General features: G+C 55.5%; 54 protein-coding genes and 1 pseudogene (2 of these 55 cut by a window edge). 34 read left to right on the top strand and 21 right to left on the bottom strand.

Annotation, left to right across the window (positions count from 1 at the left end; all coding sequences use genetic code 11):
- On the bottom strand, positions 1–868 hold the 5' portion of the coding sequence (locus ACA373_RS16505) for a quinone oxidoreductase (protein WP_369895063.1). It extends 113 nt beyond the left edge of the window; 868 of the gene's 981 nt are visible here — the first part of the coding sequence; its start codon is at positions 866–868; its stop codon lies off the left edge, out of view.
- A gap of 92 nt (positions 869–960) precedes the next feature.
- On the opposite strand from ACA373_RS16505, the gene dnaB reads away from it, so the two are divergent.
- The 6 genes from dnaB (at position 961) to ACA373_RS16475 (ending at position 6,091) form a co-directional block, all read left to right on the top strand.
- On the top strand, positions 961–2,376 hold the full coding sequence (gene dnaB / locus ACA373_RS16500; RefSeq protein WP_125290172.1) for a replicative DNA helicase: 1,416 nt from the start codon (positions 961–963) through the stop codon (positions 2,374–2,376).
- Between the two features lie 268 nt (positions 2,377–2,644).
- Positions 2,645–3,109: an Lrp/AsnC family transcriptional regulator gene (locus ACA373_RS16495; protein WP_370734826.1), complete on the top strand. Its 465-nt coding sequence runs from the start codon at positions 2,645–2,647 to the stop codon at positions 3,107–3,109.
- A 232-nt stretch (positions 3,110–3,341) separates the two neighbouring features.
- Entirely contained in the window at positions 3,342–3,956 is a 615-nt protein-coding gene (locus ACA373_RS16490) for a YitT family protein (protein WP_125290174.1), read from the top strand.
- A gap of 78 nt (positions 3,957–4,034) precedes the next feature.
- Positions 4,035–5,228: an amino acid aminotransferase gene (locus ACA373_RS16485; RefSeq protein WP_370734825.1), complete on the top strand. Its 1,194-nt coding sequence runs from the start codon at positions 4,035–4,037 to the stop codon at positions 5,226–5,228.
- A gap of 115 nt (positions 5,229–5,343) precedes the next feature.
- Complete coding sequence (locus ACA373_RS16480; RefSeq protein ID WP_301252096.1) at positions 5,344–5,760, top strand: secondary thiamine-phosphate synthase enzyme YjbQ; 417 nt, start codon at positions 5,344–5,346, stop codon at positions 5,758–5,760.
- Position 5,761: 1 nt separating this feature from the next.
- On the top strand, positions 5,762–6,091 hold the full coding sequence (locus tag ACA373_RS16475; protein WP_125290176.1) for an MmcQ/YjbR family DNA-binding protein: 330 nt from the start codon (positions 5,762–5,764) through the stop codon (positions 6,089–6,091).
- A gap of 62 nt (positions 6,092–6,153) precedes the next feature.
- Here ACA373_RS16475 and ACA373_RS16470 read toward each other — a convergent pair whose 3' ends face one another.
- Together ACA373_RS16470 and uvrA are read right to left on the bottom strand one after the other, a co-directional pair.
- Positions 6,154–7,206, bottom strand: a complete 1,053-nt coding sequence (locus ACA373_RS16470; RefSeq protein WP_125290177.1) for an NAD(P)-dependent alcohol dehydrogenase — start codon at positions 7,204–7,206, stop codon at positions 6,154–6,156.
- A 248-nt stretch (positions 7,207–7,454) separates the two neighbouring features.
- The gene (uvrA, locus tag ACA373_RS16465) at positions 7,455–10,286 is read right to left on the bottom strand and encodes an excinuclease ABC subunit UvrA (protein ID WP_253456179.1); all 2,832 of its coding nucleotides are present in this window, start codon (positions 10,284–10,286) and stop codon (positions 7,455–7,457) included.
- Positions 10,287–10,596: 310 nt separating this feature from the next.
- Between uvrA and ACA373_RS16460 the strand changes: the two genes are divergently transcribed.
- Positions 10,597–11,139, top strand: a complete 543-nt coding sequence (locus tag ACA373_RS16460; protein WP_253456176.1) for a single-stranded DNA-binding protein — start codon at positions 10,597–10,599, stop codon at positions 11,137–11,139.
- Between the two features lie 95 nt (positions 11,140–11,234).
- Here ACA373_RS16460 and ACA373_RS16455 read toward each other — a convergent pair whose 3' ends face one another.
- Positions 11,235–15,038 carry an NAD(P)-binding protein gene (locus tag ACA373_RS16455; protein WP_370734824.1) on the bottom strand — a complete coding sequence of 1,268 codons (3,804 nt, stop codon included), beginning with the start codon at positions 15,036–15,038 and terminating at the stop codon, positions 11,235–11,237.
- A 415-nt stretch (positions 15,039–15,453) separates the two neighbouring features.
- On the opposite strand from ACA373_RS16455, the gene ACA373_RS16450 reads away from it, so the two are divergent.
- Positions 15,454–16,383 carry an alpha/beta fold hydrolase gene (locus ACA373_RS16450; protein ID WP_253456170.1) on the top strand — a complete coding sequence of 310 codons (930 nt, stop codon included), beginning with the start codon at positions 15,454–15,456 and terminating at the stop codon, positions 16,381–16,383.
- A 185-nt stretch (positions 16,384–16,568) separates the two neighbouring features.
- Here ACA373_RS16450 and ACA373_RS16445 read toward each other — a convergent pair whose 3' ends face one another.
- Positions 16,569–17,327, bottom strand: coding sequence for an SDR family NAD(P)-dependent oxidoreductase (locus ACA373_RS16445; protein WP_370734823.1), 759 nt, complete (start codon positions 17,325–17,327; stop codon positions 16,569–16,571).
- Positions 17,328–17,709: 382 nt separating this feature from the next.
- Here ACA373_RS16445 and cspA point away from each other — a divergent pair, with 382 nt between their 5' ends.
- Positions 17,710–17,922, top strand: coding sequence for an RNA chaperone/antiterminator CspA (gene cspA / locus ACA373_RS16440; protein WP_125290184.1), 213 nt, complete (start codon positions 17,710–17,712; stop codon positions 17,920–17,922).
- A 120-nt stretch (positions 17,923–18,042) separates the two neighbouring features.
- Here the strand turns inward: cspA and ACA373_RS16435 are convergent, their stop codons facing one another.
- The 7 genes and pseudogenes from ACA373_RS16435 to gstA form a co-directional block, all read right to left on the bottom strand.
- Complete coding sequence (locus ACA373_RS16435; protein WP_370734822.1) at positions 18,043–18,432, bottom strand: hypothetical protein; 390 nt, start codon at positions 18,430–18,432, stop codon at positions 18,043–18,045.
- A 68-nt stretch (positions 18,433–18,500) separates the two neighbouring features.
- Positions 18,501–19,034 carry a hypothetical protein gene (locus tag ACA373_RS16430; protein ID WP_253456163.1) on the bottom strand — a complete coding sequence of 178 codons (534 nt, stop codon included), beginning with the start codon at positions 19,032–19,034 and terminating at the stop codon, positions 18,501–18,503.
- Between the two features lie 238 nt (positions 19,035–19,272).
- Positions 19,273–19,680 (bottom strand): annotated as a pseudogene (locus ACA373_RS16425) (class I SAM-dependent methyltransferase); the annotation flags it as partial.
- A 53-nt stretch (positions 19,681–19,733) separates the two neighbouring features.
- Positions 19,734–20,114: a DUF4440 domain-containing protein gene (locus ACA373_RS16420; protein ID WP_370734821.1), complete on the bottom strand. Its 381-nt coding sequence runs from the start codon at positions 20,112–20,114 to the stop codon at positions 19,734–19,736.
- 33 nt (positions 20,115–20,147) lie between these two features.
- Complete coding sequence (locus tag ACA373_RS16415; RefSeq protein ID WP_253456158.1) at positions 20,148–20,615, bottom strand: OsmC family protein; 468 nt, start codon at positions 20,613–20,615, stop codon at positions 20,148–20,150.
- A gap of 79 nt (positions 20,616–20,694) precedes the next feature.
- Entirely contained in the window at positions 20,695–21,612 is a 918-nt protein-coding gene (locus ACA373_RS16410) for a pyridoxal-phosphate dependent enzyme (protein ID WP_301730350.1), read from the bottom strand.
- A gap of 203 nt (positions 21,613–21,815) precedes the next feature.
- Positions 21,816–22,418 (bottom strand): glutathione transferase GstA, encoded by a 603-nt coding sequence (gene gstA, locus ACA373_RS16405; protein WP_370734820.1) that lies wholly within the window; start codon positions 22,416–22,418, stop codon positions 21,816–21,818.
- Between the two features lie 358 nt (positions 22,419–22,776).
- On the opposite strand from gstA, the gene ACA373_RS16400 reads away from it, so the two are divergent.
- The 5 genes from ACA373_RS16400 to ACA373_RS16380 are packed head-to-tail and all read left to right on the top strand — an operon-like array spanning position 22,777 to position 28,100.
- Positions 22,777–23,184, top strand: a complete 408-nt coding sequence (locus ACA373_RS16400) for an ExbD/TolR family protein (RefSeq protein ID WP_370734819.1) — start codon at positions 22,777–22,779, stop codon at positions 23,182–23,184.
- Position 23,185: 1 nt separating this feature from the next.
- Positions 23,186–23,923 (top strand): energy transducer TonB, encoded by a 738-nt coding sequence (locus tag ACA373_RS16395; RefSeq protein WP_370734818.1) that lies wholly within the window; start codon positions 23,186–23,188, stop codon positions 23,921–23,923.
- 28 nt (positions 23,924–23,951) lie between these two features.
- Positions 23,952–26,195 carry a TonB-dependent receptor family protein gene (locus ACA373_RS16390; RefSeq protein ID WP_369895072.1) on the top strand — a complete coding sequence of 748 codons (2,244 nt, stop codon included), beginning with the start codon at positions 23,952–23,954 and terminating at the stop codon, positions 26,193–26,195.
- A 17-nt stretch (positions 26,196–26,212) separates the two neighbouring features.
- Positions 26,213–26,845 (top strand): MotA/TolQ/ExbB proton channel family protein, encoded by a 633-nt coding sequence (locus ACA373_RS16385; RefSeq protein WP_253456141.1) that lies wholly within the window; start codon positions 26,213–26,215, stop codon positions 26,843–26,845.
- Positions 26,838–28,100: a phospholipase D-like domain-containing protein gene (locus ACA373_RS16380; protein WP_301730346.1), complete on the top strand. Its 1,263-nt coding sequence runs from the start codon at positions 26,838–26,840 to the stop codon at positions 28,098–28,100. The genes ACA373_RS16385 and ACA373_RS16380 overlap by 8 nt, the downstream gene beginning before the upstream one ends.
- Before the next feature lie 112 nt (positions 28,101–28,212).
- Here ACA373_RS16380 and ACA373_RS16375 read toward each other — a convergent pair whose 3' ends face one another.
- Positions 28,213–28,401: a hypothetical protein gene (locus ACA373_RS16375; protein ID WP_253456134.1), complete on the bottom strand. Its 189-nt coding sequence runs from the start codon at positions 28,399–28,401 to the stop codon at positions 28,213–28,215.
- Positions 28,402–28,772: 371 nt separating this feature from the next.
- Between ACA373_RS16375 and ACA373_RS16370 the strand changes: the two genes are divergently transcribed.
- The gene (locus ACA373_RS16370) at positions 28,773–29,204 is read left to right on the top strand and encodes a DUF3828 domain-containing protein (RefSeq protein WP_253456131.1); all 432 of its coding nucleotides are present in this window, start codon (positions 28,773–28,775) and stop codon (positions 29,202–29,204) included.
- 44 nt (positions 29,205–29,248) lie between these two features.
- Here ACA373_RS16370 and ACA373_RS16365 read toward each other — a convergent pair whose 3' ends face one another.
- The gene (locus tag ACA373_RS16365) at positions 29,249–30,184 is read right to left on the bottom strand and encodes a VirK/YbjX family protein (protein WP_253456127.1); all 936 of its coding nucleotides are present in this window, start codon (positions 30,182–30,184) and stop codon (positions 29,249–29,251) included.
- A 234-nt stretch (positions 30,185–30,418) separates the two neighbouring features.
- On the opposite strand from ACA373_RS16365, the gene ACA373_RS16360 reads away from it, so the two are divergent.
- Together ACA373_RS16360 and ACA373_RS16355 are read left to right on the top strand one after the other, a co-directional pair.
- Positions 30,419–31,243, top strand: a complete 825-nt coding sequence (locus ACA373_RS16360) for an AraC family ligand binding domain-containing protein (protein ID WP_370734817.1) — start codon at positions 30,419–30,421, stop codon at positions 31,241–31,243.
- 77 nt (positions 31,244–31,320) lie between these two features.
- Positions 31,321–32,280, top strand: a complete 960-nt coding sequence (locus ACA373_RS16355) for a DMT family transporter (RefSeq protein ID WP_301252114.1) — start codon at positions 31,321–31,323, stop codon at positions 32,278–32,280.
- Positions 32,281–33,160: 880 nt separating this feature from the next.
- On the opposite strand, the gene ACA373_RS16350 is transcribed toward ACA373_RS16355, so the two are convergent.
- Positions 33,161–33,556 (bottom strand): transposase, encoded by a 396-nt coding sequence (locus tag ACA373_RS16350; protein ID WP_125290204.1) that lies wholly within the window; start codon positions 33,554–33,556, stop codon positions 33,161–33,163.
- A gap of 540 nt (positions 33,557–34,096) precedes the next feature.
- Here ACA373_RS16350 and ACA373_RS16345 point away from each other — a divergent pair.
- The 3 genes from ACA373_RS16345 to ACA373_RS16335 all read left to right on the top strand — a co-directional run bounded on the left by ACA373_RS16345 (position 34,097) and on the right by ACA373_RS16335 (position 37,607).
- Positions 34,097–35,353 carry a polysaccharide biosynthesis C-terminal domain-containing protein gene (locus ACA373_RS16345; protein WP_301252115.1) on the top strand — a complete coding sequence of 419 codons (1,257 nt, stop codon included), beginning with the start codon at positions 34,097–34,099 and terminating at the stop codon, positions 35,351–35,353.
- A 113-nt stretch (positions 35,354–35,466) separates the two neighbouring features.
- On the top strand, positions 35,467–36,312 hold the full coding sequence (locus ACA373_RS16340) for an ATP-grasp fold amidoligase family protein (RefSeq protein ID WP_367317863.1): 846 nt from the start codon (positions 35,467–35,469) through the stop codon (positions 36,310–36,312).
- A 341-nt stretch (positions 36,313–36,653) separates the two neighbouring features.
- Entirely contained in the window at positions 36,654–37,607 is a 954-nt protein-coding gene (locus ACA373_RS16335) for an ATP-grasp fold amidoligase family protein (protein WP_253456112.1), read from the top strand.
- A 38-nt stretch (positions 37,608–37,645) separates the two neighbouring features.
- Here the strand turns inward: ACA373_RS16335 and ACA373_RS16330 are convergent, their stop codons facing one another.
- Positions 37,646–37,927: a YjcB family protein gene (locus ACA373_RS16330; protein WP_125290208.1), complete on the bottom strand. Its 282-nt coding sequence runs from the start codon at positions 37,925–37,927 to the stop codon at positions 37,646–37,648.
- An 806-nt stretch (positions 37,928–38,733) separates the two neighbouring features.
- On the opposite strand from ACA373_RS16330, the gene ACA373_RS16325 reads away from it, so the two are divergent.
- Positions 38,734–40,038 carry a diguanylate cyclase domain-containing protein gene (locus ACA373_RS16325; RefSeq protein WP_253456109.1) on the top strand — a complete coding sequence of 435 codons (1,305 nt, stop codon included), beginning with the start codon at positions 38,734–38,736 and terminating at the stop codon, positions 40,036–40,038.
- Here the strand turns inward: ACA373_RS16325 and soxS are convergent.
- On the bottom strand, positions 40,035–40,424 hold the full coding sequence (gene soxS / locus ACA373_RS16320; protein WP_125290210.1) for a superoxide response transcriptional regulator SoxS: 390 nt from the start codon (positions 40,422–40,424) through the stop codon (positions 40,035–40,037). The two genes, ACA373_RS16325 and soxS, sit on opposite strands and share 4 nt — an antisense overlap.
- Positions 40,425–40,535: 111 nt before the next feature.
- Here soxS and soxR point away from each other — a divergent pair, with 111 nt between their 5' ends.
- From soxR to ACA373_RS16300, 4 genes are all read left to right on the top strand, one after another.
- Complete coding sequence (gene soxR, locus ACA373_RS16315; protein ID WP_370734816.1) at positions 40,536–41,000, top strand: redox-sensitive transcriptional activator SoxR; 465 nt, start codon at positions 40,536–40,538, stop codon at positions 40,998–41,000.
- A 45-nt stretch (positions 41,001–41,045) separates the two neighbouring features.
- Positions 41,046–41,708 (top strand): glutathione S-transferase family protein, encoded by a 663-nt coding sequence (locus tag ACA373_RS16310; protein ID WP_301252118.1) that lies wholly within the window; start codon positions 41,046–41,048, stop codon positions 41,706–41,708.
- A 355-nt stretch (positions 41,709–42,063) separates the two neighbouring features.
- The gene (locus ACA373_RS16305) at positions 42,064–43,413 is read left to right on the top strand and encodes an NCS2 family permease (protein WP_253456102.1); all 1,350 of its coding nucleotides are present in this window, start codon (positions 42,064–42,066) and stop codon (positions 43,411–43,413) included.
- A 175-nt stretch (positions 43,414–43,588) separates the two neighbouring features.
- Positions 43,589–45,238 carry a Na+/H+ antiporter gene (locus ACA373_RS16300; protein WP_253456099.1) on the top strand — a complete coding sequence of 550 codons (1,650 nt, stop codon included), beginning with the start codon at positions 43,589–43,591 and terminating at the stop codon, positions 45,236–45,238.
- 60 nt (positions 45,239–45,298) lie between these two features.
- Here the strand turns inward: ACA373_RS16300 and ACA373_RS16295 are convergent, their stop codons facing one another.
- The 3 genes from ACA373_RS16295 to ACA373_RS16285 form a co-directional block, all read right to left on the bottom strand.
- Positions 45,299–45,784 carry a DUF943 family protein gene (locus ACA373_RS16295; RefSeq protein ID WP_370734815.1) on the bottom strand — a complete coding sequence of 162 codons (486 nt, stop codon included), beginning with the start codon at positions 45,782–45,784 and terminating at the stop codon, positions 45,299–45,301.
- Positions 45,781–46,611 (bottom strand): DUF3289 family protein, encoded by an 831-nt coding sequence (locus ACA373_RS16290; protein WP_370734814.1) that lies wholly within the window; start codon positions 46,609–46,611, stop codon positions 45,781–45,783. Before ACA373_RS16290 ends, ACA373_RS16295 begins: the two co-directional genes overlap by 4 nt.
- 184 nt (positions 46,612–46,795) lie before the next feature.
- Positions 46,796–47,698: a LysR family transcriptional regulator gene (locus tag ACA373_RS16285; RefSeq protein WP_253456093.1), complete on the bottom strand. Its 903-nt coding sequence runs from the start codon at positions 47,696–47,698 to the stop codon at positions 46,796–46,798.
- Positions 47,699–47,801: 103 nt separating this feature from the next.
- On the opposite strand from ACA373_RS16285, the gene ACA373_RS16280 reads away from it, so the two are divergent.
- The 9 genes from ACA373_RS16280 (at position 47,802) to ACA373_RS16240 (ending at position 56,284) form a co-directional block, all read left to right on the top strand.
- The gene (locus tag ACA373_RS16280; protein WP_253456091.1) at positions 47,802–48,227 is read left to right on the top strand and encodes a CidA/LrgA family protein; all 426 of its coding nucleotides are present in this window, start codon (positions 47,802–47,804) and stop codon (positions 48,225–48,227) included.
- Positions 48,220–48,918, top strand: a complete 699-nt coding sequence (locus ACA373_RS16275) for an LrgB family protein (RefSeq protein ID WP_253456088.1) — start codon at positions 48,220–48,222, stop codon at positions 48,916–48,918. Before ACA373_RS16280 ends, ACA373_RS16275 begins: the two co-directional genes overlap by 8 nt.
- A gap of 142 nt (positions 48,919–49,060) precedes the next feature.
- Positions 49,061–49,606: a YfaZ family outer membrane protein gene (locus tag ACA373_RS16270; protein WP_253456085.1), complete on the top strand. Its 546-nt coding sequence runs from the start codon at positions 49,061–49,063 to the stop codon at positions 49,604–49,606.
- A 678-nt stretch (positions 49,607–50,284) separates the two neighbouring features.
- The gene (locus tag ACA373_RS16265; protein ID WP_253456081.1) at positions 50,285–50,794 is read left to right on the top strand and encodes a fimbrial protein; all 510 of its coding nucleotides are present in this window, start codon (positions 50,285–50,287) and stop codon (positions 50,792–50,794) included.
- Positions 50,795–50,981: 187 nt separating this feature from the next.
- Positions 50,982–53,483: an outer membrane usher protein gene (locus ACA373_RS16260; protein ID WP_370734813.1), complete on the top strand. Its 2,502-nt coding sequence runs from the start codon at positions 50,982–50,984 to the stop codon at positions 53,481–53,483.
- A 47-nt stretch (positions 53,484–53,530) separates the two neighbouring features.
- Positions 53,531–54,280 carry a fimbria/pilus periplasmic chaperone gene (locus ACA373_RS16255; protein ID WP_253456075.1) on the top strand — a complete coding sequence of 250 codons (750 nt, stop codon included), beginning with the start codon at positions 53,531–53,533 and terminating at the stop codon, positions 54,278–54,280.
- 125 nt (positions 54,281–54,405) lie between these two features.
- Positions 54,406–54,909: a fimbrial protein gene (locus ACA373_RS16250; RefSeq protein WP_301252125.1), complete on the top strand. Its 504-nt coding sequence runs from the start codon at positions 54,406–54,408 to the stop codon at positions 54,907–54,909.
- The gene (locus ACA373_RS16245; protein WP_370734812.1) at positions 54,906–55,454 is read left to right on the top strand and encodes a fimbrial protein; all 549 of its coding nucleotides are present in this window, start codon (positions 54,906–54,908) and stop codon (positions 55,452–55,454) included. The genes ACA373_RS16250 and ACA373_RS16245 overlap by 4 nt, the downstream gene beginning before the upstream one ends.
- A gap of 59 nt (positions 55,455–55,513) precedes the next feature.
- Positions 55,514–56,284 (top strand): hypothetical protein, encoded by a 771-nt coding sequence (locus ACA373_RS16240; protein WP_253461311.1) that lies wholly within the window; start codon positions 55,514–55,516, stop codon positions 56,282–56,284.
- 57 nt (positions 56,285–56,341) lie between these two features.
- Here ACA373_RS16240 and actP read toward each other — a convergent pair whose 3' ends face one another.
- A protein-coding gene (actP, locus tag ACA373_RS16235; RefSeq protein WP_370734811.1) for a cation/acetate symporter ActP crosses the window boundary here: on the bottom strand, positions 56,342–56,783 show its 3' end. 1,208 nt of this gene lie beyond the right edge of the window; 442 of the gene's 1,650 nt are visible here — the last part of the coding sequence; the start codon falls outside the window, past its right edge; it ends in the stop codon at positions 56,342–56,344.

Genomic DNA, 56,783 nt, shown 5'->3' with positions numbered 1-56,783 from the left:
CACCGCTGGCTATCAGCGAAAACAGCTCGTTGCTGGCCTGCGTCAGCGCATCGGCGTTGGTGATATAGCCGTTAAGAGAAGGGCGGGTCACGTACAGCGATCCTTTCTGGGTGAGCGTTGATAAATTCACCCCGGTCACCGGCCCGGAGGCGTTGCCGAAGCTGACCATCAGGCCGCGCCGCTGCAGGCAGTCCAGCGAGGCTTCCCAGGTATCCTTGCCTACCGAGTCGTACACCACGCGCACTTTCTTGCCGTTGGTCAGTTCCAGCACGCGCTTTGCCACATCTTCTTCGCGATAGTTAATGGTTTCCCAGGCGCCGGCCTCTTTGGCTCTTGCCGCTTTTTCCGCCGAGCCGACGGTGCCGATCAGATGCGCGCCCAGCGCTTTCGCCCACTGGCAGGCAATCAGCCCTACGCCGCCCGCCGCCGCCTGAAACAGAAAGGTTTCGTCCGGCTGTACCACGTAGGTCTGCCGCAGCAGGTAATGCACGGTCAGCCCTTTCAGAAACGAGGCCGCCGCCTGCTCAAAAGAGATGGCGTCCGGCAGCAGCGCCAGCTTGTCAGCCGCAACGGCATGATATTCGCTGTAGGCGCCCAGCGCCGACTGCGCATAAACCACGCGATCGCCAACCTTAACCGTAGTCACGCCTTCGCCCACGCTCTTTACCACGCCAGCCGCTTCCGTTCCCAGGCCAGAAGGCAGCGAAGCCGGATAAAGCCCACTGCGCACGTAGGTATCAATGTAGTTAATGCCTATCGCTTTGTTCTCAACCACAACCTCGTCAGCGGCCGGTTCCGGGATGGCCGCATCGATAATCTGCATCACTTCCGGGCCGCCGTGCTGACTGATTTGTATGCGTTTTGGCATGGTCACTCCTGTTGATTGCGCGTGATTGATGGAGGACGAAAGGCCGTCAAACGGGTATACTGGCGCGTCCCCACACAAGGTATTACATCACTATGGCAGGAAATAAACCCACCAACAAATCCAATGAAAACCGTGAGCCGCGCGACCGGCAAATGGAAGGGCTGAAGCTGCCGCCCCATTCGCTGGAAGCGGAGCAGTCCGTGTTGGGCGGCCTGATGCTGGATAACGAGCGCTGGGATAACGTCTCTGAGCGCGTGGTGGCGCAGGACTTCTTTAGTCGTCCGCATCGCATGATCTTCAGCGAAATGCAGCGGCTGCTGGAAATGGGCAAGCCAATCGATCTGATCACGCTTTCCGAGTCGCTGGAAACCAAAGGTGAACTCAGCATGGTCGGCGGTTTCGCTTACCTGGCTGAATTATCGAAAAATACGCCAAGTGCGGCGAACATAGGCGCCTATGCCGACATCGTACGCGAACGAGCGGTGGTACGCGAAATGATCGCGGTGGCAAACGAGATCGCCGATGCCGGTTACGATCCGCAAGGCCGCACCAGCGAAGATCTGCTCGATCTGGCGGAATCCCGCGTTTTCCAGATCGCCGAAAATCGCGCCAACAAGGATGAAGGGCCGAAAAGCGTCGATCAGATCCTGGAAGCGACGATCTCCAGGATCGAATCGCTTTACCAAACGCCGCATGATGGCGTAACCGGCGTTGACACCGGCTATCAGGATCTTAATAAGAAGACCGCAGGTCTCCAGCGCTCGGATCTGATTATCGTGGCGGCGCGTCCGTCGATGGGTAAAACCACGTTTGCCATGAACCTCTGCGAAAACGCGGCGATGTTGCAGGATAAACCGGTATTGATCTTCAGCCTGGAAATGCCCGGCGAACAGTTGATGATGCGTATGCTGGCCTCGCTTTCCCGCGTTGACCAGACCCGTATTCGTACCGGCCAGTTGGATGACGAAGACTGGGCGCGTATTTCCAGCACGATGGGCATCCTGCTGGAGAAGAAGAACATGTTTATCGATGACTCTTCCGGCCTGACGCCAACGGAAGTGCGCTCGCGCGCGCGACGTATTTTCCGTGAGCACGGCGGGTTAAGCCTGATTATGATCGACTACCTGCAGCTGATGCGCGTCCCGGCGCTGTCCGATAACCGTACGCTGGAGATTGCCGAGATTTCCCGCTCGCTGAAGGCGCTGGCAAAAGAGCTGCAGGTGCCGGTCGTGGCGCTGTCGCAGCTTAACCGTTCTCTTGAACAGCGTGCCGATAAGCGTCCCGTTAACTCCGATCTGCGTGAGTCCGGCTCCATCGAGCAGGATGCCGACCTGATCATGTTTATCTATCGTGACGAGGTTTACCACGAAAACAGCGATCTGAAAGGCATTGCGGAAATCATTCTGGGCAAGCAGCGTAACGGCCCTATCGGCACGGTGCGCCTGACCTTTAACGGCCAGTGGTCGCGCTTTGATAACTACGCCGGCCCGCAGTACGACGACGAATAAGCTCTTCTTTCTTTGCCTCTTCCGGTAGCGGCCGTTATTGGAAGAGGGTTTTCATTGCCTTCAGGCATATCAATACGCTAACCCTTTATTCTCTCCTGCTGTTCTTCTCGTAATTTTTTTGAATATTAATCTCTGACAAGAAAGCCATTACCAATAAGCGTGCGTTTACCCGGCAGCGGTTTTTCCCTTAGGAAAATAGTATTGGACAACGAGGCGGGAACTGCGCTTACCTGTCCGGCAGGAAAAATAATTAGCCGCCGGATAAATGATGACCCAGATCGATGATTATGACTTCAAAATACTGACGCTGCTGGAAAGCAATGGCCGCCTGACTAACCAGGAGCTGAGCGATCTGGTCGGGCTTTCCGCTTCGCAGTGCTCACGCCGCCGCATCAACCTTGAGCAGGCGGGGCTGATCCTCGGCTATCACGCACGGCTTTCAGCTAATGCGGTAGGGCTGGGCCTGATCGGCCTGATTGAAGTCCGCCTGATTAACCACACCGCTGAATACGTGGACAGCTTTACCCGCATGGTGGCTGAAGAAACGGCTATCGTCGATGCCTGGAAAACCACCGGCGATGCCGACTACCTGCTGAAGGTCGCCGTCGCCGATTTGCCCGCGTTGAGCGCGCTGATTAGCCAGCTGGTGGCGGGACATCGAAGCGTGTCGCATGTTAAGACCTCTGTCGTGCTCACCCGCCTGAAAGAAAACGGCATGATGACGCTTGGCTGACCAATAGCCCTTTTTTGGTGCAGATGTGGATCAATTTAGTGCATGGTCAGGGTATGCCATGCGAGATATAAGCGTGTTTCCTCTTATTCATGCATATATTGATGCTTTTACCCCGTAAATGCGCACAAGGTTAATTCTTTCCAGTCAATCACTTGTCTCGCCATCACCCGAATGGCAAAAGAGTGGTGCGATTCTTGCTGAGTCAGCGTTTATTTCTCAGAGAATCAACCTTATGGATAACGTCGTTCAGCCTGTTAAAGTCCCCCATACCTTTATCGAAGATGCGCTGGCGCTGCTGTTTGGAACGCTGATGGTCTCGTTTGGCGTAATGCTGTTAAAAAGCGCGGGTGCCCTGACCGGCAGCACCGCAGGTATCGCTTTTCTGCTTAGCTATCTGACGCACGCTTCTTTCGGCCTCGCTTTTTTCCTGATCAACCTGCCTTTTTACTGGCTGGCGGTTAAGCGCATGGGCTGGGCGTTTACCCTTAAAACCTTCAGCGCCGTCGGCCTGGTGTCGCTGTTTACCCATCTGCATACGCTTTTTATCCATTTTTCCGCGCTGGATCCCTTTTACGCCACGCTGTTCGGTAACGTCATTATGGGGATTGGGTTTATAGTACTGTTCCGCCATAAGGCCAGCCTGGGCGGCGTGAATATTCTGGCGTTATGGCTACAGGATCGTTACGGTATCCGTGCCGGAAAATTACAGATGGCGGTCGATACCTGCGTGGTACTGGCCTCGCTGTTTGTGGTGCCGTTGCCGATGCTGGCGGCCTCGGTTGCGGGCGCGGCGATCCTTAACCTGATTATCGCCATGAACCACCGCCCTGGCCGTTACGCTGTCTGAACCAGGCGCGGCGCCCTTCGTCGCGCAAGGCCGCGAGCGCCACAGCGTCCGACCAACTAATTAATGGAGATTTGCACCGTGTTTCAAAACGTTGATGCCTATGCTGGCGATCCGATCCTTTCCCTAATGGAAACCTACAAGCAGGATACGCGCCCCCACAAGGTTAACCTGAGCATCGGGCTGTATTACGACGGCCAGGGCGTTATTCCTCAGCTGAAGGCGGTGGCCGCAGCGGAAGCGCGTCTGAACGCGCAGGCGCACGATGCTTCTCTCTATCTGCCGATGGAAGGGCTGCCGTCCTACCGCAGCGCGGTTGCGCCGCTGCTGTTTGGCCAAGAGCATCCAATGCTGCAGGCCGGGCGTATTGCCACCATCCAGACCGTTGGCGGCTCCGGCGCGCTGAAGGTCGGTGCGGATTTCCTCAAGGCGTATTTTCCCGGCTCCCAGGTCTGGGTCAGTAACCCAACCTGGGAAAACCATATTGCGATCTTTTCCGGCGCGGGTTTCCAGGTAAACACCTATCCGTGGTACGACGATGCGACCAACGGCGTGAAGTTCGAAGAGCTGATCGCCACGCTGAAGACGCTGCCGCCGCAGAGCATCGTGCTGCTGCATCCCTGCTGCCATAATCCAACCGGCGCCGATCTGACTAACCAGCAGTGGGACAGCGTGACGGCGGTACTGAAAGAGCGCGATCTGATCCCCTTCCTGGATATTGCCTATCAGGGCTTTGGCGAAGGCATGGAAGAAGACGCCTATGCGATCCGCGCGATTGCCGCCGCAGGTTTACCGGCGCTGGTCAGCAACTCTTTCTCAAAAATCTTCTCGCTGTACGGCGAGCGCGTCGGCGGTCTTTCCGTAGTCTGTGAAGATGCGGAAGAAGCTTCCCGCGTGCTGGGCCAGCTGAAGGCCACCGTGCGCCGCAACTACTCCAGCCCGCCAAACTTCGGCGCTCAGGTGGTGGCCTGCGTGCTGAACGACGCGGCGCTGAAAGCGCAGTGGCTGGCGGAAGTCGAGGCGATGCGCGTGCGCATCTCCACCATGCGTCAGGCGCTGGTGGACGTGCTGACCACGGCGGTGCCGGGCAAAAACTTCGATTACCTGCTGAAGCAGCGCGGCATGTTCAGCTACACCGGTCTGAGCGCGGCACAGGTCGATCGCCTGCGTGACGAGTTCGGCATCTATCTGATCGCCAGCGGGCGTATGTGCGTGGCGGGCCTGAACAACGAGAACGTGCATCAGGTTGCCGAAGCTTTCGCGGCGGTCATGTAAGCCGCTGTGGCCGGACGCCCGTCCGGCCTTTTTCACTCTTTTTTCCCTCCGCAGGTTTACCTTTTCCCATCATGCTGCACACTTAACGGAACGTATTCAGTTAAGGAGCATAACGATGTGGTATCAGCAGACAATCACCCTGGATCCCAAATCCCGCGGCTTTCATCTGGTAACGGACGAGATCGTCCAGGAGCTGCGGCGGCTTGGCGATGTGCAGGTCGGCCTGCTGCATCTGCTGCTTCAGCATACTTCCGCCTCGCTGACGCTGAATGAAAATTGCGATCCCACGGTGAGAAGCGACATGGAAAACCATTTTTTGCGGCAGGTGCCGGAAAAGGCGAACTATGAGCATGATTACGAAGGCGCGGACGATATGCCTGCGCATATTAAATCTTCGTCGCTGGGCGTGTCGCTGACGCTGCCGGTGAGCCGTGGCAAGCTGCTGCTGGGCACCTGGCAAGGCATCTGGCTGGGCGAGCATCGCAATCACGGCGGCAGCCGCCGCATTATCGCCACGCTACAGGGGGAATGACATGAACGTATCGGATTTACTTTCTTACTGCATGGACAAGCCGGGCGCGGAGCAGGTCGTGCATAACGACTGGAAAGCGACCCAGATAAAAGTGGATGACGTGCTGTTTGCGATGGTACATGAAGTGGACGACCGTCCTGCGGTAACTCTGAAGTCGACGCCCGCGCTGGCGGATTTACTGCGGGAAAAGCACAGCGATGTGGTGCCCGCCGCGCATCTGAATAAAACGCACTGGAGCACCGTGCTGCTGGATGGCTCGCTGAAGGATTCGCAGATTTACTATCTGATCGACGCCTCGCTTCAGCAGGCGCTGGCTACGCGAACGGCGTAGTGAAAGAAGACGCGGCTCAGGCACCCTGATACCCATCGGGCTTCAGGATGCCTGAAGAACGTTTATCCGCGCAGCGTGGCGATATCAATCACAAAACGGTACTTCACGTCGCTTTTCAGCATACGTTCGTAGGCTTCGTTGATTTCGTCCATTTTGATCATCTCGATATCCGAGGTGATGTTGTGCTTGCCGCAGAAATCCAGCATTTCCTGCGTTTCTTTGATGCCGCCAATCAGCGAACCGGCGATGCTGCGGCGTTTGAAAATCAGGTTAAACACCTGCGGTGATGGATGATCGTGTTCCGGCGCGCCAACCAGCGTCATGTTGCCGTCGCGACGCAGCAGCGTGATAAACGGGTTCAAATCGTGCGGAGCCGCCACGGTATTCAGGATAAAATCAAAGCTGTTGGCGTGCTGTGCCATCTGCTCAGGATCTTTAGAAATCACCACTTCATCCGCGCCCAGGCGTTTGCCGTCTTCTACCTTAGAAGGCGAGGTGGTGAACAGCACGACATGCGCGCCCATCGCGTGTGCGATTTTCACGCCCATATGGCCCAGACCGCCCAGGCCCACGATACCGACTTTTTTGCCCGGGCCTGCGCCCCAGTGGCTCAGCGGCGAATAGGTGGTGATGCCGGCGCACAGCAGCGGCGCGGCGCCTGCGGGATCCAGATTCTCCGGCACGCGCAGCACGAAGTCTTCATTGACGACGATCTGCGTTGAGTAGCCGCCGTAGGTGATGTCGCCGGTTTCGCGATCTTCACCGTTATAGGTGCCGGTAAAGCCGTTTTCGCAATACTGCTCCAGGTCTTCTTTACAGCTGTCGCAGGTGCGGCAGGAATCAACCAGACAGCCGACGCCGACTAAATCGCCGATTTTATACTTGTGCGTATGGCCGCCGACGGCGGTCACGCGACCTACGATTTCATGTCCCGGTACGACGGGAAAAATGGTGTTTTTCCACTCGTTGCGGGCCTGGTGTAAATCGGAATGGCAGACGCCGCAGTAAAGAATTTCAATCTGTACGTCGTGCTCACGCAGTTCGCGCGGCTGGAATTCAAAAGGCGCAAGCTTTGCATCGGCGCTTTTAGCGGCATAAGCATGGGTAATATTCATGGACTCTCCTGATAATGGAATGGCGTGTGCCTCACGGCTCATTAAGGATAGTGGCCCGTTCCGCGCAGGGGTATGCCGGAACCTGTTTAAATCTTGCCTGATCCTGCAAGTTTTAGGGGAAAATGACAAAAAACAGGCGCTAATAAGAAAGTTTTATTGCAGACGCGGAAGAAAATGGCGGAAGCGATAACGGCAGTGCAGAGGGAAAAAAGGCGCGAGCCGTTAACGACTCGCGCCTTCGTGGCAAACTATTTCTTTGCCAGTAGCGGTTTAAGGAAGCGTGCGGTATGCGACTCTTTGCACTCCGCCACCGTTTCCGGCGTGCCGGAGACCAGGATCTCGCCGCCGCCGCTGCCGCCTTCCGGGCCGAGATCGACAATCCAGTCAGCCGTTTTGATCACGTCCAGGTTGTGCTCAATCACCACGATGGTATTGCCCTGATCGCGCAGCTGGTGCAGCACGGCCAGCAGCTGCTGGATATCGGCAAAGTGCAGGCCGGTGGTCGGCTCATCCAGGATGTAGAGCGTCTGACCGGTGCCGCGCTTCGACAGCTCGCGGGCCAGCTTGACGCGCTGCGCCTCGCCGCCGGAAAGCGTGGTGGCCGACTGCCCCAGACGGATATAGGAAAGGCCCACGTCCATCAGCGTTTGTAGCTTACGCGCCAGCGCAGGCACCGCATCGAAGAACTCGCGCGCTTCTTCGATAGTCATCTCCAGCACCTGGTGAATGCTTTTGCCTTTGTATTTAATCTCCAGCGTCTCACGGTTATAGCGCTTGCCCTTACACTGGTCGCACGGCACGTAGATATCCGGCAGGAAGTGCATTTCCACCTTAATCACGCCGTCACCCTGACAGGCTTCGCAGCGTCCGCCGCGTACGTTAAAGCTGAAGCGGCCCGGCGTATAGCCGCGCGTGCGCGATTCCGGCACGCCCGCAAACAGTTCGCGCACCGGCGTAAAGATGCCGGTATAGGTGGCCGGGTTGGAGCGCGGCGTACGCCCGATCGGGCTTTGGTCGATATCGATAACCTTATCGAAATGCTCCATGCCGGTAATTTCGCGATAGGGTGCCGCCTCGGCGATGGTGGCGCCGTTCAGCTGGCGCTGCGCGATAGGGAACAGCGTATCGTTGATCAGCGTCGACTTGCCGGAACCGGACACGCCGGTAATGCAGCTGAACAGGCCAACCGGCAGCGTCAGCGTGACGTCCTTCAGGTTGTTGCCTTTTGCGCCGCTCAGCTTCAGCACTTTGCTGGCATCGGCTTTGACGCGCTCTTCCGGCACCTGAATACCGCGCTCGCCGCTCAGGTACTGTCCGGTCAGCGACTCCTTCACGGCCATGATGTCGTCAACGGTGCCTTCCGCCACCACCTGGCCGCCGTGCACGCCCGCGCCCGGCCCGATATCAATCACGTGATCGGCAGCGCGGATCGCATCTTCATCATGCTCTACCACGATCACGGTGTTGCCCAGATCGCGCAGGTGTACCAGCGTCTCCAGCAGGCGCTCGTTATCGCGCTGGTGCAGGCCGATAGAAGGCTCATCCAGCACGTACATCACGCCCACCAGCCCGGCGCCGATCTGGCTCGCCAGACGGATACGCTGTGCTTCGCCGCCCGACAGCGTTTCAGCAGAGCGGGACATCGACAGGTAATTCAGGCCGACGTTAACCAAAAACTTCAGGCGATCGCCGATCTCTTTCAGTACTTTCTCGGCGATTTTGGCGCGCTGGCCGCTCAGCTTCATGTTCTGGAAGAACGCCATTGCATGGCCAATGCTCATATCCGAAATAGTCGGCAGCGTGGTGTTCTCAACGTAGACGTGGCGCGCTTCACGGCGCAGACGCGTGCCTTCACAGGTCGCACAGGCGCGGTTGCTGATAAACTTAGCCAGGTCCTCGCGCACCGCGGCGGACTCCGTCTCTTTGTAACGGCGCTCCATATTATGCAGCACGCCTTCGAACGGATGACGACGCACGGAGGTATCGCCGCGATCGTTGATGTATTTAAACTCGATGCTCTCTTTGCCGGAGCCGTACAGGATGATTTTGCGAGCCTTGTCGCTCAGCGAATCAAACGGCGCTTCGATGTCGAAATCCAGGTGCTCGGCCAGCGAGCGCAGCATCTGGAAGTAGTAAAAGTTACGGCGATCCCAGCCACGGATAGCGCCGCCGGCCAGCGACAGCTCCGGGTTTTGCACCACGCGATCCGGATCGAAATATTGCTGTACGCCCAGACCGTCGCAGGTCGGGCAGGCGCCGGCCGGATTGTTGAACGAGAACAGGCGTGGTTCCAGCTCCGTCATGCTGTAGCCGCAGATTGGACAGGCGAAATTGGCGGAGAAGATCAGCTCTTCCGCCTGCGCGTCGTCCATATCGGCGATCACGGCGGTGCCGCCGGAAAGCTCCAGCGCCGTCTCAAAAGATTCCGCCAGGCGCTGTTTCAGATCTTCCCGCACCTTGAAGCGATCCACCACTACTTCGATGGTGTGTTTCTTTTGCAGCTCCAGCTTCGGCGGATCGGAGAGATCGCAGACCTCGCCGTCGATGCGCGCGCGGATATAGCCCTGTGAAGCCAGGTTTTCCAGCGTTTTGGTGTGCTCGCCCTTGCGTTCTTTAACGATAGGCGCGAGCAGCATCAGGCGGCGGCCTTCCGGCTCCGACAGCACGTTATCCACCATCTGGCTGACCGTCTGCGCCGCCAGCGTGACGTCGTGGTCCGGGCAGCGCGGTTCGCCCACGCGAGCAAACAGCAGGCGCAGGTAGTCGTGGATTTCCGTGATGGTGCCGACGGTAGAGCGTGGGTTATGCGAGGTTGATTTCTGTTCGATCGAGATGGCTGGCGACAGCCCTTCTATATGATCGACATCCGGCTTTTCCATCAGCGAGAGGAACTGACGCGCATAGGCGGAAAGGGATTCCACGTAGCGGCGCTGCCCCTCGGCATACAGCGTATCAAACGCCAGCGAGGACTTACCCGAACCCGACAGGCCGGTGACAACGATCAGTTTGTCGCGCGGGATGATCAGGTTGATATTCTTCAGATTATGGGTGCGGGCACCCCGTACTTCGATCTTATCCATTCACAATTCCCGGATTAACACGGACGTCACCATGCCTGTCCGGCACGGCCAGAATTAAGCCTGTTAGTATGGCACAAAAAAAGCTGAATGGATATACAGTACTTTGCTGTATAATACGCCACGGGATCCTGGCATTGCCAGGCGGCGCCAGGGCATTTTGCGATCCTGCCCGCCCCGCCTGCCGAAAGGCTGCGCCTGAAAGCGACCCTTTGCGATCTGCCTCTGAAACCCGGATCCGAAGGTATAATCTATGGGTAGGGCGTGTTAGAATTTCATCCTTAAGCTAAGAACATTTATCGGAGAGACGAACATGGCCAGCAGAGGCGTAAATAAAGTAATCCTGGTGGGAAATCTGGGTCAGGATCCGGAAGTCCGCTATATGCCGAATGGCGGCGCCGTTGCCAACATTACGCTGGCCACGTCCGAAAGCTGGCGTGACAAGCAGACCGGCGAAACCAAAGAGAAAACGGAATGGCACCGCGTCGTGCTGTTCGGCAAGCTGGCGGAAGTGGCGGGCGAATACCTGCGCAAAGGCTCTCAGGTTTATATCGAAGGGGCGCTGCAAACCCGTAAATGGACCGACCAGGCGGGCGTGGAGAAGTACACCACCGAGGTTGTGGTTAACGTTGGCGGCACCATGCAGATGCTGGGCGGCCGTCAGGGCGGCGGCGCACCGGCTGGCGGCGGCCAGGGTCAGAACAACAACAACGGCTGGGGCCAGCCGCAACAGCCTGCGGGCGGCAACCAGTTCAGCGGCGGCCAGCAGCAGCAGTCTCGTCCACAGCCGCAGCAGAACAGCGCGCCGGCGGGCAACGAGCCACCAATGGATTTCGACGACGATATCCCGTTCTGATTATTGTCGCCGGGCCAAGGCCTGGGCAGACTAAACAGCAAAAACCCCGTTTATACGGGGTTTTTTTATGGCCGCAGTTTTATAGCCGCAGCGGATTAACCCAGCGTGCTGGTGGCGACGCTCTCGCTTTTTACGTTCTCTGCCGCGCGCTTACCGGCCAGGAACGCGTGATCCGAATTGTAGTACTCCCACTCGCTATAGCGACCCGACAGATGAATATCCTGGGTCAGCAGCCACTGGCGGATTAACGCGACGTTCGCCTGGCGGTGATGGTCGTACACCACATAGGCGTAAGGCATATCGACCTCGCTGGCGGTAATCACGGGATCGTCAGCGCGGATAATACCAACCCGAATACAATCCTCCACGCAGCGGGCTATCAGCGCGTCGCCTTTCAGCGGCAAAGGGTGCTCCGCGCAATAGCTGATCTCGCAGGTCAGGCCAAAGCCATCTTTCGGGTTATTAAACGGACTGGCGTTGCCTTGCAGGAAAATGCGGTGGAAGATCGTCTCGCCCGGATAGTAAATCCAGTGTTTCTCGCTAAGGTTAGCGCGGCCGATGCCCAGGTTGACGCAGCGCACTGAAACATGACGCAAATGCCTGGCGGCTGCCTGCACGTTTTGCGGCGCTTCATCGCCCATCAGAACGATCAGTTCCGGCAGCGGCATAGTATTGATCAGCTGCTCATAGCGAAAGGCCCGTCCGTCGGCCAGCAGCGCGGTGCGCGCCTGCGGCAGGATCTTGACGATAGCAGCATTGGTTTCCAGCCTGCATTTCAGATGGGGTAAAAAACCGGACATCAGCGCCTGAAAACCGCCGCGCAGCGGATAGCCGAAGCGGGCGTTTGGGCCGACCGGCTTCGCCAGCGGCTTCAGCGCGCCGTCGATAATCTGATCCAAATCCGGTAAGGGCACGCGGCCGCCGAGCCATGAGGTTTCCATTTCGCTCAGCGGCAGCTTCCACAGCTTGTTGTTGTAGGGCAGCGCAAAATAACGCGCGATGCCTTTTCCCCACGTATGCAGGATAAACTGCTCAAAATTTTCCGGTTTGCCGGCGGTCAGCGCGCACGCTTCATCGGGCACCGATCCATCCGCGCAGCAGTCGCGGTGGCTAAGACGGTTCTCCGTGCGGCGCAAATCCCTGGCGGCCGCGGCGTTAAGCGGCACCGCCTGCGCTTCGGCCTCGCCATAGCGCGCTTCGATAGCGCCAAGGATGCACTCTTTGATCACCTCCGGCGGCAGCCCATGCAGCGCGGACTGGAAAGGGTAGCGGGTGTGCACGCCCTCGCTGTAAACCCAGGCCTCCCGATCCTGCCAGTGCAGGTTATCGCCCAGCAGCATCTCGTAAAGCTGCAGCACGTAGGGATCCTGGGAAAACATAATATGGCCAGCGTAATCGAAGGTGAAACCGGCGTGTTCGACCGAGCGGCACCAGCCGCCGGGCGCGGCGTTTTTTTCCAGCAGCACGGCGCCTTCGCCATAGTGGTAGCCCGCGCTCAGTCCGGTCGGCCCGGCGCCGATAATCAAACAGGGAACCTTCTCTGCCTCTTCGGCCTGCACGTTAAGCCAGGCGACATCCTGTGCCTTAACGGCTGCGTCGGCGGCTGACGGCGCGGAGTGGGCGACGACAGCCTGTGTCATCAGCTCGTGCATTCGATCTGCAGTGCGATCCCAGGAAGTCTCCGCTACTTTGGCGCGCATCTTAGCGGCGAGCGTCTGGCGAGCGTCCGGCGTCAGTTTCAGCATCTTTTCACAGGCGTGGATAAAGGCCGCGTGACTATCGGCAATTTCGACCAGCCCCGCGTAGTGCCGCTGCACGTCGGCGATAGCCGTGCTGACGACAGGCAGACGAGCCGCCATATACTCCAGCACTTTGGTTGGGCTGATATAGCGCGTGGAGGCGTTCAGGGCGAAGGGCATCAGGCAGACATCCCAGCCCGCGAGAAACTGCGGCAGCGCCTGATAAGGCTGCTGCCCGAACCAGTGAATATTGCCGCGCTGCGGCAGCGTAGCCGGATCGATTTTCACCACCGGCCCGACCATAACGATCTGCCAGTCCGGATGGCTGTCGGCCAGCGCCGCAATGAGCGGCAGATCCAGACGCTCATCGATCACGCCATAGTAGCCCAGGCGCAGCGGCGGCAAATTTTCCTGCAAAGGATGGCCGTTGCTGCGATCCAGCGCCTGCTCAAAATGCACCGCGTCTACGCTGCTGGGGAAGCAGTGTACGTGGGGATGCTTGCTTTTTTTCGCCTCGTACAGGCTGGTGCCGCCGGTAAACACCAGATCGGCCCGGCTCATCAGCGCGGATTCACGCTGTTGGAGCTGGCGCGGCGCCTGATCGAACGCCGACAGCTCATCCATGCAGTCGTAAATAATGGCGCGCGGCTTCAGGCCCGTCAGCAGAGGCAGCGCCATAGGCGTATAGAACCAAATCAGCGGCTGCTCATCCTCATCAATCAGCGTGGCGAGCAGAAGCTGAAGCGGCGCAATCTGGCTGTCGTGAAAACCCGGCGCGTTGACGTCGGTATGCGGCTGCACCACCGTCACGTTAGGCGCCGGGCTGCTGGTATGGATCTCTTCCGCTCCCGCCTGATAAATCGGCTCTTCAACAAACAGGATGCGGTAGTGCTGCGCGAGGCGGGTCAGCAGATGCTGAGGGCGTTGAAAAACGAATCCCCAACGCAGATGACTGAAAACAATCAGGACTGGTATTTTCATATTATTCTCCCGGGCTTCCCTGGCCGACGTGATAAAGGAATGAAAACGGCGCATCGTACGCTGCGCCAGGAGCAGAGCATGGTCATAAGGGTGTTGTAGCTGACGTGCACAGGGATCGGGGCCTTGCCGATCGAGATCCCACAAGCCGCTGCGGGTCCAGAAAGCGGTGTCTTCCCAAAGCGGTCGATCGATAATCGGATAAAGGCAAGCGCCGCTGATGGTGACGCCAGCCAGCTGCGCCTGCGCAAGCTGCGAGCCGATCTCCGCGATCCAGGCGCCGCGCCCGCTGCCGACATGGCTGGTTTCGGCCAGCAGCAGCGGCCGCTGGTAGCGATTATGCAGCGCATGCAGCAGCGCATGCAGCGGCTTGCGGCGTGCGTCGCCAAGATGCCAGTAGAGCCGACGGCCGGAAAACGCTTCCCACTGATTGTCGTGATAATAATTAACGCCAATCAGATCCAGATAGTGCGGCGCGCCGCCCAGTTCGGGCTCGCAGCGGCCCGCGATCATATCCCAGGCCTGATATTGGGATTCAGTTATGCTGCGGGCGGCCTGCCGACAGGCTTCGTTTTCTTCATCGGCGATAACGTGGATCAGGGGATCGCAGTGCAGAAAGCGCGCGCGGGGATCGGCAAGGCGAATGGCGTCACAGGCGGCCAGCGTGGCGCGCACCAGCTGGCGCTTGGCGGCAAGCGCGCGGTCATTTTCCGGGCCGCCCGCACAGGCGAACAGGCCGACCGAGATACCCCAGCTGAGGAAAGAAATCTCATTCATCGGCGCGTAAACCGGCGCTTCCGATCCTGCATAGAACGGCGCCAGAAATTCCGCTAATGCGCCGCAAAATGCAGCGAAACTGCTGATAAATTCGGAAGAAAACAGGCTCAGGTATTCAGGCCAGCCGTAGTGGCACAGAGTCCAGGAGATCTGTATATCGTGTTCGCGTGCGGCCTGCATTCGCAACGCGACGGAAGAAAAATCGTAGCCCTTTGCCGTTTCAGCGAGCCGCCAGCCGACGCTTTCGCGCACGGTGGAAATATTAAAATGTTTAAGCCGGGCATAATCCTGTCGGGCCTGCGTCAGGTGGTCGGTAATCGCATTCATCGACAGGCGCAGGCCCTGCGGATTAATGTGATCGGCTCCTTCGTAACCTGCCTGCCAAAAACTGCGAAATGGCGCCATGCAAAATTCCCTTACCGTTTAAAAGAGAATATTTTCCCGCCAGCGTCAGGGTGCCGACGGCTGGATAGCAGCTGTGCAGGCCGATTACGATCGGTCTGAAAACCGTTTCCACGCCGTAAAAAAGGCAATATCCGCCGTAAGCTGGCGAACGGGGGAAAGCGGTAAAATCAGTGAGGAGCAGAAGAAAAGGCGGCTGGAGACTGAACCGCACAAGTCGCCGCGCCGCAGGCCATACTCAGCCAGGCGGCGAAACTTTGTACTGATTATAGACAGCATCCGGAAATGCAATGTGATTTTCGTCTCTTTCAGGAAAGTTCTGGCGCTGTAAAAGCACGCTAAACTTTTCCGACGAGAAGGCGGCCCGAAAACAGAAACGCCGTCTTATACACAGGGGATGACATTACGGGAGCGTGAAATGGCAACAGATCAACAGGTTGAAACCGCAAGAGGCGCATCTCCGTTTATTGCGGATTGCTCGCTTAAGGACGTAAAGCTGCCAAACGGGATAACGCTGCGCGTTGCCGTTATGGGGCAGGGTAAGCCGCTGGTGCTGCTGCACGGACATCCGCAGAACCACCTGGCCTGGCGGAAGATTGCGCCGGCGCTGAGCCAGCACTACACGGTGGTGATGCCGGATCTGCGCGGCTATGGCGACAGTGATAAACCGCCAGGCGATGCCGATCACCGCTGCTATTCCAAAAAAGTGATGGCGCAGGATGTGGCCCAGCTGATGGACGCGCTGGGCTATGACCGTTTCGCTTTTGTCGGCCACGATCGCGGCGGCCGCGTCGGACACCGGCTGGCGCTTGATTATCCTGATCGGGTGGAGCGCTGCGTTTTTCTCGATATTGCGCCGACGGCAACCATGTATGCGCAGACCGACAAAGCGTTTGCAACCCGCTATTTCTGGTGGTTTTTCCTGATCCAGCCCGAGCCGCTGCCGGAAAAAATGATCGGCAACGATCCGGCTTTTTTCCTGCAAAAGCATATTGAAGGACAGCTGAAAACACCTGGCGCCACGGAGCCGGAAATTTTCGCCGATTATCTGCGCTGTTACCGCGATCCTGCGATGATCCACGCGGTCTGCGAAGATTATCGTGCCTCGGCGACAATCGACCTGGCAGACGATGCGGCGGACAGCGATCAACGTATCCGTTGCCCTTTGCTGCTGCTGTGGGGCGAGAAGGGCACGGTAGGCCAGCTTTACGACGTGGTCGCCACATGGCAGGAAAAAGCCCTGTGCGTCAGCGGCGAGGCGTTGCCGTGCGGGCATTCGCCTCAGGAGGAGGTGCCGGAAAACGTGCTGGCGACGCTGCTGCCTTTTCTGGCCGAGGATGATGAATAGCCGCGCCTGCTCAGCGGTGCCCACCTGCTTGTGAAGGGTGAGTAGCCGCGCCTGTTTATCGGTGGCCGCCTGCCTGAGAGGGAGGAGTAGCCGCGTCTGTTTATCGGTGGCCGCCTGCCTGAGAAAGACGAGTAGCCGAACCTCGGCTGCCTGCGACGGCTTCTGAAGCCGCGACGCCGACCAGGTCAGGCGAGCCGGATACCCGCGTCGATCATAAACTGCGCGCCGGTGCAGCCTCGCGCCTCATCGGAGGCCACAAAGAGCGCCATTGCGGCCACGTCGCGACCCTGAAGCACTATCTTCAGCGCCTGCGCGGCCTGAATTTCCGCCTGCGCTTCCGGCGTGCGCCACAGCGCCTGCTGTCTGGGCGTGGCGATTGCGCCGGGTACCAGACAGTTGACCCGGATACCGTACTGGCCCAGCTCACGCGCCAGCGTCTGGGTCAGCCCGATAACGGCGGCTTTGGCCGTGGTGTAACCGACCATCCCGGGGCGGCCTCTCATAAACGAGGTTGAGCTGGTCAGTAGAATATTCCCCGATCCCTGTCGGCGCATAATCTCCGCCGCCGCCTGGCTGGCGAAAAACTGGTGATCCAGATTCACCGCCAGCCGATCGCGCCAGTATGCCGGCTCCACGCTAAAGAAATCGTGGCGATCGTCATTGGCGGCATTATTGATCAGCACGTCCAGCGCACCTTCCTGGCTGGCGATATCGTTAATAATCGCCCGACACGCCGCGCCGTCACGCAAATCGCAGTAGTGAAAAGTTGTGCCGAGCCGCTTTGCCAGCGCTTCGCCGCTGCGATCGATATCCAGAAAATGCACCTTGCCCTGCTGCTGAGCGAAAGCCGCAACCAGATCAGCGCCGATCCCGCTTGCGCCGCCGGTGATAATGATGGTCTTATTTTGTAGGCTGCTATAGCGAGTGTAAGTTTCGTTTAACATTAAACGCGTCTCCGGAGGCGGATTTGAGTTAAGTGCATGAAAACAGACGAAAGCGCCCGCGTCTTTTTTGCCGCAGCGGGCCAGCGCAATAGCGTAAAATCATAGCGTATTGGCGCTGGCTGGTTTCTAAACCGGCGGCCAAAAAACCCGGCGCGAATAAAATATAAAAAATAAACGTTGCTTAACTGAGTCAGGCATGACTTAATAGCGTCATCGGTTTGGAATACAGACCTTATGAAAGCAGTTTTAGTAAAGCAGTCCTCAGCGCAAGCGTTATCCAACGATATCCTTCCTCCTGATCTTCTTCTAAGTGCCCAATAAGTTATGCTCTGGAAACAGGCCTTCACGCCAATTTAAGTGGCTCAAAATTAAGGAAGTATCGATGTCTGGTAAAATGACTGGTTTAGTAAAATGGTTTAACGCGGATAAAGGTTTCGGCTTCATTTCTCCGCAGGACGGCAGCAAAGACGTATTTGTACATTTCTCTGCAATCCAGGGTAATGACTACAAAACGCTGGACGAAGGCCAGAAGGTAGAATTCACCATCGAAAATGGTGCTAAAGGCCCTTCAGCTGCAAACGTCGTCGCACTGTAAATATTATTACCACACTTACGATAGCGATGAAGGCAGCAGCCTGAGCAGTTAAGTGGAAAATAATAACAGTGACAAAAAACCCGCCTCGTGCGGGTTTTTTTACGTCTGTGGAAAAGAAAGTCACCGTCCGGAGGAGAGTTCAGTTCCCGAATAATCGAACATTCCCGTACGGCAGTCCAGAATGACGTAAGCTTCATCACTGCCTTTGCTGCCGCTGACCTGGAGCTTGCCGAACCACATCTTGTTCCCGAAAGTCGGGGCGGTATTAAAACTCAGGCTGTCCAGGCCGATAGCCGCTTTCCGCTCATTTTCTCCAGCCGAACGCAGCCACGACCGAATATATTCCTCGCGGACCTCTTCCGGCGTAAAGCGCGGACAGGCCTGCTGAAAAGCCTCATCGGCAGGCGCAACGCGTGAGTAAATCATCAGCGCCGCCAGGCAGGCCAGCATCAGCACGCCGCCCAATAAAAGCGTAATAAAGTAAGAAAGGGGCTTCCAGAACCTGCGCATCGTACCTCCCTGTAAAGTCACCTCACGACACGCTACCGGAAAAGCATAACGTGTAACAAGACGGGCGTTTAGTCAGTCCAGCCTAAGCTTTCTACAATGGCCCGACGGTAAGTGGTGTCGATCTGCGCCGGCACCCGGCAGATATAATCTTTAGCATGTTCCCGCGTCTCGCCCGTCAGGCTGTCCAGATAGGCCAGCGCCGCCTCTAAAGAAGGCGTACGGCTCTCAATCTTATCGCAGCACGGCGGCAGAGCCGTCCAGATCACCGCATCAATATGCCGGTCGTGCGCCCATTTAGCCAGCGCGCCTGCCGGTCTGTCGGTCACTATCAGCGAGCCGATGCCGTCGCTACGCTGTGCCGGAATGGCCTCGCGGGCTTTCAACAGTTCACACGCCGTCGCGAGGTCATCAACCGTCAGCCATGCCCACAGCGCAGGAACGGGATCGGCGTTGATACAAATAGCCGTCGCCAGCTCGCCGCCGTCGCTGATGCGGGAAAATTCTATCGGCACAGGCGGCCCATCTTTATGCCATTCGCCCTCGACCGGCAGCACGCCGGATTTCCAGATAAGCGATCCCCAACCCAAACAGGCAATTCTCATTCTATTTTTCCTCGAAGACAGCGTCCGATAACTATGGCCTGATTACCCCAGGCCCGCCAGAGCGATGCGGCGAAAGATGAAAACCGTGGCTGAATGAGCCTGCTACGGTTATAAAAAGCGCAAAAGCTGACCGGCACGCGGCGTTTGTAAGGCCGCAGCGTAATGCGTTTTGGCGGGCAGATGAAAAAATGCCGCTCAAACGCATCAGCAAGCTGAGGATAAACAAAGCAGAACAGGGCTATTGTGCCTGAAACATCAGGGTATCGGTGCTAAAGGATCCGTCCGGCTGGAGGGCATAATGGCGCTTCACGCTGGCGGACGCTTTTTCCTGCAGCAAAAGGATCGCCTGCGTCAGCGTCTGCGGCGTTTGCATTCTTTCGATCCACGAAGCGAACGCCAGATCCAGACGATCCATCACCAGCCGGTTAACGATCATCCCGCTTTTGTTCGCCATCTTCAGCCAGTCACCCTGCGAGTAATTGCGTACGTGAGAAGGATCGCGCAGCATCTCCACCGTTTGCAGCCAGACATCCAGTACCGGCTGACCGGGCGAGGCGGTATCCATCAGGATAAATTTACCGCCCGGCTTCAGGACGCGGTTTACCTCGCGCAGCGCCTGGCCGACGTCGTGCCAGTGATGCGCGGAATTTATGCCGATCCCGGACGCGGACTGCCAAAGCGCGAGCTAAGGCGCGCTGGTTACGCGTTTTGCCAGGTTTCGTGCAGGGAAACCCACTGTGGATGGCCGTCGGCCAGCCGGAACACCGCCGTTGACCAGCGCGCGGTGGCGGCTGCGTCTGGCCGGGTCTGCCGTTCAAGATAGCGTACTACCGCGCCGCCTGGCCAGCTTTCCACCAGCGTCAGTTCCTCAAGCACGATAGCCAGCCCCGGCCTGCTGCCGCGCTGCGCCAGAAAAAAGTCGCTCACGCTGGCCATATTCATGCAGCGACCGGCAGGAGGGATCATCACAAAGTCCGCGCTGAAGCGATTTAAAAGTGCCTGTATGTCGCCGCTACCCTGACCAAGCCAGTTTTCAATTGCCACGTGGGCAGCGATAACTTCCGTAAAATAAGGGCTCATGACTTCTCCGGTTGGGTTAACGTCGTTTTTCACTCAGGCGTGTTTGATAGTCGGCTCGCAAAGTACCGGAAAGTTCAGCGAGTTGGCGATAAAACACTGCTCATGCGCTTTTTCGTGCAGCGCTGCCGCCAGGGTAATATCGTCACCCGCGCGTAGCGTGATTTGCGGCTTCAGGACAATTCGGGTAAAACGGCCGCGTCTGGCTTCCAGCATGGTGCCTTCCGCCCTGTCGCAGTAGCTTTGCACGCTAATGCCCGCCTCGGCGCACAGGTGCAGATACCAAAGTTTATGGCAGGCGGAAGCGGAAGCCAGCAGCATCTCTTCGGGATTCCAGCGGCTGGCGTCGCCCAGAAAAGCGGGATCGGCGGAGCCGGCTATCTCTGCTTTAGCGTCGGCTACCACCTTAAACTGGCGGTCGTAGGCCTTGTAATTTTCGGTGCCCTGGCCTTTGTTGCCGGTCCACTCCACGGTCACCTGATAGTCATGCTCGCGATCTGCCATAGCGCTTCTTCTGTCCTGTTATTAACAAAATCAGAAGATTAGCGTTTTCTGCCCGCATTACCAGACGCATTTACAGCCTTTAGCGCTTTTCGGACAGATGCCACAGCTGTTCCGCCGTAACGGTAGCGCCGCCGCAGACAATCACCAGCGGTTTCCGGAACGCCGCCAGCAGCGGATGGCTATCGTAAATAACCGCCAGGCTTGCGCCGCAGGCTGGCTCGGTCAGCACGCGATGATCGTTCAGGAAGCGGCTGCACGCGGCGATAGCCTGGCTGTCGGTAACCAGCGCGCTGTGGATCGGATGCGTAGCGGCGCAGCGTAGAGACTGCTCGCTGACGCGCTTTGCACCCAGCGAACCGGCCACGCTGTTAATAGCGGCCAGCTCCACGGTATGACCGGCCTGCAGAGCCGCATGAAAGGAGGCTGCGCCTTCGGTTTCCACCGCTATCACGGGGACATCGTGCCAGCCGTTGCGCTGCAACCCTTCCACCACGCCGTTCAGCAGGCCGCCGCCGCCAACAGACAGGATCACCACGTCAGGTTTACAGCCGTCAGCGGCCACTTCATCGATCATTGTGGCATGGCCCTGCCACAGCAACGGATCGTCAAACGGGTGCAGAAAAGCATCCTTGCTGCCTGAGAGCGACTGAGCGTAGTGGTTGGCTTCCTGCCAGGACGCGCCGTGTACGATAACCTCTGCGTTCTCCTGACGCAGCAGCTCAACGGCGCGCGCGGAAGTGGTTTCAGGCACGACGACGATAACGGGTACGCCCAGCTGGCGACCGGCCCAGGCGACCGCCATGCCCGCATTGCCGCCGGAAGAAGAGACAAAGCGTTCGGCACCCTGGTGTAAATAGTGCTGGCAGGCCAGCCCGATACCGCGGATTTTAAAAGAGCCGGGCGGCTGAAACGCCTCCATTTTTAGCCAGACGTCACGTCCGGCCAGCAGGCTGAGCGCACGTGACGGGATAAGCGGCGTTGCTTGGTGTAGGTGCATATTTATTCCTGAAGGCTAACGAAGATGGGCAGCGGCAGATACGGCCCGGACTTCTGTTTCTACATCCAGATTGAAGGCCAGCTTGCTGCCTGCGACCGAACGGGCCGGGAAACCTGCGTAGCGCTGTCCGCCCGGCCTTTTGCCGTACGCAAAAGGCCGGATGAACGCGGGTTGCGCAGGTTAACCTCGCTCCGCGCAGCTATTCAGATCAGGCCTTCCGCCTTCAGCGCGGCCTGCACGGCGGGCCGTTCCGCGACGTTGGCAAGGTAACGCTGCACTGCAGGCCAGTCGTTCAGGCTAAATCCAACCACTTTGCTCCAGCCGAGCACGGTAAACAAATAGGCGTCGGCAATAGTGAAGCGGTCGCCGGTCAGCGTGGTTTTACCGTCGATTTCATTTTCCAGCCAGTTCAGTCGGCGCGTCAGCTGCGCGACCACCGCATCTTTCCACTCGCCTTTTACCGCCGGGTTAAACAGCGCCGCCAGCGTCTTATGCAGCTCGGCAGAAATAAAGCTCATCCACTCCAGCACGGCGTAGCGCGCTTCGCCCTGCGCAGGCAGCAGGCCGCTTTCAGGGTTTAAATCCGCCAGGTATTGTGAAATCACCGCGCCTTCAGTCATCACCCTACCGTTGTCCAGCGCCAGCGCGGGCACATAGCCTTTACTGTTGATGGCCCGAAAATCTTTGCCGCTGCGGGTGGTTTTGGTTTTTAAATCTACCGCCTCCAGCTCGTGCGCCAGGCCAGTTTCGTGCAGGACGATATGCGGGGCCAGCGAGCAGGCGCCGGGAGAGTAATAGAGTTTCATATTCTTCCTTAAATGGTAATGAATGGCCTGATGACGTTACTCCCGCCAGAGAGTGATAACAAGCCTTTCGGCTTTGGCAAAGCGCTAAGTTTTACGCGCGGTTTTTTCATTAATAACTTTATTATCAATAGTTTAATTATTACATTTGCACTGTGTTCACTTCTTTAAGCCTGTATTCTGAGAGATAATTCTTTTCGATTTCAGATGCCCCTCGCAAAACCCCCGTTCACCCGTTTTTAATTTCCTTCCGTCACTAATATGTAAGTTAATCGTAATGATCCACCGTTTTATCTTAAAAGTGTAACTAAAAATAAACATTCCGCTTCTATATTGGCCTTCCAAAAAGAGGGGGAGCCTGATGCGTAGCTGGAATGAACCTGTCAAAAATAAAGCCCATATTGAACTGATCCCGATGATTGACGTGATGATGTTCCTGCTGGTGTTTTTTGTTCTGATCAGCCTGAACGTTATTCCTTCCCAGGGAATGAAAACCCAGCTGCCGGGCGCGGCCAGCGCGCAGCAGTTAAAACCGCAGCAGCACGCCATCGTTACGCTGGGCACGGATAACCGTCTGGAGCTGGACGGACAGCTGGTGACGCCAGAAACGCTTGTTAACCGGCTGAAAGCGCAGCAGGAAGACAGCCAGAAAACGGCGATCGTGCTTAACAGCGATAAAAGCGTGCCCGTCGAGCGGCTGATTGCCGTAATGGACAGCCTGCGGCAGGGCGGCTTTACCGCTATTTCTATCGCAACACGGAAACTATGACATGTACGCCGTCTATCGTTTTCGCCATGCTTTTAGCTGGCTGCCCGTGCTGATGGCGGCTGGCTGGGTGCTGATGAATCAGCACGCCGCGCTGAAAATTGAACCGCGCTACGACGAATCAACCATGGAACTGGCGCTGGTGGAACCCCCATCGGCTGAAACGCCGCCGGTTGAGACACCGCCGGTTGAAACGCCTTCCGAACCACCAGCGGAACCCGAGCCTCAGCCCGTAGTGGAAACGCCGCCGGAACCTACGCTCTCCTCGCCTGAACCCGTTGCGCCGCCGCCGAAGCCCAAACCGAAGCCAAAGCCAAAACCGAAAAAGGCGATCGAGCCAGCCAGTACTTCGGTTAAACCTACTGCCGTTGCAAGGCCGATACCCGCCGCGTCGCCGGTCGCCACGCCCAAACGCGTCGCGCCGCGCGTCAACAGCGGCGCCATCGAAAACGGTTGGATCGCAGAGCTACGTCACGATCTGGAGGCACAAAAACGCTATCCCACCGGCCGTCAGGCCTCGCTGGAACGCCCGGAAGGCAGCGTGGAAATCTGGCTGGAAGTCGATCGCAGCGGTCGCGTACTGGCTTCCGGCATCAGCAGTAAAGCTCGCAATATGCTGCTTAATCGCGCCGCGCTGGGCAGCTTACAAAATATCAGGCAGGTCAAGCCGTTCCCGGCGGACGCCTTCGCCGGACAAAACAGCAGGCGCTTTACCGCCACGCTGAATTATCGGGCGCCGTGAACGCCCAACATCAAAACAGGAAATAATAATGAGCATTTTTATACGTTCCGGGGTGTGCCTTGCGGTGATGTCGGCCTTATCAATGGCGGCACAGGCAGCAGAAAGTACCGATGTCGGTGCCATTAATGTTCAGGGCGAGACGCTGGGCGGCGGCATGATGGTGCAGGAAGAGTCGGCGAAAGCACGTTCTACCATTACTAAAGAGGCGATGCAGAAGCAGGCGGATATGGCGGGAAACGCGCTGGATCGACTGAAATATACGCCCGGCCTGAACGTTAACAGCAACGACGCCAGCGGTTTGAGCGGCGTTGATTACACCATGCGCGGCATGAACTCCGATCAGATTGGCCTGTCGATCGACGGCATTCCAATTAACGACTCCGGCAACTACGCGGTTTACCCTAATCTGGTGGGCGACGCGGAAAATATCGAAGAGGTGTTTGTGACGCAGGGCTCGTCCGAGGCAGATGGCCCCCATATTGGATCGAGCGGCGGCAATATCGGTCTGGTGACCAAAAGACCCGCAAAAGATTTCGGCGGCTTTGTGAAGCAGACGCTGGGCAGTAACAATCTGAGTAAAACATTCGCCCGTCTGGAAACCGGCGAATATAACGGCTTCAGTAACTGGCTCTCTTATTCACATACCGAAGCGAAAAAATGGCGCGGCGAAGGACGCTTATATTCCAATAAATTTGAGATGAACTCGCTCTTCGAGGCGGAAAATGGCAACAGCAGCAACCTGATTATGAAGTATAACCGTCAGGAAAACGCCAATTACAATACGTTAAGCAAGGCGCAGTTTGAACAGGACGGACGCTACGCCAACGATTATCCCGCTACGCCGCAGTACAATAGCCGTGGTCAGCTGTCGAGATACTACAAGCTGAACCGTAACCCGTTCGAGAATTTCACCCTCAGCTTTACGCAGAAACTCCAGCTGCAGGATAACCTGTCGCTGACGTTGCAGCCTTACTATTACTGGGGCAACGGCGGCAGCTTTACCGGCCAGAGCGCCAGCACGCTGGGGCCAACGTCCGATCAGGCGGGCCAGTACGATCTCAGCAATCTGACCAGCAATACTTATTACCGCCCGTCGTGGACACAAACCTGGCGGCCCGGCATCACGACTAAACTGAAGTGGGATATCAACGAGCAGCACAGTCTGGATCTGGGCTACTGGTATGAACGCGCTCGCCAGCTACAAACGCAGCCTTATGTGGCGATCAAGAGCGACGGTAATCCAGCTGATCTGTGGGGCGATCCGAACGGTGCCGGACAGGTAAAGGATGCCAACGGCAACACCGTGCAGGGCCGCAACCAGTATACCATCACGCCCGCGCAAAAAATCTGGCTACAGGATAGCTGGTTCGTCACGCCCGACTGGACGCTGGTCGGCGGTCTGGCCTGGCAGCACGTCGATCGTCGCGGCGAAAACAAAGGCAGCCTGGAAAACGCGCCGGAGCATCGCCACGCCACCTATCACAAGTTCCTGCCGAACTTCAGCGCCAGCTATCGGCTCGATCAGCAGAATCAGGTGTTTTACAACCTGACGCGCAATATGCGTACACCGCAAAACTACGTGCTCTATAACGTCGGCGATTCGATTAATACTAAACCGGAGCTGAGCTGGAACCATGAGCTGGGCTGGCGCTTTCAGCAAGACGATATGCTGCTCAGCGCCACGCTGTTCTATTTGCGCTATACCGACCGTCAGATTTCCACCACCAACCCGGATGGCGACTACGAGATGATGAACGTCGGCAAGGTGGAAAACCGGGGGCTGGAGGTCGAGTGGAGCGGCAAGCTGCCCTATAACTTCAACTACTACACGTCTTACACCTATACCGACTCCGAGCAGAAAGATAACGTCACGCGGGAAGATATCTCTCTGCCGACCAGCGGCAAGCAGCTGCCCAACTCGCCCAAAAATCTGTTGAACCTGACGCTGGGCTACGATGATGGCCGCTACTACAGCAGCGTCAGCGGAAAATATGTCGGCGCGTTTTACGGCGACATGACCAACGATGAAAAAGTGGGCGGCAGAACGGTGTTCGATCTGGCGGCAGGCGTTTATTTGCCAGTGGATAAAAAGATCGTCAAAAGCGCCGCGCTGCGGTTCGGCATCCTCAACCTGCTCGATAAGGAATACCTGACGTCGGCGCGCACTACGGTATTTAACGCCGATGCGCGTAACGGTCTTAGCGCCGCCACGCCTTATTACAATGTTGGCGTAGAGCGTACCTACAGCGTTTCGCTGGAAGCCACTTTTTAACCGAAAGAGAGAAGAAGATGAATGCAACCCTGATGCACGATGCAATCTTTTATGTCATGTACTTCTCGCTGGCGGCAGCGCTGGTGATTATTATTGAACGATCTATCTGGTTTGCGTGGACGCGGCGGCAGGCCAGCCAGCTGGCGGCGGTACTGACGACGGAAACGCACGCGCTGCCGGAAAGCGTAACCCGACGCAGCAGCGTGCCGCTGCGCGCAGTGCAGCCCGTACTGGCACGTAAAGCGCAGGCTTCCGCCGAGGCGCTCAGCGACGAGGTCGACGCGCAGTATCTGCTGAGCAAAGCGGCCATGACGCGCGGCCTGTGGCTGCTGGAAACGGTGGTGACCGCCGCGCCGCTGCTGGGGCTGCTGGGCACGGTAATGGGAATTATCGACACGTTTAAAGCGCTGGCGGCGGCAGGCGTGTCGGACGCCAGCCAGGTTTCCGCCGGGATGGGCACCGCGCTGTACGCCACCGGATTAGGCATCGCTATCGCGCTGGTTTGCCTGGTTAGCAATAACTTTTTGCAGAACCGTATGGAGCGCATTAATGAATTACTTAAGGTGCTGCTGTTGCGGGCGGCTACGCCCGTACAGCGGGCCGGGCCTGTTGCCGGGCCGCAGGACAATGGCGTGCGCCGCTATGCGTGATCTTGCGCAGCGGTGCAAACGGCTGCTGTGCGGCGGGCTGCTGCTGTTCAGCCCGCTCGGTGAGGCAAATTTCGCTATCGCGGGTTATGAACTGGTTTATGATGCGCCCGTCGAAACCACCCTGACGGCATCAGATTTGCGCAGCAGTGCCGTGGTGTGGCAAGAGATGTTCGCCAGCGCCCGTACGCAGATCGATATTGCACAATTCTATGTGGCCAACGAGCCGGGTTCGCGATTGGATAAGGTGATCCAGACGCTGCGGCAGGCTGGCGAACGCGGCGTAAAAATTCGTTTTTTAATGGATCAAAAGGGGCTGAAGCTCAGCACGCCGGAAACGCTGGCGCAGCTGAAAGCCATTCCGGGACTGACCTTGCGCATTATGCCTTTCGCCCGCCTGGCTGGCGGTATTATTCATGCCAAATACCTGCTGGTGGATGGTAAGCAGAGCTTTGTCGGCAGTCAGAACTTTGACTGGCGGGCGCTGGAGCATATCCAGGAAACCGGTCTGCTGATTAACGACGCACCTGTTGTAGCGCAAATTGCCGCCATCTTTAATCACGACTGGGCCGCGCAGCCGTTGCTGGAGGCGGGCGAAAAGGTGCCCGAAACCGGTACGGATGCGTTGCCTGCCGATCTTCGCGCCGGCCGTTATCTGGTCGCCAGCCCGCGCGCCTGGAATCCGGCAGGTATCCCTGATTCGCAGCTGGTGCTGCCGCAGCTGCTTGCTTCCGCCAGAAAGCGTATTCGGGTGCAGGTAATGGAATATGCGCCGCTGTCGTTTGGCGAAAATCGCACTCGCCCCTTTTATGCCGTTATCGACAATGCGTTGCGCGCAGCAGCGGCGCGCGGCGTACAGGTCGAGCTGATGGTCGCCAACTGGAATACCAAACAGCCCGATATCGCCTGGCTGAAAAGTCTGGCGCTGGTGCCGGGCGTAACGATAAAAATCGTGACGATACCGGAGGCGAGCAGCGGTTTTATTCCCTACGCCCGCGTCGTGCACAGTAAGATCATGACCATCGACGGCGAACTGGCCTGGACAGGCACCAGTAACTGGAGCGGCGGCTACTTTGATAATTCACGCAACCTGGAGCTGGTGCTGAATGATGACGTCATGGCGGCGCGGCTGGATGCGCTTTATGAGCAGCTGTGGCAGAGCCGCTATGCCGCGCCGTTACGCATTGATGCCGACTATCCTGCGCCCGATCCCGGCGGTCTGCTGCGGGAAAATGCGCCGCGCCGGGACGCGCCATAGCGCTAAGCATGAAACACCAGGAGAGGGCGGTATAAAGCATCAGCAGCACCCGCTGCCGCCAGAAACCGGCCCGGCTTGTAAAGGATAACCTGGCTCCAGCGGGCAGGCCGCGTCACAGCCAGGCAAAACCCCTGGCTATCAGCAAAGCCAGCCCCAGAGTTGTGGTCACAATTGCGCCGAACAGCAGGCGAAAATCCATGCGCGCCTCTTTTTTAAACTCGCGGATGTCGCTTTTGATTTCCTGAATAGCTTCCTGCATATGCCCGACATCGGTTTCCAGCCTGGTGACTCGTCTTTCCATCTGTTTGCTCTCCATTGCGGTCTGAACGGCAAAGCTGACGCTTACGATAATTAAGCAGGAGTTGCGGCAGCGCGATAATCTTATAACCACATAAAAAAAGCGGACACTGTTTTCTGACGGCGCAGCGGAAAAACATTGAGGACTTCGGCATGGCTCGCATTTGTCGTCCGGATTTGCAGGCTGTTGCAGTTATCAGGCCGCTGCGGCGCCTGCTGCCCTGGCTAAAGTCATGACCCGTTGGCTACGGCGCGACACGGTATAAACATTTACCAAAAATAATGCGGAAACGGGTTCATTCAGGGCGATGAAAAGGTAAATTAACCGGCAGCGTGGAGCCGCCACGTAAAAGCGTAACGGGCAGAGATTTGTTGATGAAAAAATGGATACTGGCGCTGGGCATAGCGCTACTGGCGTCGCAGGCCGGCGCGGCGGAACAGGATCCGCAAAAGGTAAGCCAGGATTTTTACAGCTGGTATCTTAACGCGTTGAGCAAGGATGAAAGCCCGATCGACGAGCACGATCCGGTGTTAAATCAGTATGTCACGCCGCAGCTGCTGCAAAAGATCAACGTGCTGATCAAAAGCCCTGACGGCATGGACGACGATTTCTTTTTGCAGGATCAGGATTACAGCGACAGCTGGGTGGATCACGTCAGCGTTAGCCGGTTTACCGTCAACGGCGAAACCGCCTCCGGCGACGTGGCGCTGGGCAAGGATCCAGAGGATCGTCAGCTGCTGCTGGTCACGATGCGCAAAGATCGCGACGGCTGGAAAATTGATGATGTGGTAAAGGAAAGCCGCTAAGGTGAACCGCACGCGGGCCGGTACGGTCACCTGTGGCACGCGGCTCAGCGGATATGCGCGGTGAACTGCCCGGCCAGGGCGTCCAGCAGCTCGTAGCGTTTCCGATACTCCGACCGTTTCTTGCTGCTTATCTCCTCCAGCGGCTTGCGTGCAAACGTCGTCGGCAAGCGACAGAGTTTTGACGACAGCGGCACAGCGTTAAGCGTCTGCCAGAATTCGTCATAGCTGGCATGAAACAAACTCTTCTTTTTCAGGCGATAGCGCCAGCTGCGGAAAATATGGCCGGTGTCGCTGACGGCCTGGATCTGCGAAATCCCCGTTGCCTTACAGAACAGCGCCAGGGTTTCCATCAGCAGGCGTTTCGGAAATAAACCATAGCAGGCCTTGGTCGCCGAACGGATCAGCTCGTGCGGCGTATCGCGATGCGCGCCCTGAATACCGCCGACGATCGCTACCTTTTCACCTTGCTGCTCGGTTACAGCAAAGGTCACTATCGCCAGCTTGATCCCGTCCTGGCTGAAAAACAGATTGACCTCGCCTTCTCTTTCACAGCGTCCGGTACAGGCCATGGTAATGGAAAAGCTTTCGCCACCTTTGCCTGCAAAACGCAGCAGCTCCGCCCCTTGTTGGCTGAGCAGCGCCTGACGAAAGACAGAGTAAGGCAGGTCTCTGGCGAATCGGTAGTGCGCGATAATCGCCCCGGCCCGATCCGCCACCGGCATGCCGCCATAGAGATAGGGGCGATGGATCTTGCTTGGCAGCGTATGCTGGACGGCCAGTATTTCACGCATCACCGGCTCATGAATAATCGCATCGGTCAGTTTCAGGGTCTGCCGCGGACAGGCGAGCGAGCGGAACAAATACTTGAGGCGATATTCCCGGTCATACCACAGCTTGCCCGGTTTCAGCCTGCCCGTAACCAGCGACAGAAAAAGGGTCAGGCTGCTCTCCTGACCTGACGTAAGTGTGATATCGGACATCTTCGGCGTTCCAGTGGAAAAAACTCAGTTGAACACCGGCAACCTCAACATTGAGTAAATGACGATTTACAAGTTAAGAGCATTGCTTGTTGGTTGAATGAATGTTTAATTTATTAATCACTTATGCCAAATCAATTGCAGGAAACAGACAAATTAAGGATGACGTTCGCTGCTAACGTTATACTTTTGTATTAAGCAGAAGAGGGTTCCTCGCTCAATTTTCCGGAGGCTGGCTTGCAGGGTGTTCCCGCGCAGTTTAATGATGAAAAAGATCGCGCCCGCTTTTGCCAGCTTGATGGCCTGACGGGCGTAGAGCTTTATCAGGCGCATATTTCGCGCTACGCCTTTGAGCCGCACACGCATGAGGCGTTCGGCATCGGCACGATAGACGCAGGCGCGGAGCGTTTTCGCTATCGCGGCGCTGTGCATACGGCACCCGCGCAATCGCTGGTGTTAATGAATCCGGACGAGCTGCATACCGGCGAATCGGCCAGCGAAGAAGGGTGGCAGTATCGTATGCTCTATCTCGATCCGGCGCGGCTGGCCGCCATAACGGGCGAGCAGGGCTGGTGGTTTACCGAGGCGGTGTGCTTCGATCCGCCTCGAGCGGCCCAGCTTTCCGCGCTGTTGGCTATGCTCTGGCAGGTGCAGGATCCGCTGGCGAGAGACGGCATTTTACTGACAGCGATCGACCTTTTGCGTCCCTGCGCCCGGATTGGCGATAAGATGGCAGCCGCGCCCAGGCACCGCTTCGACCTCATAAAAGAGTATTTACGCGACAACCTTGCTGACAATATCACCCTGAACGAGCTGGCCGCGCTGGCCTCGCTCAGTCCCTGGCATTTTCAACGACAGTTCAAGGCGCAGTATCACGTTACGCCGCATCAGATGCTGATGGCGTTTCGCCTGTGGCGCGCAAAAGAGCTGCTGGCCTCGGGCCGCCCGGCCGCTGACGTCGCGCTGGCGGTAGGCCTGACCGATCAGGCTCATCTGACCCGCAGCTTCGCTAACCGCTACGGCACTACCCCGGTGCGCTATCAGAAGCAGATAAGAGGCTAAGCGCAATCTGCTACAATCTTTTCCCCTGACGGCGCGTCAGAATAGCGTTTTCGCTTTAATTAACGGGATCGCTGTTTATGTTTGCTGGTGTCTTTTTTGCCCTGAGCGCGGGACTGATGTGGGGACTTATTTTTGTGGTGCCTCTGCTGGTGCCGGATTACCCGGGCGCGCTACAGTCGGTAGGCCGCTATGTGGCTTTCGGCCTGATTGCTCTGCCGCTGGCGTGGCAGGATCGACGCCGGTTGCGTCAGCTGTCGCGCGGCGACTGGAAAGAAGCACTCAAACTGGCGCTGATCGGTAACCTTCTTTATTACACCTTTTTAGCCAGTGCTATTCAGCGTACCGGCGCACCCGTTTCCAGTATGATTATCGGCACGTTGCCGGTAGTTATTTCCGTCAGCGCTAACCTGTTTTATGGGCACCATGAAGGGCGGCTGCCGTGGCGAAAGCTGGTGCCGGTACTGCTGCTGATCGCGCTGGGATTAGGCTGCGTCAACGTTGCGGAATGGCAGGATAGCGCTCAGCATGGCGATCTGCCACGTTATCTGAGCGGCATAGGGCTGGCGGTAATGGCGATGATTTGCTGGACATGGTATCCGCTACGCAACGCTCGCTGGTTACGCGCGCATCCGCAGAAAAGCGCGACGACCTGGGCGACGGCGCAAGGCATAGCCACGCTGCCGCTGGCACTGGTGGGCTATTTGCTGGTGAGCATTCAGCTGCACGTTACCCGTCCCGACTTTTCGCTGCCTTTTGGCCCCCATCCCGCTCTTTTTATCGCCTTAATGATCGCGCTGGGCCTGTTCTGCTCCTGGCTGGGCGCTTTGTGTTGGAACGAAGCCAGCCAGCGTTTACCCACCGTGTTGGTTGGCCCGCTGATTGTTTTTGAAACGCTGGCGGCATTGGCCTACACCTTTTTATTAAGGCAGGGCTGGCCTTCAGCAGTAACGGTCTGCGGCATTCTGGCCCTGATAGCGGGCGTAGTGCTGGCGACACGTATCCAACCTGAACCGGTTAAGAAATCCGTCTTTTCTTAAGAGACTGGCCGAAAAAGGCACAGCCTTTGGCAAACTATTTTGATTAAGGTAAAAAAAAGAGCGCTTTTCGTGCTCTTTTTTTATTGCCGCTGGCTGTAATTTCCGGAAGTTTTTAGCTCTATGTGTGATTTTTATCACGTTTTTTTTCCGATGCGGTGAGGAAAAAAAGCGGCTTCCATCAAAGACCGCTATGACACAGGGACCGATTGTTCCGCTATAAGAATAATCGCTAATCGGATTTGGTTATTTTCAAACACAGTCAATTCTTACTACACATTCAATATTGCTTCTTTTTTGAGACTGTTTTAGCAGCAATAAACCATTTTTAACTCAAATTTTAATGAACAGAAACGGAAGAAAGGACGATGCCCGGCAGATGGATACATTAATAAATCACAGGAAAAGATTAACTCTGCACATCAATGTCGGTCGTAAAGGTCAGGAATGTTAAGGTCTGTTGCATTATCGTTGGTCTTGAAAGCAGGGTAGCGAAACGGAGGAGGCCGGAGTGGCGGGGTTTTCACGCGAAAGGACGCATGGTGAACGGCAGAGAACAGTGAGAACTGTAAACCATTCGTAAACTGATAAGCATTATCATTACTGAAGTAGATGCCGGGTTTTCGGGTCGATCTGTAAGAAGGTTTTATGTCAGAATTGGCGCATTTATCGTTGACCAAAAAGATAAATGCGCTCTTAACTGTATGAAAGTAAAATAATTTTTCTGGTGACGATCAATTGTGGTAGCCTGGTGAGGCGGGTTTATAGGAATAAACTCATCACCGAATCAGGTCGCCATAAAAAGGAACGGTACTTTTTAATTAAAGATCGGAATATTTTAATTTGGTCCTGAACAGTAAAAAAATTGCGCACTGCGTCGCAATTATTGATTCTCACAGTTGTAAGGATAATGATAAACGCTGCGGCTAATATCCAGCAAGCGGCAGCTCCGGCGCGTGCCGATATCAAAAGTATCCTGAAGAAAATTAACCGCCTGACGCTTATCATTGGTAGTAAAGAAGTTTTTCAATACGCTCTGCAGCATTTCTTTATCTGAAGAGAGCATCTGGAGTTCGCGTTCCATACTGTGTACGCGCTCTTCTAACTCCTTGATTTTTCTTCCTTCTTCCGAGAATAGCCCGGCGTATTTCTTTTTCCAGCTGTAGAATGTGGCCTCAGAAATCCCCAGTTCTTCACAAATCTCCTTAACCTTTACGCCGCATTCAGATGCTTTAATGGCACTGGTGATTTGCTCTTCTGTATATCGTGACTTTCTCATGGATGCTATTACCTTTCTTAACTATAAAGTGATGAGAATGGCTGCACTAAAGAATGGATCTAATTTATCCATTAATCAGGACAGCGACGTTAAGTGCGCGATTTGAATTGCAGGCTTTAAGTTAAGGGATTATGAATAAATATCATCATGGGATTTCTCCTATTTTATTTGCAAAGCACCTGGTTAGCTTTCGATAAAGCGCTTTTTGTTATAAATTCGATTCATGCCAGCAGCAAGGCCAGTTAGTAATTCAGAATGATCCAGCAGGCGGAAGAAAAAAACTGTGCCAGGATATTCTCCAGCGTTGTTCGTGCTGAGGTGGGTTGCTAACCAGTATCAAGTCCAGGAAGAATCAGACGGTTCGTTAAAAAAACGATCTGATAAAATAAAATCTTTTAAATAAGAGCGGTGCGCTATCGCCCGTAAAATAATATTCCGGACGCTTATTTTGCCAGGCCCAGGCCAGGTTTATTTTCTCTGTGATAGACAAGGATGTACTGACTTTCGTTATAAGTTATTAGTTTTACGAAGGAAGCTTCAATGAAACACAGTGTCGTTACGAACGCTGCCTGGATGATGTCAGAGAAGGTGGTTTCGGTTTTTGGTGTAATTTTTGTTACATCCTATGTTGCAAAATCTTTTGGGCCATCTGTTTTTGGGCAAATCGCATTTTCTGCATCCATTTTTTCCATTGTTCAAACCGTAGCGATTTTTGGTACGGAAACCATCCTGTTTAAAAGCATCAGCAAAAGCGCGGCGAAAGGCCTGCGGCTGATGGCCGTGGCAAAACAGCTGCGTATGGCATTGTTATTATTACTTTCTTTGCCGGTGCTGGCGTGGGTCTGGCTGGAGATGCGTGAAAATTTTTTGATTTTTGCCGTGGCGTCGTTTCTGTCGGCTATTTTCGTGACCCAGGATATTTTTAGCGTTTATAACAATGCGCGACTGGAATCGCGGATGAACACGGTTGCGAACGCAACGGGAATGATTATCAGTTTCGCCATTAGCTTTGCTATTGCGTGGTTCAAGCTTAATCCGCTACTGCTGTCCTTCTCGATTGTTGCGGTGACGCTGGTGCCGTACCTGATTAAGCGGACGATGTTTTATCAAAAAAACACCATCAGCCCGCCAACCAGGCGCAAGCACCGCAGCTATCTGCGCTATCTGTTCCATGCGGGACTGCCGCTGGCGATCTCCAGCGTGTTTATTTCTGTTCAGGTGAAGCTGGCGCAGTTTTTCCTGGTCGGCGTGGGATCGGCACACGAGCTTGGGCTGTTTACCGCTGCGAATACGATTTCTGCCTCATGGATATTTATCCCGGTGGCGATTATCACCTCCAGCTTCTCGGAAATTTTCCGCGAGCGGGCGGATGTAGCTTTGAGACTGGCCGCCAGGCTTAACGGCTACGTTATGGCCGTTTCACTGTTTATGCTGCTGATTGTTGCGCTGTTCGGCGAAAAAATTGTCAGCCTGCTTTACGGTCATGACTATCAGCAATCAGGCGATCTGGTCACGTTGCTTTCTCTGGCGACCTGCTTTTCAGCAATGGGTACCGTAGCCTATCGCTACATGGTGAAAGAGGGCGGTTTTAATTATCTGCTGGTGAAAATTATTTTACTGGTGGCGGTCAGCGTAGTAACCAACTGGTTTTTCATTCGTTTTTGGGGCTTGACGGGTGCCGCGTGGAGCGTGCTGGTCACGGAACTGTTATCCCTGACGCTGATGAATTATTTCTTTAAGAATGGGGTCATTCTTAAGATGCAGCTTTCCTCACTCAACTACAAAACCTATAGGTGAGTAAGAAAATGGTAGACGCAAAAAAACAACTTAAAAAGGCCGCCCTGAATTGCATCCGAATTATGCCGTGGTCTTGCCAGGACAGATTATATTATTTTCATCGGTTTAAACGGATGCCGCATATTCGTCATCCTGATTCTTTTAATGAAAAGGTACTGTTTCGCAAGTTTATTAAAGGCGATTACGATTGTTACGCCGCGTTATCAGATAAGATCCTGGTGCGGGATTATATTTCCCACAAGATTGGTGAGGAATACCTGATCCCTTTGTTACACACCACGGATAATCCTGAGACGCTGTTTGAGCTGGAAACGCTAAAAGATACGGTCATTAAGCCAAACCACGGTTCAGGGATGGTTAAAGTCTTTGTAGAAGAACCTGATTTTGTCGAAAAACATCAGCTTATTGAACGTTGTGGCGAGTGGCTGACAAAAGATTATTCGCACGAAGCGCGTGAAATCCATTACCGCTATATCAAACCGCAGATCATGGTTGAGCAGCGGGTAGGAGACGGTAAGTCTACGGCGATTGATTACAAGTTTCATATGTTTAACAAGCAGGACGGCCACTTTGAGTATGTGCTGCAGGTGGTGTTTAACCGTAGCGATAATCAACCGCTGTCGATGCTGTTCTATGTCAATAATCTTGATAGCTGCTTCTACCGCCGCTTTGATACTGCCGGACTGGATATCAGCCACAACCGGGCCGCGCTGGAGAAGGCGCTGGCGCTGAGCAAAAAGCTGGCCAGCGATTTCGATTACGTACGGGTTGACTGGTATATCAGCCAGGGCGACGTCTACTTTGGCGAGCTGACCTTTACACCAGGCGCAGGCCTGATGCCGGTGCTGAAGCACGGGCTGGACGAAATGATGGGCAAGATGTGGCTGCAGGATGGTCAATCAGCCACCCAGGCGGAGCGGCAGGAAAGCGCGCCGTCGACGGCGCAGAAGAAACAGTAATAAAACCCAGGACGGCCGCAGGTCGCTCTGTTCAGTAAAAATGGAGTTGTCGTCCCGCGAAGGGCACTACCGCAAGCAGGAATCTGCTCAGCGCGTCCTTAACGGGCTTTTCGTCAGTCAGTTTTCTCTCTTCTGACGCCAGAGGCATGAATCTGGTGTTGCCTTGCAGGAAGCAGAGACCGTGCGCAGGAAAACTGCATAAACGGGTAAAGCAGCTGACGGATTTTTTATGTCTGCCGGGAAAAATGAGACGCGGGTGTCGCGATTTCGGATGGCGAGAAAACGCTATTTTGAAGAAATTTTTCCTCAAACAATTATAAAGCCTGCAAATGAGGTCGAAAATGCTAAAACTCAAAGCAGAAATAAGAAAAGGTTTCCTGTTCCTTTTCAAAAAAATGCCCTGGTCCTACCAGGACAGAATTTATTATCTGCATAAATTTAAAAAATTACCCAACATACACCAGCCGAAACTGTTTAATGAGAAAGTTCTGTACCGCAAATTCGTCACCGGCGACTACCTGCGTTATGGCATGCTGTCCGATAAGCTGTTGGTTCGTGACTATATTTCTCAGACCATTGGGGATGAATATTTAATCCCACTGCTGCATGAAACAGCCGATCCTGTCACGCTGCTGGGGCTTAGCTCGCTGAAGAACACCGTGGTGAAGCCCAATCACGGGTCAGGCATGGTGGAGATTTTGCTGGAAGAGCCGGACTGTTTGCAGAAACAGCTGCTGATCAAGCGCTGCGAAGAGTGGCTGAGCCGGGATTTCTCGCACGAAGCGCGTGAGATTCACTATCGCTATATCAAGCCGCGCATTCTGGTTGAGCAATACGTCGGCGACGGTAAATTTGCCGCCGTTGACTACAAGTTTCACATGTTTAACAAGAAAGACGGTACTTTCGAGTACGTTTTGCAGATTATCTATAATCGCTGCGGCAATGCGCCGCTGTCGATGAACTTCTACGTTAACACGTTGAAATCTTGCTTCTATAAGATCCGTGATACGGGGCTGGATATCAGCGGCGACCTGGAAACGCTGGAAAAAGCGCTGGCGCTGAGCAAAAAGCTGGCCAGCGACTTCGATTACGTGCGCGTTGACTGGTATATCAGCGAAGGGCAAATCTACTTCGGCGAGCTGACCTTCACGCCGGGCGCAGGCATGGTAACCGGTCTGGATCAGGGGCTGGATAAGATGATGGGCGACATGTGGCTACAGGAACGTAAGCCAAAAACGCTGAAGGCGATTGGCGGCGAAGCGGCGGCGATGGCCGGGACGCTGAAGAAAGTATAAAGACGAAAGCCGCATGATCTTCATGCGGCTTTACGCTTTTATGGCAGAGGATAATCGGCTGGCGTATGGCTCATGACATCGACAAACACGTCTTTGGTGATATGCCAGAAGTTAAGCAGGTTATCCATGCTCAGCGTGATACCTAACAGGCCGGTGACGAACCAACACGACATGCCTATGCCAACGCCGGTAAAAATGAAGGCCATGCCGTTGCGGCTGGACTGACGACATTTTACGTTAAAGGTGCTGGCGAGAAACATCATGACTGCACTAACCAGTTCCCATCTCATCAGCACCAGGCTAGCGGTTAAGGTACCCATATCTCTGAAACTCCGCGTCAATCAGGCCTGGCAATAGAAAAAGCGTCATCTGTCCGGACGAAAAGGCCAGGATTGCTTTTCATCGGGGCGGATACAGGGAGTAAGTGTGATGACGGTCACATTATAGCATTGCGTCAGGCGAGTTTTGAACACTTTTAAGACCGCTTATGGGCGTTTTTTGATCGCGCACAATAATCACATTTATTTCCCGTAAGTTAGCGGTGATATTGCGCGGCGGGCGTTAAATAGCGCCTGAAAAAGTTAATATCTTTTTAAATTACGTTCAAACTCAGGTTATTTTTGAGACAAGGAATGAGAGTAATTTACATCATTTCGCCCACCGTTCCGAAATTGCCTTAGCGCTTTTAACTTATTTCTCCGCGCCGTTATTTTTATCTGTTCGCTGAATTATGCCAAATTATCTGGCAATAGTCGGCTCCTTTGGGATGAATCTGACCTGTTAAAAGTTGTATGGGATGAAGAGGAGTTGTAGGATTTTTGAAAACTAATTTTTGCCATTTTATTTCCTGCATAAGCTATCAGCGGTAAACGCGCACAGGATGGCAATAGCAGGAATTTTACGTCAGATAACCGGAGCCTGCCTGTTTGCCTGTGGCTGTTCAGGGTCGAAAAGCCATTTTTTGCCCGCAAACAACATTCCCCTCGCGTGCAGCTTGCTCTTTACCTCAGATCGGGGCAGCAGCCTGGTCCCGGCAGCGTTACTGCTACGGGCGGTCGCCAACGCAAGCCCCCAATGCAGAAGCGCTGCATGAGCGGAGATCCGTTCGGTTGGCGTGGGAGGAATCATGGATCATGACCGTCCCGCGGGAAACATTACCGCGCAACCGGCAGCTAAGCCGCTGCCTACGCTACGCAAGTCGCTACGGCGTATTCATTTAACTATTATTCTTGTCTCGCTAACGTTCAGCGGCATTTCGCTCTCGCTGCTTTCGGTGCTGGCTTTGCGTAACTACGCCGAAAACAATTCCGAGCTGCTGGCGACGACCATCAGCTACAGCGCCGGGCAGGCCGTAGCGACAGGTGACGGCGCAGCGGCGCGCGCTATCCTCCAGGCTATCGGCGCGAAAACACAGTTTGGTCAGGCTCGGATCCTCGATGCGGATCGCCGTTTGCTGGCAAGCTGGGCTGCAAACGATAATCGCGACAAGAGCGCCTTCAGCGAGCTGGTATCGCGCTGGTTATTTCCCAAACCGGTGCAGATCCCCGTCCTGCGCGGCGGTAAAGAAATTGGCACCATCTGGCTGACCGGCGATGGATGTCGGGTAATGCATTATCTTTATCAGGCGCTGACATGGTTGGGATGCAGCATGTTGCTCTCCGCGCTGCTGGCCTTTTATCTGTCGCGCCGAATGCATTCAGGCATCGTCAGCGCGCTGTCAAACATCGCCTGCGTGGCGCATGAAGTACGCAGGCGACGAGCCTTTTCATTGCGCGTGCCTTCTTCTTCTATTGCCGAATTAAACAAGCTGAGCGGCGACTTTAACAGCCTGCTGGACGAGCTGGCCGACTGGCAGCGCCATCTGCAAAGCGAGAATGCCACGCTGGCCCATCAGGTGCGGCACGATGCGTTAACCGGCCTGCCAAACCGCACGGCTTTTGAGCAGGAGCTGCACAAACAGCTGGACAATCCTTTGACCGCCGCGCGGGTGGCGGTGCTGTTTATCGACGGCGACCGTTTTAAAGAGGTAAACGATCGCTACGGCCATGCTGCTGGCGACAGGGTTCTGACCATTACCGCACAGCGCCTGCGCGCACGCTTGCGCAAAGGCGATTTGGTGGCGCGGCTAGGCGGGGATGAGTTTGCGGTACTGCTGTTAGCGATTGACAGCGGCGAGCAGGCAGGCTGCGTTGCGCAAAGCGTCATTGAGGCGATGCGTGAACCCATAAGGCTGGACGACGGCACGATCCTTACCCAGTCTCTGAGTATCGGCATCGCGCTGGCGAAAAATCATCATACCGGCGAGGCGACCATCGCCCAGGCCGATGCGGCGATGTACCACATCAAAGCGCTGGGCGGCGGCTGGTATTTTTCGCCCGCGCTCTGGAGCAGGCGACAGGCGTCGGCGGCGCTGGAGTGCGAAAGCGTTTAGCCGTTGGTGCTGACCGCTGACGGGAATTCAGAGCAGTCAAAATAGAGCGGACGCTTTTGCTGACGGCGCATGGTGTTGCGCCAGGCCGTCGGCGTCTGGGAAAACTGGCGGCGAAAAACGCGCGAGAAAGTCTGCTGCGAGTCATAGCCATACTGCATGGCGATATCAAACACCGGACGCTGCGTCTGGCGCAGCTCTTTCGCGGCCAGCGTCAGGCGACGCTCACGAATATAGTTGCCCAGCGTCTGTTTGGTCACGGCGCGGAACATGCGCTGCAGGTGCCATTTCGAATAGCCGGATCGCGCCGCAACGTCATCGATAGAAAGCGTTTTGTCCAGATTGCTGTCAATCCAGTCGGTAAGCGCGTGAATAATCTCATCATGCATACTGGTCTTCTCCCTGGGGCTGGCGGCCGATCGCTATGGCGAAAAAAGAGGGGTTCGCCTTCTTAAGGGCTGGAGTATAATTCCTCAAGTTAACTTGAGGTAAAGCGCAAAGTGAAAAAAAATCTCGTATTAAACAAGCGCGAACTGACGCCCGGCGACGTGGCCGCACGCTGCGGCGTCGCCGTCTCGACGCTGCATTTTTATGAAAGCAAAGGCCTGATCGTCAGCTTTCGCAACGGCGGCAACCAGCGCCGCTATCATCGCGATGTCCTGCGCCGGGTGGCGGTCATTAAAATCGCCCAGCGGATCGGCATCCCGCTGGCGACCATCGGCGAGCACCTGGTGCAGTTTCCGCCGGGCAAGCGGCTGTCGCCTAAAGAGTGGGCGCTGCTGACCCGTAAATGGCGCGAGGAGCTGGACAGCCGCATTGATACGCTGATCCGACTGCGCGACGATCTGGATGGCTGTATCGGCTGCGGCTGTTTATCGATGGAGGACTGTCCGCTGCGCAACCCGGATGACCGCCTGAGCGAGCGCGGCACGGGCGCAATCCTGCTGGAGCCTGAACGTAAATAAGGCCGTCTATACTGATAGCACTTCGTTTACGCACAAGGAAAGGTCATGATCACCGTTCACCACCTGAACAACTCCCGTTCGCAGCGTATTCTCTGGCTGTTGGAAGAGCTGGAAACGCCTTATCAAATCAAACTGTACCAGCGCGAAAAAACGATGCTGGCGCCCGATTCGCTGAAAAAAGTGCATCCTCTCGGCAAATCGCCGGTGATCACCGATGGAAATCGGGTGATTGCAGAGTCCGGCGCGATCCTGGAATACCTGGCGGAGCACTATGACGCAGAAAATCGTCTGAAACTCACCACGGAAGATGAGCGTATCGAGTCTCGTTACTGGCTGCACTATGCGGAAGGTTCACTGATGCCGCTGTTGGTGATGAAGCTGATTTTCAGCCGAATGGGCGAGGCGCCGGTGCCGTGGCTGCTGCGGCCGGTGGGCCGCGCCTTTGGCAAGGGTGTGCAGAAGGCGTTCCTGGATAAGCAGCTCGCCACCCATCGCGAATTTATCGAGCAACACCTTGCGGGCAACGAATGGTTTGCGGGGTCGCGCTTCAGCATTGCCGACGTGCAGATGAGCTTTCCGCTTCAGGCGCTCAGCGCGCGCGGCGGCGCAGGCGACTCCCCTGCCATTCAGGGCTGGCTGAAGAAAGTCCAAAGCCGTGCGGCCTGGCAGCGGGCGCTGCAAAAAGGCGGTGCGCTCACTCTTGAATGAATCATCGCGCGGCGGCCCCTGACGTTTCATCGCGCCCGCGACCATAAGAAAGTGCTATGACCGCGCTTGTCGGCGAGCCAGCTAAAGTCTGCTCAGGCAGGCGCGGACGTAAAAGAGACGAAAATCTGCCGCCTTCCCGGCATCAGCAGTTGAAAAGGCGGCCTTAAAGGCAGGATAATCGTTTGCCTTTATAAAAAGGGCATTATGCCTGTCGGGTTAAACGTTTGCTTTTTTCCGATCGCGGCTTCTTTACGAAGTTTTGGCGATCTGCAATAGCGCTATCAGGGATGTAAACGTGGTACCAACCCGCCATCAGGCATCGATAATTCATAAGAAAGTTCAGGGGATTTCCATTATGTCGACTCATCATCAGACCGGCGGAACGTTAGACGCCTGGTTTAAAATCTCTGCACGCGGCAGTACCGTCCGCCAGGAGATTTTAGCCGGACTTACCACCTTCCTCGCCATGGTCTATTCGGTGATTGTTGTGCCGTCCATGCTCGGCAAGGCGGGCTTTCCTCCCGCTGCCGTTTTTGTCTCTACCTGCCTGGTGGCGGGCTTCGGCTCGGTCATTATGGGGCTGTGGGCGAACCTGCCGATGGCAATCGGCTGCGCGATCTCGCTGACTGCCTTCACGGCTTTCAGCCTGGTGCTGGGCCAGCATATCAGCGTGCCCGTAGCGCTGGGAGCCGTATTCCTGATGGGAGTGCTGTTTACGCTGATCTCTGCAACCGGCATCCGTGCCTGGATTTTACGCAACCTGCCAATGGGCGTGGCGCACGGCACCGGCGTCGGCATCGGCCTGTTTCTGCTGCTGATTGCCGCTAACGGCGTGGGCCTGGTCGTAAAAAACCCTGTACCTGGCGCACTGCCGGTCGCGCTGGGCGATTTCGCTTCCTTCCCCGTGTTGATGACGCTGGCAGGCCTTGCGGCAATCTTCGGTCTGGAAAAGCTGCGCGTGCCGGGCGGGATCCTGCTGACTATTATCGCCATTTCCGTGCTCGGACTGATTTTCGATCCGGCCGTAAAATATCAGGGGCTGTTTGCCATGCCTTCACTGTCGGATGCGCAGGGCCACTCGCTGGTGTTCAGCCTGGATATTCTGGGCGCGCTGAAGCCTGCGGTATTGCCAAGCGTGCTGGCGCTGGTGATGACCGCCGTGTTTGACGCCACCGGCACCATCCGCGCGGTAGCAGGCCAGGCGAACCTGCTGGATAAAGATCATCAGATCCTGAACGGCGGCAAAGCGCTGACCACCGACTCGGTCAGCAGCATCTTTTCCGGCCTTATCGGCGCTTCGCCTGCGGCGGTGTATATCGAATCCGCAGCGGGCACGGCGGCGGGCGGTAAAACGGGCCTGACCGCTATCGTGGTAGGCGTGCTGTTTCTGCTGATCCTGTTCCTGTCGCCGCTGGCTTATTTAGTGCCGGGCTATGCTACCGCGCCCGCGCTGATGTATGTTGGCCTGCTGATGCTGAGCAACGTTTCTAAAATCGACTTCAGCGATTTTGTTGACGCCATGTCCGGTCTGCTGGCCGCCGTGTTCATCGTGCTGACCTGCAATATCGTTACCGGTATTATGCTGGGCTTCGGCTCGCTGGTCATTGGCCGCATCTTTGCGGGCGAGTGGCGCAAGCTCAACGTCGGCACCGTGGTTATCGCTATCGCGCTGGTCGCTTTTTACGCCGGCGGCTGGGCTATCTGATCCCCTTTTACGAGGCCGGTTTTTCCGGCCTCCGTTCCGAATTTTTGCTTTTTTCCACGCAATAGCACACATCAGCTTTTTCAAGCCATCCCATTTTTGCTTTACTATTACACAGGGCATTATTTGTTCCGAGCCTGATATTTTTGTCGCTATCTGGAAGCTATGAAAGGACAACATGGAAATCTTTTTTACTATTCTCATCCTCACGCTGGTGGTCTCGCTCTCTGGCGTAGCCGCACGCATTATTCCTTTTCAAATCCCCCTGCCGCTGGTGCAAATTGTGATGGGCGCGCTGCTGGCGTGGCCGACTTTCGGCCTGCACGTTGACTTCGATCCCGAGCTGTTCCTGGTCCTGTTTATTCCGCCGCTGCTGTTTGCTGACGGCTGGAAGACGCCAACCAGCGAGTTTTTGCATCACGGACGCGAGATTATCGGCCTGGCGCTGGTGCTGGTTTTGATCACCGTGGTCGGCATCGGCTATCTGATCTACTGGCTGGTGCCGGGTATTCCGCTGCTGCCCGCCTTCGCACTGGCGGCCGTGCTGTCGCCAACCGATGCCGTGGCGCTCTCCGGGATTGTCGGAGAAGGGCGCATCCCGAAAAAAATTATGTCGATACTGCAGGGCGAGGCGCTGATGAACGACGCTTCGGGCCTGGTGTCGCTGAAGTTTGCCGTTGCGGTCGCGATGGGCACCATGGTGTTCACGGTTTCCGGCGCGTCGCTGGAGTTCGTAAAGGTTGCCGTCGGCGGTCTGGTGGCCGGTATTGTTATCTGCTGGCTGTACGGCAAGTCGCTGCGTCTGTTCAGCCGCTGGAGCGGTGACGATCCGGCTACGCAGACGGTGCTGCTGCTGCTGCTGCCTTTTGCTTCTTACCTGATTGCCGAACATATCGGCGTATCGGGGATCCTGGCCGCCGTCGCGGCGGGCATGACCATTACTCGTTCGGGTATTATCCGTCAGGCGCCGCTGGCGATGCGTCTGCGTGCCAACAGCGTCTGGCAGATGCTGGAGTTTGTCTTTAACGGCATGGTGTTCCTGATGCTGGGCTTACAGCTGCCGGACATTTTACAGCTGTCCGTGACTCAGGCAGAGGCCGATCCTAACGTCGATCTGTGGATGCTGGTGCTGTCGGTGGTGCTGATTTATGCCGCGCTGATGATCGTCCGCTTCGCCTGGCTATGGACGATGCGCCTGATCAGCCAGCGCCTGCTGAAAAAGCGGCCGATGGAGTTCAGCAGCTACAGCCTGCGCGAGCTGCTGATTGCCTCTTTTGCCGGCGTACGCGGGGCTATCACCCTGGCCGGCGTGCTGTCCATTCCGCTGTTTCTGACCAATGGTGACGCTTTCCCGGCGCGCTACGAGCTGGTTTTCCTGGCAATGGGCGTGATCCTGTTTTCGCTGCTGGTCGGCGTAGTGTTGCTGCCGCTGCTGCTGCGCGGCGTGGCAGGCAGGGATAAGACGGCGCACCGCCATGAGATCCAGATGGCGCGCGCGGCGATGGCGGAAACGGCTATCGACAGCCTGCACAAGATGGAAGAGCGGCTGGCGGCCGATACCGAAGAGAATATCGACGCTGACCTGGTCAAAGAAATCGCATCGCGAGTGATTGGCAATATGCGCCGTCGCGTGGACGGTAAGGACGATCTGGAGCGGGCGCTGTATGCGGAAAATCTGGAGCGCCGCTTCCGTCTGACCGCGCTGCGCGCCGAGCGCGGCGAGCTGTATCACCTGCGCGCCACGCAGAAAATCAGCAACGAAACCATGCAGAAGATGCTGCACGATCTCGACCTGCTGGAAACGCTGCTGATCGAGAAAGAAGAGTAGCGGGAAGACCGCGAGCCGCCCGGCTCGCGGTTTTTTTTACTGCTGTTAGCAGCAGTAGTATCAGCGTTCTTCCAGGATCAGCGGGCCGCCTGGCTTTTGGTAATAAGAGGCGTCTTCCATGGTGTAGCTCATGGTTCCCGTTGTCGCTCTGGTAACCTGCATCAACCAGTTTTCTTTTTTAATACATCTTTCCTCCGCTTTTATATTCTCAAAACAGAGCAGATGGTCGGTACTATGACTCGGGAAAAAAGTAGTGTCATCGGGTTTTTCTTGCTGATAACCGTCTTTAAAGTCCCAGATAGTTACCCAAAAAGTCTCGCCTTTTCTATTTAAAAGAAAAGGGTGTTGTTTATCCAGTTTCCGGGCGTTTTCTTTCCACCATTCAATCTTTCCTTTGTTGGTCAGAGGAAAGTTTTTCACCAAAATATCTGTGACGGAATGATTCTGGTGAACAGCTATAACCTCTACAGGCCGTAGCATCATAACGATGACGTACAGCCAGCTGACTACGACCAGAGCCGGGAAAAATCTATTTATCTTTTTCACTTTTTGCTTCCCGTCAGCGTGATGGTCGCTGCCATATTGGTAAAAAAGGGCTTGTACGCGTACCTTCTCCAGCGCTGTAGCACAAACCAGATTCGGAAAATATTCAAATGATGAAAACGAGGATCCATGATATCGCGGTCATCAAGGCCAAAGTGATCCTGGCCTTTGTAATGCAGGGTGGCTTTGTATTTATCTCCGTTAACTTCCAGAGACTTTAGCGTGATTTTTGTCGCGTATATACCGTGCACTGACATACCCAGACCATTCATCTTGTCTTGTAATCTATTAAATTTCGGAAGAAAACTCTCTCCGATAACTTTTCTTAAAGCCTGTTTTTTATTTTCGGCAAGAAAATAATTATCCCAGTCTATATTTTCCCGTATAAATCTATCGATAACCTTTGACGAGTTTGCGTTATCTGAATGCGCGCTTTCTATCAACCTCTTATAAGCCCCATTTAATTCACTGCTGGAAAAGGGTTTTCCATCGCCATATTGAAAATGGTCGATTAGTGCCATAAACAGCCCGCGATGGCCGAAAAAAGAGAAGGGCCGCGACTCGCGGCGGAATTCGTTGAATAGTTTGGCTGCCACTTCATGATGGCGCATCTTATGACGTATCACGGCGTAGTTACTGATGGGGAAATCCGTTCTCTCTGCCCGCCAGGGATCGTACTGACCGGATACTTTCTCCAGCCGATAGAAGTTCTTCAGCTGCAGCTCGCTTAAATCGCCGCACTTCATATCGTCGGCACTATCGTCGTCCATGCGATTTTGCGTCTGAAAAAGAGTAAAGGGCAGGTGCAATGCCTGCATTGACTGCGTCATGCAATAATCCTTTTGCGTGTTAGCGAGCGTCATTGCTCCAGACAATAACATAGCAGCTTAAATTTTGTTCATCTTTAGCGGGCAGCAAAGAAAGAACGATCGCCTGTTTGCCCGCCAGAAGCCGAGGCCAGGCGACAATGTTGGCGGAGTTTATTGCTGTGCGCTTCTGGCGCTGTTATGGCTTTTATACCGACAGCGTTGGCGTCTGACCCGGCCAGAACTGGCGACAGCAGGCGATCCAGGCCTGCGCGCTCTTTGAGAGGTAGCTGCCTTCCCGCCAGATCAGGCCCAGCTGCCAGACCAGCTCCGACTCCAGCGGCAGCCACAGCAGATGGCTTTTATCCAGCCGCTGGCAGATCGGCTCCGGCAGGATTGCCACGCCCATACCGGCCTGTACCATCGCCGCGAGAAAATCCCACTGGCCGCTGCGTACCGCGATCTGCGGCGTAAAGCCGCTGGCCTGGAAGGCACGCATCAGCTGGCGGTTCAGCGAAAACTCTTCGTTATAAATCAGGATAGGATGCCCGGCCAGCTCGGCCAGCGGAATATGGGTACGGCGCAGCCATTCGCGGGTTTTCGGCACCAGCACGCAGAGCGGGTGGCTCATCAGCGGCAGCGCGTTCAGCGGCAGATCTTCCGCTACCGGCAGCGCGGTCATCGCAATATCCAGCGTGCCGGAAAGCACTGCCTGCTGCACGGTCAGGCCGCCGAATTCGGAAATTTTCAGCTCGACGCCGGGATAACGCTGGCGGAAAGCGGAGATCGAACCGGCAATCTGCATCCCCACCATTGGCGGAATGCCTAACCGCAGCTCGCCCGTTTTCAGGTCGTTGATATCGCTGATTTCCGCTTCCAGCTGCTTAAATTCCTGAAGGATAGTCAGTCCGCGCTGATAAACGGCCTGTCCGGTATCGGTCAGATGCAGCTTGCGTCCTTCACGGATCAGCAGCGTACAGCCCAGTTCATCCTCCAGCTGGCGCAGCATTTTACTGATGGTCGGCTGCGTGACGTACAGCTGCTCCGCCGCGCGAGTAAAGCTTTGCTGGCGCACCACTTCCACAAAATAACGCAGGGCTCTGACGTCCATAAACATTCCTGTAAGGCATAGTTCAGATAATATTAAGTCATTTTTTTCACCCTTTGGTACGGCTTTATACTCTCTTTACGCATTATTCAGAGAGAGACCCATCATGAAGCTGGCGATACGCCCGCAAAGCACGTGGCAGCAACGTATTCAGGTTCCGTTACAGGTGGTGCTGTATATCGCTTTTTTTCTGGCCGCGCAGCGGCTGGTTGACTGGTTGCGGCTGCCGTTGCCCGCCAATATCGTGGGCATGTTGCTGCTGCTGGCGTTGATTATGCTGCGGGTGCTGCCGCTGAACTGGGTGAAAGCCGGATCGCGCTGGCTGCTGGCGGAAATGCTGCTGTTTTTTATTCCTGCCGTGGTGGCGGTGGTTAACTATTCGCAGCTGCTGCGCGTGGACGGCTGGCGGATTATGTTGGTGATTATGATCAGTACGCTGCTGGTGCTTTCCGCTACCGCGCTGGTGGTGGATCGCGTCTATCGTTTTGAAATGCGGCTGGCGGCACGAAAAAAGGAGCGTCAGGGTGAATAACTTTTTTATCAGCCTGCTCTGTCTGCTGGCGACGCTGCTGGTCTATTTTCTCAATAAACGTCTCTACCGCCGCTGGCACAGGCTGCTGCTGATGCCGCTGGTGATGACGCCAATGGTGCTGGTGGCGCTGCTGCTGCTGACCCATATCTCCTGGCAGAACTATATCGACGAAAACCGCTGGCTGCTGTGGCTGCTTGGCCCGGCTACGCTGGCCTTCGCCGTGCCCGTTTATGAAAATATGGCGATTATCCGCCGCCACTGGCTGTCGCTTAGCGCGGGCGTGCTGACCGCCACGCTGGTCGCCGTTTGCAGCTCGGTATGGCTGGCAAGGCTGCTGACGCTGCCGGAGGCAATCCAGCGTAGTCTGGCGGTGCGCTCTGTCACTACGCCCTTTGCGCTGGCGGCGGCGAAGCAGCTGGGCGGGCAGCCCGATCTGGTGGCGCTGTTTGTGGTGATCACCGGCGTATTCGGCATGGCCGTCGGCGATCTGCTTTTTATTCGGCTTGCCGTCAAGCAGGGATTGGCGAAAGGCGCCGGGTTTGGCGCGGCCTCACACGGCGCAGGCACCGCTCGCGCCTATGAAATCGGTCAGGAAGAGGGCGTGGTCGCCAGCCTGGTGATGATGCTGTCAGGCGTGGTGACAGTGGTTATCGCGCCGCTGATTGGCCGCCTGATGTGGACGCTGGTTTAAAGCCTGTATGTTCGCCCCCTAACAGCAACATTTACTAAACAAGCCCTAAGATTCGTCGCATTCTCATTTTATTTCCTCTGTTGATGATCTATCCTCCGCTGCCGTCGGGAAACGGCGTAAGTAAATTCATCAGGAGAATAAAATGAAAGCAGTGGCAACTACCGCAGGCGCTCTGGCGCTGCTGGCGCTGGCCGGATCAGCGCAGGCGATTGAAGGCGGTGTCGACGTAGGTCGTGATTATACTAATGTACACGCGGGCATGGGCGCTGACTCGCCTGGTCTGGCGCTGACCGGTAACTGGTTGCGTAGCGATCACGATGGCAGCATGGGCAGCCTGGGTCTGGGTTACAATGTGGGTCTGGGCGATATCTTTATCACGCCTGGCGTGAAAGCGATTTCCACTAACCCAACCGATAGCAAAGACGGCTATGCCGTTGCGGTCGGCATTGGCGCAAGCGTTCCAGTCACCAATATGTTCAACGTATTTGGCCAGTATTACTACTCGCCGGATTCTTTCTCCAGCCACATTGATGACTACCAGGAAGCTTCCGCTGGCGTGAGCTTTAAGCCAATCTCCCTGGTTGACGTGCGCGTGGGCTATCAGTACCTGGCGATGAACGGCAAAGACGGTCGTAAAGACAACGTCATTGCTGACGGCGCATACGTAGGTGCATCCCTGCATTTCTGATGCCAAAGGCGGCAACCTGTAAAGGGTGGCCCGCCGCTGAATGTGTCCGGCTTCTGGCCGGACCTGCCTGCTCCCGGTACGGCTGATGCCCTGATACAGGCCGGGAACAGGCTTATTATGCTGAACTTTTAACAAGGTTTATAAAGTTGTTGCCGCTAATGTTCAAACAGGTGATATATATTAAAATATAGAAGCTTATATTAAGGAGCTTGCCTGATATTTTTAATACTCCGGCAAAGATAAATGCTATATATTTAAACCGCCCCGTTTGTTTCTTCTTTTTTTACATTTGTCATTTATAGAGTGACGGCGTGCAAAATGGGTTTTATTTGGTTTTTTATTCTGAAGAGCATCTCTGTTCGACGATTTTTTAGCATTTATCGCCAGTAACACCTTCCTGTCTAAACTTTCATTTTTTTCTGTCATTTTCTAAGGAAAAAGACCTTTCATCTGGAAATGTCTTCTGTAAGAATAATCCTGCCGTCCTGAACAGGTATTTATTACGGATTGTATTTACCTGACAATGTAAATGGCCATTAATAAACTCAAGCGCCGTTAATGCATTATTAACTTATCTGTTTTTACAGGTTGGCTTTTTTTCAGCAAAGAAAATGATGTTATAAATAAACATTTATCATCCGATAAACGGAAAGGTTTATAATCAAAGGAATGTACTTTATGCAACTGAATAAAATCGTACTGTCAGCTATCGCCATTTTCGGCATGACTTCTGTAGCTTATGCCGACCAGGGACATGGTTCAGTGACTTTTTCGGGCTCCGTCATTGAGTCTCCTTGCTCAATTAATCCTGACTCTGTTTATCAGGACGTGCCTCTTGGGCAAATCTCGACTGTTACCCTGAAGGATGGTGGAACCTCCGATCCCCGTCCTTTCCAGATTAAACTGGAAAACTGTACGGTTGCGACCGCCGCAGCGGTAACGGCCACGTTCAGCGGACCAGAAAGCACTACCGGTCTGTTGGGCATGACCGGGACAGTTAAGGGCGCGAGTATCGCCATCACTGATGGTACTGGCGCAGTGCTCAAGCTCGGCAGTCCGAGCGCTAAGCAGGTTTTGCAGACTGGCTATAATACGCTGAGTTTTTCTGCCTATGTGCAAGGTGATGGCAAAGACGTAACGCCTGGCGAATTCCAGAGTATTGCTGATTTCACACTTGCATATCAATAAGTCGATTTGACGGACCTTGTCCTCTCCCGGCGTTTCTGCCGGGAGTGTTTTCTGCCTGGGGAACAACGGCAAAACAGGTTCATGTTTGTCGGCAGAATGGCGGAATTATTTCCATGCTTAATTCCTCCGGCAAAAAATTATTAAATCGGTTATGAAAGGCTTACCCAGGGATTAACTTCTCGTAAGGATGCCGATGTCAGTGAATATTATATTAAAAAAAGATATTTTATGGCTGTGGCATGCCATCTTCCTGCTGATTCTTTGCTGTTTCGCGCGGTCTGTCGAGGCACGTGGAATAGAATTTAATACCGATCTTTTAGATGTGAAAGACAGAACGAACATCGATCTCAGCCGTTTTTCTCAGGCGGGATATATCATGCCCGGTAACTACACTCTGAAACTTCAGATTAATGATAATGAGCTCCCCGAGCAGTCAGTGGACTGGTTTACGACAGAAGATAATGAAAAAGAAAGTAAGCCCTGTCTGACTGCCGCTCTGGTCAATTTTATTGGCCTGAAGCCTGAGCTACGCCCGCAGTTAACGTGGTGGCATGAGGGCCAGTGTCTGAATACCGACAGTTTGCCGGGTATGAGCCAGCGCGCTGATTTAGGCACCAATACGCTCTATTTAACTATCCCACAAATTTATCTGGAATACCGCGCGCCCAACTGGGATCCGCCGGCGCAGTGGGATGAGGGGATACCCGGCTTGTTGTTCGATTATTACGCCAGTGCCCAGACCCGGCATGAGTACGAGAAGAAGACGGACAACACGTTTACGGGCAACGGGACGGCCGGGGCCAACGTTGGTCCCTGGCGCCTGCGTGCCGACTGGCAGGGGCGCTATGACAATCAGGCCAGTAATAACCTTAACTGGGACTGGACGCGTTTCTATGCCTGGCGCGCTTTACCGCACAGGCACGCCAGGCTGGGCGTGGGCGAACATGCGCTCTTTTCAGATATCTTCGACAGTTTTACCTATACCGGGCTGAGCCTGCGGTCTGATGACAATATGCTGCCGCCTAATCTGCGTGGTTATTCCCCGGAAATCAGCGGGATAGCGAAAACCAGCGCCAGAGTGGTGATCAGCCAGAAAGGGCGGGTCATCAAGGAAACCCGGGTCGCCGCCGGGCCGTTTCGTATTCAGGATCTCAACGAAACGATCAGCGGCGAGCTGGATGTGCGGGTAGAAGAGCAGGATGGCTCAGTACAAACTTTCAGCATCAATACGGCCAGCGTGCCCTATCTGACGCGGCCGGGCATGGTGCGCTACAAGCTGGCGGCGGGCAGGCCTTCCAACACTCAGCACCATATGGAAGGCGAGGGGTTTGTAAACGGCGAGTTCTCATGGGGCGTCAGTAACGGCTGGTCCCTGTACGGCGGGACGATAGCCAGTGAGGAATACCAGGCGCTGGCGCTGGGCACAGGGCGCGATCTGATGGCTTTCGGCGCGCTCTCTCTGGATTTTACTCAGGCGTTTGCCCGGCGTTTGCCCGATCCGCTGCCGGATACGCAGAAAGGGGCCTCGTGGCGCGTCAGCTACTCAAAAAGGTTCGACGAAACCGACAGTGAAATGACCTTTGCAGGCTACCGCTATTCAGAGCAGGGCTATATGAGTATGCAGGATTACCTTAACGCGCATAAATACGGCAGGGCCTACGGCAACGGTAAAGAGATGTATACCGCCATCTTCAGCCAGCAGCTGCGCGACTGGCGGGCAAGCTTTTATCTGAATTACTCTCATCAGACCTGGTGGGACAAACCGGACAATGACCGTTTTACCCTGACGGCGACGAAATATTTTGACGCCGGGCGCTTGCGTAACGTCAGTCTGTCAGCCACCGCCTGGCGTAATAAATATGACGGCAGCAATGATGACGGTATTTACCTGTCGCTGTCTCTACCGTGGGGCAACAGCGGCACGCTGAATTACAACGGATCTTTTAATCAGGGTAATAACAGTCATCAGGCCAGCTACTTCAATACGATGGATGAGCGTAACAACTACCAAATCAGCGGCGGGGTTGCCGGTCAGGAGACGCTGGCAAGCGGCTATTACACCTATCAGGGAGACAGAGCGCGGATAAACGTTAATGCCAGCTATCAGGGCAACAGCTATTCAGCTTTAAGCCTTTCGGCGCAGGGCGGCGTAACGGCTACCGCACAGGGTGCGGCGCTGCATCGTACCAGCAGGCCGGGCGGCACCAGAATGCTGATCGACACCGCGGTAAAGGATATTCCGGTAAAAAGCTACGGCGCGGATACCTTGAGTAACCACTTTGGCAAAGCCGTTATCGCGGATATCAGCAGCTATTACCGTAACCGCATCAGTATCGATATCAATGCGTTGCCGGACAATGCTGAAGCGAGCGCTTCGGTTATCCAGCGCACCTTAACCGAAGGCGCGATTGGCTACGGTGGCTTTAAAGTGGTGACCGGGAGCAAAACCATGGCGGTACTGCGCCTGGAAAACGGCGAAGCCCCGCCGTTTGGCGCTACGGTAAAAAACAGCCAGCGTCAGGAAGTGGGCATTGTGAATGACGACGGCAGCATCTATCTGAGCGGTATCCAGCCAGGCATAACGATGCGGGTAAGCTGGAGCGGCAAAGAGCAGTGCGAATTTAAACTGCCGGAGAGCTTGTCCGGTGATATTTCTCAGCGTCTTTTATTGCCGTGCCGCCTGTTATAAACCGCGCAGGGCTGCCGCTGATAGTTGACATGGTGTAAGGGGAAAAAATGAGATCATATAAAGCAGGTTTATCACGCATCGCCGTTTTACTCTCCGTCCTGGTGGCTGCACAAAGCTATGGCGCTGTTTCGCTCGATCGTACACGCGTGATTTTTGAGGGCGGCCAAAAGTCTGTCAGCCTGGTCGTCAGTAACGATAATAAACAATTACCCTATCTGGCGCAGGGCTGGATAGAAGATAGCCAGGGTAAAAAAATCCAGCAGCCGCTGACTGCTCTGCCGCCGGTACAGCGCATTGAGCCGGGCAGCAAAAGCCAGGTAAAAATAGAGACGTTGCCTTCCGTGGGCGCGCTGCCGCAGGATCGTGAAACCTTGTTCTACTTTAATCTGCGTGAGATCCCGCCGCGATCCGAACGCCCCAATACGCTCCAGCTTGCCTTGCAGACAAAGGTAAAATTATTTTATCGCCCGCAGGCGCTGGTGCCCAAAAGAAACGCGGTGCCCTTTCAGGAGCAGCTGACGCTGACTCGCGTCGGCGATCGCTATCAGGTAAACAATCCTACGCCCTATTTCGTGACGCTGATCGATGGCCGCAACGCCGCCAGGAATAGCGCCATCAATGATTTCAAGCCGCTGATGATCGCGCCGAAAAGTAAAGGCGTGCTTGAGGTCAGCGCTGAAGCGCTGGGGAGCCGCCCGCTGCTCACCTATATCAACGATTACGGCGCCCGTCCGCAGTTGCAGTTTACCTGTAGCGGGGATCATTGTAAGGCCACGGCGGTCAGGCCCGCTGGCTAAGCGCATAAAGTTTTGCCGCTTCGCCAGAGCAGCCGCGCAACGCTTCTTTGCTTAACCGCGTTTTGCTCGGGCTGCGGCAGGTTTATGTTGGATAAGTCGTGATAAACGGCGGCAGGAATAAACAGATGGACAGGACAACCACTTTTGCAAAAGCGGTGCTCTGCACGCTAACAGGATTAACGCTATTTTCAGGCCGGGTGACGGCAGCGCCGGAGGTATTTACCTTCACCATGACGGCCAACGTGGTGCAGTCCGCCTCCTGTCAGCTTAATGAAGGCAAAAACGTTGAGGTTTCCTTTGGCGATCAGGTAGATATTGCAAAAATCAACGGCACTAATTACCAGAGCGAGATTGCTTATAACTTTAGCTGCAAGCAGCAGGGTAAAAATGCGGTAACGCTGCAAATCGACGGCACGGGCGCAGATTTTGGCCAGGGGATGCTGTATGTCCAGCCCGGCCTGGCCATTAAAATAATGAACGACGGTAAACTCCAGCCGGTAAACACCTCGTTTGCCATTGATGGCACGGATCCCCCCGTTCTGATGGCCGTGCTGGTGAAAAATGCGGCGGCCTCGTTAACGCCCGGGTACTTTGAGGCGACGGCGACAATTAAGGCGGTCTACGAATGAAAAGGGGATTATTACGCTGCCTGTGGTCAGGCCTGGGGATGACGCTGTGCGTTGCGCTCGGCTATGCCGCGCCTGTAGAGGTTGCGGTGAAGGCCAAATTCAGCGGTACGCTGGTTGAAAATCTCAGCCCCTGTACGATACGGCCCGGCGATGAATACATTACGCTCCCGCTGGCGGCCGTCACGCTGAACATGTTGCAGAACTCGCAGGAAAGCCCGCGTTACCCGTTTGCCGTTCATCTGGAAAACTGCGAGTTTGATGCAACAACGCCAGGCCGAATTGAAGTTTTCCTGCGCGGGAATGGGGACAGTGACGGGATGCTGCAACCGGATGCAGGCAGTACCGCTACCGGCATCGTTATCGGCATCGAAAATGTGCGGGGCGCGCCGCTGGCGGTCAATGCCGCCTCGCCGGGCCTGACGCTGTCTTTGAATGCTGCTGATATTGTTATCCCGATGCAGGCCTATCTACGGGCGGACGGCGCGACGCCGCCGACGGCGGGAGAATTTACCGCCAGCCTGAATTACATCATCGAATACCCCTGAACCGACGCAGCCCGCCGCCGCCGTACGGGGTGCTGGCTGGCTCATAACAAGGAGATAAAATGAAAAGGATTATGTTCGCGCTGAGCCTGATCTGTTTTTCAACGTCGGCGCTGGCGTGGTACTACAATTCCGTGCCGGGCGTCACGACCGGCCTGATGGTCAGAAACAATATGATTACGGTGGAGGCCGGTACCGATGTCTGGCTCTGCTCCAGCAGAGGCAACGATCGTGACCTTGTGTTCCATATCTATGGCCTTACCGTCCGCGATCCTGAAGTGGCCGCCACGTTTATCGGAATGAGCGATGCGCCCGGCGGCGCGCCAACCGTACAACAATGCCAGAACGCCACCGACGAACCAGCAAGTCGGATAAAAGTCGCGCAATACCGCTTAACGCAAACGGTAAGCGTACCGGTACAGGAAGGCGATTACAGCGCCTGCTGGTCAGGATGGGATGGCCTGGGCAAAGACGCACGCTGCAGCGGCGGCATACCGATCACGCCGATCGATGACTGCCATGCAGAGCTGGTGAGTTACCCCAACGATCTGGGGACGGTTATCGTCGGCGAGCCCATTAACCGTAACCACAAGGTAGGGGACCTCACGTTAATATGCAAAACGGTGCCGTCGACTACGGTGGAGATTACGCAGCAGGCATCGGCGGGGAACGTGCTCGAGCAGCAGATCCTGGATGAAAGCGGTAAAAAACTTGAGGGGCTAAAGGTTTTTACCAGCGGCGTAACCGAGGCGCTGTATATGCAAACAACCGGAACGCCGAAAGTGGCCCAGCGCATTGAGGATAGCGTGGTGGTGGTGCTGAACTACTACTGAGTGCGGCGCGTTGCTGCGCTGCAAGGCGGGTGGCCGCTCCGCCTTGCAGATCGCTACTTAGTGACTTTTCCCGCTTTCAATGCCCACGCCGGTTTGCGAACGCACAAACTGCGCCTGGAAACGCTGCCGCTCCTGCTGGCCTTCCTGCGAGTGGTCGGTTACGGAAAACAGCCAGGTGCCGATAAAGGCGACCAGCATAGAAAACAGCGCCGGATACTCGTAGGGGAAGATCGGCTTCGCGTGGCCCAGCACCTGCACCCACACCGTTGGCCCCAGGATCATCAACACGACCGCCGTCAGTAGCCCCAGCCAGCCGCCTGCCATCGCACCTCTTGTGGTCAGTTTCGACCAGTACATCGACAGCAGAATAATCGGGAAGTTACAGCTTGCCGCAATCGAGAAGGCCAGCCCGACCATAAAGGCGATATTCTGTTTCTCAAACAAAATACCCAGCGCGATAGCGACCACCCCCAGCACCAGCACGGTGATTTTCGAGACG

The organism is Erwinia sp. STN24 (assembly GCF_041320675.1).
GTDB classification, from domain to species: Bacteria; Pseudomonadota; Gammaproteobacteria; order Enterobacterales; family Enterobacteriaceae; genus Erwinia; species Erwinia aeris.
This window is presented reverse-complemented; position numbering and strand designations above follow the sequence as displayed.

Bases quoted from the DNA above. Each gene is read 5' to 3' on its own strand.
- ACA373_RS16420 (WP_370734821.1), bottom strand. From the start codon at position 20,114: ATGAGCCCTTATTTTACGGAAGTTATCGCTGCCCACGTGGCAATTGAA.
- cspA (WP_125290184.1), top strand. From the start codon at position 17,710: ATGTCTGGTAAAATGACTGGTTTAGTAAAATGGTTTAACGCGGATAAA.
- soxS (WP_125290210.1), bottom strand. From the start codon at position 40,424: ATGCATGATGAGATTATTCACGCGCTTACCGACTGGATTGACAGCAAT.
- ACA373_RS16390 (WP_369895072.1), top strand. From the start codon at position 23,952: ATGAGCATTTTTATACGTTCCGGGGTGTGCCTTGCGGTGATGTCGGCC.
- ACA373_RS16330 (WP_125290208.1), bottom strand. From the start codon at position 37,927: ATGGGTACCTTAACCGCTAGCCTGGTGCTGATGAGATGGGAACTGGTT.
- ACA373_RS16265 (WP_253456081.1), top strand. From the start codon at position 50,285: ATGCAACTGAATAAAATCGTACTGTCAGCTATCGCCATTTTCGGCATG.
- ACA373_RS16415 (WP_253456158.1), bottom strand. From the start codon at position 20,615: ATGGCAGATCGCGAGCATGACTATCAGGTGACCGTGGAGTGGACCGGC.
- ACA373_RS16305 (WP_253456102.1), top strand. From the start codon at position 42,064: ATGTCGACTCATCATCAGACCGGCGGAACGTTAGACGCCTGGTTTAAA.
- ACA373_RS16250 (WP_301252125.1), top strand. From the start codon at position 54,406: ATGGACAGGACAACCACTTTTGCAAAAGCGGTGCTCTGCACGCTAACA.
- ACA373_RS16445 (WP_370734823.1), bottom strand. From the start codon at position 17,327: ATGTTAAACGAAACTTACACTCGCTATAGCAGCCTACAAAATAAGACC.
- ACA373_RS16435 (WP_370734822.1), bottom strand. From the start codon at position 18,432: ATGCGCAGGTTCTGGAAGCCCCTTTCTTACTTTATTACGCTTTTATTG.
- ACA373_RS16270 (WP_253456085.1), top strand. From the start codon at position 49,061: ATGAAAGCAGTGGCAACTACCGCAGGCGCTCTGGCGCTGCTGGCGCTG.
- ACA373_RS16375 (WP_253456134.1), bottom strand. From the start codon at position 28,401: ATGGAAAGACGAGTCACCAGGCTGGAAACCGATGTCGGGCATATGCAG.
- ACA373_RS16370 (WP_253456131.1), top strand. From the start codon at position 28,773: ATGAAAAAATGGATACTGGCGCTGGGCATAGCGCTACTGGCGTCGCAG.
- ACA373_RS16245 (WP_370734812.1), top strand. From the start codon at position 54,906: ATGAAAAGGGGATTATTACGCTGCCTGTGGTCAGGCCTGGGGATGACG.
- ACA373_RS16285 (WP_253456093.1), bottom strand. From the start codon at position 47,698: ATGGACGTCAGAGCCCTGCGTTATTTTGTGGAAGTGGTGCGCCAGCAA.
- ACA373_RS16350 (WP_125290204.1), bottom strand. From the start codon at position 33,556: ATGAGAAAGTCACGATATACAGAAGAGCAAATCACCAGTGCCATTAAA.
- ACA373_RS16475 (WP_125290176.1), top strand. From the start codon at position 5,762: ATGAACGTATCGGATTTACTTTCTTACTGCATGGACAAGCCGGGCGCG.
- ACA373_RS16290 (WP_370734814.1), bottom strand. From the start codon at position 46,611: ATGACGCAGTCAATGCAGGCATTGCACCTGCCCTTTACTCTTTTTCAG.
- ACA373_RS16325 (WP_253456109.1), top strand. From the start codon at position 38,734: ATGGATCATGACCGTCCCGCGGGAAACATTACCGCGCAACCGGCAGCT.
- ACA373_RS16450 (WP_253456170.1), top strand. From the start codon at position 15,454: ATGGCAACAGATCAACAGGTTGAAACCGCAAGAGGCGCATCTCCGTTT.
- ACA373_RS16255 (WP_253456075.1), top strand. From the start codon at position 53,531: ATGAGATCATATAAAGCAGGTTTATCACGCATCGCCGTTTTACTCTCC.
- ACA373_RS16355 (WP_301252114.1), top strand. From the start codon at position 31,321: ATGTTTGCTGGTGTCTTTTTTGCCCTGAGCGCGGGACTGATGTGGGGA.
- ACA373_RS16380 (WP_301730346.1), top strand. From the start codon at position 26,838: ATGCGTGATCTTGCGCAGCGGTGCAAACGGCTGCTGTGCGGCGGGCTG.
- ACA373_RS16335 (WP_253456112.1), top strand. From the start codon at position 36,654: ATGCTAAAACTCAAAGCAGAAATAAGAAAAGGTTTCCTGTTCCTTTTC.
- ACA373_RS16410 (WP_301730350.1), bottom strand. From the start codon at position 21,612: ATGCACCTACACCAAGCAACGCCGCTTATCCCGTCACGTGCGCTCAGC.
- ACA373_RS16345 (WP_301252115.1), top strand. From the start codon at position 34,097: ATGAAACACAGTGTCGTTACGAACGCTGCCTGGATGATGTCAGAGAAG.
- ACA373_RS16460 (WP_253456176.1), top strand. From the start codon at position 10,597: ATGGCCAGCAGAGGCGTAAATAAAGTAATCCTGGTGGGAAATCTGGGT.
- ACA373_RS16430 (WP_253456163.1), bottom strand. From the start codon at position 19,034: ATGAGAATTGCCTGTTTGGGTTGGGGATCGCTTATCTGGAAATCCGGC.
- ACA373_RS16490 (WP_125290174.1), top strand. From the start codon at position 3,342: ATGGATAACGTCGTTCAGCCTGTTAAAGTCCCCCATACCTTTATCGAA.
- ACA373_RS16480 (WP_301252096.1), top strand. From the start codon at position 5,344: ATGTGGTATCAGCAGACAATCACCCTGGATCCCAAATCCCGCGGCTTT.
- ACA373_RS16340 (WP_367317863.1), top strand. From the start codon at position 35,467: ATGCCGCATATTCGTCATCCTGATTCTTTTAATGAAAAGGTACTGTTT.
- ACA373_RS16470 (WP_125290177.1), bottom strand. From the start codon at position 7,206: ATGAATATTACCCATGCTTATGCCGCTAAAAGCGCCGATGCAAAGCTT.
- ACA373_RS16280 (WP_253456091.1), top strand. From the start codon at position 47,802: ATGAAGCTGGCGATACGCCCGCAAAGCACGTGGCAGCAACGTATTCAG.
- ACA373_RS16365 (WP_253456127.1), bottom strand. From the start codon at position 30,184: ATGTCCGATATCACACTTACGTCAGGTCAGGAGAGCAGCCTGACCCTT.
- ACA373_RS16395 (WP_370734818.1), top strand. From the start codon at position 23,186: ATGTACGCCGTCTATCGTTTTCGCCATGCTTTTAGCTGGCTGCCCGTG.
- uvrA (WP_253456179.1), bottom strand. From the start codon at position 10,286: ATGGATAAGATCGAAGTACGGGGTGCCCGCACCCATAATCTGAAGAAT.
- ACA373_RS16400 (WP_370734819.1), top strand. From the start codon at position 22,777: ATGCGTAGCTGGAATGAACCTGTCAAAAATAAAGCCCATATTGAACTG.
- ACA373_RS16240 (WP_253461311.1), top strand. From the start codon at position 55,514: ATGAAAAGGATTATGTTCGCGCTGAGCCTGATCTGTTTTTCAACGTCG.
- dnaB (WP_125290172.1), top strand. From the start codon at position 961: ATGGCAGGAAATAAACCCACCAACAAATCCAATGAAAACCGTGAGCCG.
- ACA373_RS16455 (WP_370734824.1), bottom strand. From the start codon at position 15,038: ATGGCGCCATTTCGCAGTTTTTGGCAGGCAGGTTACGAAGGAGCCGAT.
- ACA373_RS16260 (WP_370734813.1), top strand. From the start codon at position 50,982: ATGCCGATGTCAGTGAATATTATATTAAAAAAAGATATTTTATGGCTG.
- gstA (WP_370734820.1), bottom strand. From the start codon at position 22,418: ATGAAACTCTATTACTCTCCCGGCGCCTGCTCGCTGGCCCCGCATATC.
- ACA373_RS16385 (WP_253456141.1), top strand. From the start codon at position 26,213: ATGAATGCAACCCTGATGCACGATGCAATCTTTTATGTCATGTACTTC.
- ACA373_RS16310 (WP_301252118.1), top strand. From the start codon at position 41,046: ATGATCACCGTTCACCACCTGAACAACTCCCGTTCGCAGCGTATTCTC.
- ACA373_RS16495 (WP_370734826.1), top strand. From the start codon at position 2,645: ATGACCCAGATCGATGATTATGACTTCAAAATACTGACGCTGCTGGAA.
- ACA373_RS16300 (WP_253456099.1), top strand. From the start codon at position 43,589: ATGGAAATCTTTTTTACTATTCTCATCCTCACGCTGGTGGTCTCGCTC.